The 54789-nt window shown below is 58.8% G+C and carries 59 protein-coding genes and 1 tRNA gene (2 of these 60 running past the window's edge); 31 read left to right on the top strand and 29 right to left on the bottom strand.

Going from position 1 to position 54789, the window contains the following annotated elements; translation table 11 throughout:
* The 4 genes in view from glnE to AC2FLU_RS09860 are tightly spaced (at most 38 nt apart) and all read left to right on the top strand, a layout consistent with a single transcriptional unit that may run on beyond the window.
* Positions 1-2597: the 3' portion of a bifunctional [glutamate--ammonia ligase]-adenylyl-L-tyrosine phosphorylase/[glutamate--ammonia-ligase] adenylyltransferase gene (glnE, locus tag AC2FLU_RS09875; protein ID WP_496714792.1), read on the top strand. It extends 199 nt beyond the left edge of the window; the window shows 2597 of its 2796 coding nt (coding positions 200-2796); its start codon lies beyond the left edge, outside the window; its stop codon occupies positions 2595-2597.
* Positions 2581-2853 (top strand): hypothetical protein, encoded by a 273-nt coding sequence (locus AC2FLU_RS09870; protein ID WP_480517387.1) that lies wholly within the window; start codon positions 2581-2583, stop codon positions 2851-2853. The genes glnE and AC2FLU_RS09870 overlap by 17 nt, the downstream gene beginning before the upstream one ends.
* Before the next feature lie 38 nt (positions 2854-2891).
* A complete protein-coding gene (locus tag AC2FLU_RS09865; protein ID WP_496714793.1) occupies positions 2892-4094 on the top strand; it encodes an RSP_2647 family RNA methyltransferase in 1203 nt (400 codons plus the stop codon).
* A complete protein-coding gene (locus tag AC2FLU_RS09860; protein ID WP_496714794.1) occupies positions 4091-4633 on the top strand; it encodes an RSP_2648 family PIN domain-containing protein in 543 nt (180 codons plus the stop codon). The genes AC2FLU_RS09865 and AC2FLU_RS09860 overlap by 4 nt, the downstream gene beginning before the upstream one ends.
* Before the next feature lie 71 nt (positions 4634-4704).
* Here AC2FLU_RS09860 and AC2FLU_RS09855 read toward each other — a convergent pair whose 3' ends face one another.
* The 7 genes from AC2FLU_RS09855 to AC2FLU_RS09825 all read right to left on the bottom strand — a co-directional run bounded on the left by AC2FLU_RS09855 (position 4705) and on the right by AC2FLU_RS09825 (position 11630).
* The gene (locus AC2FLU_RS09855) at positions 4705-5391 is read right to left on the bottom strand and encodes a M48 family metallopeptidase (protein WP_480473277.1); all 687 of its coding nucleotides are present in this window, start codon (positions 5389-5391) and stop codon (positions 4705-4707) included.
* Between the two features lie 199 nt (positions 5392-5590).
* Complete coding sequence (locus AC2FLU_RS09850; protein WP_496808722.1) at positions 5591-7408, bottom strand: caspase family protein; 1818 nt, start codon at positions 7406-7408, stop codon at positions 5591-5593.
* A gap of 86 nt (positions 7409-7494) precedes the next feature.
* Entirely contained in the window at positions 7495-8679 is a 1185-nt protein-coding gene (locus tag AC2FLU_RS09845) for a vWA domain-containing protein (protein WP_496808723.1), read from the bottom strand.
* A gap of 4 nt (positions 8680-8683) precedes the next feature.
* A complete protein-coding gene (locus AC2FLU_RS09840; protein WP_209503658.1) occupies positions 8684-8854 on the bottom strand; it encodes a hypothetical protein in 171 nt (56 codons plus the stop codon).
* Between the two features lie 7 nt (positions 8855-8861).
* Positions 8862-10229: a DUF2927 domain-containing protein gene (locus tag AC2FLU_RS09835; protein ID WP_496808724.1), complete on the bottom strand. Its 1368-nt coding sequence runs from the start codon at positions 10227-10229 to the stop codon at positions 8862-8864.
* On the bottom strand, positions 10226-10675 hold the full coding sequence (locus AC2FLU_RS09830) for a GNAT family N-acetyltransferase (RefSeq protein ID WP_480584738.1): 450 nt from the start codon (positions 10673-10675) through the stop codon (positions 10226-10228). Before AC2FLU_RS09830 ends, AC2FLU_RS09835 begins: the two co-directional genes overlap by 4 nt.
* 109 nt (positions 10676-10784) lie before the next feature.
* On the bottom strand, positions 10785-11630 hold the full coding sequence (locus AC2FLU_RS09825; protein ID WP_496811958.1) for an AAA family ATPase: 846 nt from the start codon (positions 11628-11630) through the stop codon (positions 10785-10787).
* 381 nt (positions 11631-12011) lie between these two features.
* On the opposite strand from AC2FLU_RS09825, the gene dksA reads away from it, so the two are divergent.
* Together dksA and AC2FLU_RS09815 are read left to right on the top strand one after the other, a co-directional pair.
* Positions 12012-12434 (top strand): RNA polymerase-binding protein DksA, encoded by a 423-nt coding sequence (dksA, locus tag AC2FLU_RS09820; RefSeq protein WP_209504868.1) that lies wholly within the window; start codon positions 12012-12014, stop codon positions 12432-12434.
* Positions 12435-12505: 71 nt separating this feature from the next.
* Complete coding sequence (locus AC2FLU_RS09815) at positions 12506-13654, top strand: FAD-dependent monooxygenase (protein WP_496811957.1); 1149 nt, start codon at positions 12506-12508, stop codon at positions 13652-13654.
* Between the two features lie 4 nt (positions 13655-13658).
* Here the strand turns inward: AC2FLU_RS09815 and xth are convergent, their stop codons facing one another.
* Positions 13659-14438: an exodeoxyribonuclease III gene (gene xth, locus AC2FLU_RS09810; RefSeq protein WP_496808727.1), complete on the bottom strand. Its 780-nt coding sequence runs from the start codon at positions 14436-14438 to the stop codon at positions 13659-13661.
* Between the two features lie 280 nt (positions 14439-14718).
* Positions 14719-15042, bottom strand: coding sequence for a HesB/IscA family protein (locus AC2FLU_RS09805; protein WP_267363969.1), 324 nt, complete (start codon positions 15040-15042; stop codon positions 14719-14721).
* A 76-nt stretch (positions 15043-15118) separates the two neighbouring features.
* Here AC2FLU_RS09805 and AC2FLU_RS09800 point away from each other — a divergent pair, with 76 nt between their 5' ends.
* The 6 genes from AC2FLU_RS09800 to scpB all read left to right on the top strand — a co-directional run bounded on the left by AC2FLU_RS09800 (position 15119) and on the right by scpB (position 21837).
* Positions 15119-16258 carry a deoxyguanosinetriphosphate triphosphohydrolase gene (locus AC2FLU_RS09800; protein WP_480473259.1) on the top strand — a complete coding sequence of 380 codons (1140 nt, stop codon included), beginning with the start codon at positions 15119-15121 and terminating at the stop codon, positions 16256-16258.
* 252 nt (positions 16259-16510) lie between these two features.
* Positions 16511-18256: an arginine--tRNA ligase gene (argS, locus tag AC2FLU_RS09795; protein ID WP_496808728.1), complete on the top strand. Its 1746-nt coding sequence runs from the start codon at positions 16511-16513 to the stop codon at positions 18254-18256.
* An 88-nt stretch (positions 18257-18344) separates the two neighbouring features.
* Positions 18345-19409: an SPOR domain-containing protein gene (locus AC2FLU_RS09790; RefSeq protein WP_496714801.1), complete on the top strand. Its 1065-nt coding sequence runs from the start codon at positions 18345-18347 to the stop codon at positions 19407-19409.
* Positions 19406-20413, top strand: a complete 1008-nt coding sequence (gene nagZ / locus AC2FLU_RS09785) for a beta-N-acetylhexosaminidase (protein WP_480517370.1) — start codon at positions 19406-19408, stop codon at positions 20411-20413. Before AC2FLU_RS09790 ends, nagZ begins: the two co-directional genes overlap by 4 nt.
* Positions 20403-21197: a segregation and condensation protein A gene (locus tag AC2FLU_RS09780; protein WP_480517368.1), complete on the top strand. Its 795-nt coding sequence runs from the start codon at positions 20403-20405 to the stop codon at positions 21195-21197. The genes nagZ and AC2FLU_RS09780 overlap by 11 nt, the downstream gene beginning before the upstream one ends.
* The gene (gene scpB, locus AC2FLU_RS09775; protein ID WP_496808729.1) at positions 21190-21837 is read left to right on the top strand and encodes an SMC-Scp complex subunit ScpB; all 648 of its coding nucleotides are present in this window, start codon (positions 21190-21192) and stop codon (positions 21835-21837) included. Before AC2FLU_RS09780 ends, scpB begins: the two co-directional genes overlap by 8 nt.
* Positions 21838-21930: 93 nt before the next feature.
* On the opposite strand, the gene AC2FLU_RS09770 is transcribed toward scpB, so the two are convergent.
* From AC2FLU_RS09770 to AC2FLU_RS09735, 8 genes are all read right to left on the bottom strand, one after another.
* On the bottom strand, positions 21931-23010 hold the full coding sequence (locus AC2FLU_RS09770; RefSeq protein WP_480553890.1) for a 2'-deoxycytidine 5'-triphosphate deaminase: 1080 nt from the start codon (positions 23008-23010) through the stop codon (positions 21931-21933).
* 61 nt (positions 23011-23071) lie between these two features.
* Positions 23072-23148, bottom strand: a tRNA-Pro gene (locus AC2FLU_RS09765).
* Positions 23149-23209: 61 nt separating this feature from the next.
* On the bottom strand, positions 23210-23815 hold the full coding sequence (locus AC2FLU_RS09760) for a MerR family transcriptional regulator (RefSeq protein ID WP_496808730.1): 606 nt from the start codon (positions 23813-23815) through the stop codon (positions 23210-23212).
* An 18-nt stretch (positions 23816-23833) separates the two neighbouring features.
* Positions 23834-24136, bottom strand: coding sequence for an integration host factor subunit alpha (ihfA, locus tag AC2FLU_RS09755; RefSeq protein WP_209503673.1), 303 nt, complete (start codon positions 24134-24136; stop codon positions 23834-23836).
* Positions 24137-24232: 96 nt separating this feature from the next.
* Positions 24233-25204 (bottom strand): beta-ketoacyl-ACP synthase III, encoded by a 972-nt coding sequence (locus tag AC2FLU_RS09750; protein WP_480473245.1) that lies wholly within the window; start codon positions 25202-25204, stop codon positions 24233-24235.
* A gap of 22 nt (positions 25205-25226) precedes the next feature.
* A complete protein-coding gene (gene plsX / locus AC2FLU_RS09745; RefSeq protein WP_480473243.1) occupies positions 25227-26315 on the bottom strand; it encodes a phosphate acyltransferase PlsX in 1089 nt (362 codons plus the stop codon).
* Between the two features lie 24 nt (positions 26316-26339).
* Positions 26340-26546 carry a 50S ribosomal protein L32 gene (rpmF, locus tag AC2FLU_RS09740; protein WP_008756996.1) on the bottom strand — a complete coding sequence of 69 codons (207 nt, stop codon included), beginning with the start codon at positions 26544-26546 and terminating at the stop codon, positions 26340-26342.
* A 205-nt stretch (positions 26547-26751) separates the two neighbouring features.
* On the bottom strand, positions 26752-27288 hold the full coding sequence (locus AC2FLU_RS09735) for a YceD family protein (protein WP_480517364.1): 537 nt from the start codon (positions 27286-27288) through the stop codon (positions 26752-26754).
* 85 nt (positions 27289-27373) lie between these two features.
* Here AC2FLU_RS09735 and AC2FLU_RS09730 point away from each other — a divergent pair, with 85 nt between their 5' ends.
* The 3 genes from AC2FLU_RS09730 (at position 27374) to AC2FLU_RS09720 (ending at position 30565) form a co-directional block, all read left to right on the top strand.
* Positions 27374-27847, top strand: coding sequence for an outer membrane protein assembly factor BamE (locus tag AC2FLU_RS09730; RefSeq protein ID WP_480517362.1), 474 nt, complete (start codon positions 27374-27376; stop codon positions 27845-27847).
* Between the two features lie 100 nt (positions 27848-27947).
* Positions 27948-28688: a GNAT family N-acetyltransferase gene (locus AC2FLU_RS09725; protein ID WP_480473237.1), complete on the top strand. Its 741-nt coding sequence runs from the start codon at positions 27948-27950 to the stop codon at positions 28686-28688.
* A gap of 68 nt (positions 28689-28756) precedes the next feature.
* The gene (locus AC2FLU_RS09720) at positions 28757-30565 is read left to right on the top strand and encodes an ABC-F family ATP-binding cassette domain-containing protein (protein ID WP_480517360.1); all 1809 of its coding nucleotides are present in this window, start codon (positions 28757-28759) and stop codon (positions 30563-30565) included.
* Here AC2FLU_RS09720 and AC2FLU_RS09715 read toward each other — a convergent pair.
* Positions 30562-31110 carry a sugar O-acetyltransferase gene (locus AC2FLU_RS09715; protein ID WP_496808733.1) on the bottom strand — a complete coding sequence of 183 codons (549 nt, stop codon included), beginning with the start codon at positions 31108-31110 and terminating at the stop codon, positions 30562-30564. The genes AC2FLU_RS09720 and AC2FLU_RS09715 overlap by 4 nt on opposite strands.
* Positions 31111-31119: 9 nt before the next feature.
* The gene (locus tag AC2FLU_RS09710; RefSeq protein ID WP_480553728.1) at positions 31120-31875 is read right to left on the bottom strand and encodes a 3-hydroxyacyl-CoA dehydrogenase; all 756 of its coding nucleotides are present in this window, start codon (positions 31873-31875) and stop codon (positions 31120-31122) included.
* Between the two features lie 220 nt (positions 31876-32095).
* Between AC2FLU_RS09710 and AC2FLU_RS09705 the strand changes: the two genes are divergently transcribed.
* Positions 32096-32800, top strand: coding sequence for a hypothetical protein (locus tag AC2FLU_RS09705; RefSeq protein ID WP_496811956.1), 705 nt, complete (start codon positions 32096-32098; stop codon positions 32798-32800).
* A gap of 78 nt (positions 32801-32878) precedes the next feature.
* Here the strand turns inward: AC2FLU_RS09705 and tyrS are convergent, their stop codons facing one another.
* Positions 32879-34132 (bottom strand): tyrosine--tRNA ligase, encoded by a 1254-nt coding sequence (gene tyrS / locus AC2FLU_RS09700; RefSeq protein WP_480473227.1) that lies wholly within the window; start codon positions 34130-34132, stop codon positions 32879-32881.
* Positions 34133-34437: 305 nt separating this feature from the next.
* On the opposite strand from tyrS, the gene AC2FLU_RS09695 reads away from it, so the two are divergent.
* Positions 34438-35532: an anhydro-N-acetylmuramic acid kinase gene (locus tag AC2FLU_RS09695; protein WP_480517764.1), complete on the top strand. Its 1095-nt coding sequence runs from the start codon at positions 34438-34440 to the stop codon at positions 35530-35532.
* 27 nt (positions 35533-35559) lie between these two features.
* Here the strand turns inward: AC2FLU_RS09695 and AC2FLU_RS09690 are convergent, their stop codons facing one another.
* Positions 35560-36336, bottom strand: coding sequence for an extensin-like domain-containing protein (locus tag AC2FLU_RS09690; protein WP_496808735.1), 777 nt, complete (start codon positions 36334-36336; stop codon positions 35560-35562).
* A 90-nt stretch (positions 36337-36426) separates the two neighbouring features.
* Complete coding sequence (locus AC2FLU_RS09685) at positions 36427-36846, bottom strand: cupin domain-containing protein (RefSeq protein WP_267367608.1); 420 nt, start codon at positions 36844-36846, stop codon at positions 36427-36429.
* An 85-nt stretch (positions 36847-36931) separates the two neighbouring features.
* Between AC2FLU_RS09685 and AC2FLU_RS09680 the strand changes: the two genes are divergently transcribed.
* From AC2FLU_RS09680 to AC2FLU_RS09650, 7 genes are all read left to right on the top strand, one after another.
* The gene (locus tag AC2FLU_RS09680) at positions 36932-38350 is read left to right on the top strand and encodes a protein adenylyltransferase SelO (RefSeq protein ID WP_496808736.1); all 1419 of its coding nucleotides are present in this window, start codon (positions 36932-36934) and stop codon (positions 38348-38350) included.
* A 296-nt stretch (positions 38351-38646) separates the two neighbouring features.
* Positions 38647-39351 carry an endonuclease/exonuclease/phosphatase family protein gene (locus AC2FLU_RS09675; protein WP_480517762.1) on the top strand — a complete coding sequence of 235 codons (705 nt, stop codon included), beginning with the start codon at positions 38647-38649 and terminating at the stop codon, positions 39349-39351.
* Between the two features lie 83 nt (positions 39352-39434).
* Positions 39435-39848: a Fur family transcriptional regulator gene (locus AC2FLU_RS09670; RefSeq protein ID WP_480473221.1), complete on the top strand. Its 414-nt coding sequence runs from the start codon at positions 39435-39437 to the stop codon at positions 39846-39848.
* A gap of 135 nt (positions 39849-39983) precedes the next feature.
* Positions 39984-40862 (top strand): DMT family transporter, encoded by an 879-nt coding sequence (locus AC2FLU_RS09665; protein ID WP_480473219.1) that lies wholly within the window; start codon positions 39984-39986, stop codon positions 40860-40862.
* 136 nt (positions 40863-40998) lie between these two features.
* Positions 40999-42276, top strand: a complete 1278-nt coding sequence (eno, locus tag AC2FLU_RS09660) for a phosphopyruvate hydratase (RefSeq protein ID WP_480621916.1) — start codon at positions 40999-41001, stop codon at positions 42274-42276.
* 48 nt (positions 42277-42324) lie between these two features.
* The gene (locus tag AC2FLU_RS09655; protein WP_480517343.1) at positions 42325-42864 is read left to right on the top strand and encodes a GNAT family N-acetyltransferase; all 540 of its coding nucleotides are present in this window, start codon (positions 42325-42327) and stop codon (positions 42862-42864) included.
* 140 nt (positions 42865-43004) lie between these two features.
* Positions 43005-43169, top strand: coding sequence for a hypothetical protein (locus AC2FLU_RS09650; RefSeq protein WP_480517341.1), 165 nt, complete (start codon positions 43005-43007; stop codon positions 43167-43169).
* On the opposite strand, the gene AC2FLU_RS09645 is transcribed toward AC2FLU_RS09650, so the two are convergent.
* The 3 genes from AC2FLU_RS09645 to mazG are packed head-to-tail and all read right to left on the bottom strand — an operon-like array spanning position 43166 to position 45474.
* Positions 43166-43615 (bottom strand): GNAT family N-acetyltransferase, encoded by a 450-nt coding sequence (locus AC2FLU_RS09645; protein WP_480517339.1) that lies wholly within the window; start codon positions 43613-43615, stop codon positions 43166-43168. The genes AC2FLU_RS09650 and AC2FLU_RS09645 overlap by 4 nt on opposite strands.
* The gene (locus AC2FLU_RS09640) at positions 43612-44553 is read right to left on the bottom strand and encodes a nucleoside hydrolase (protein WP_480517337.1); all 942 of its coding nucleotides are present in this window, start codon (positions 44551-44553) and stop codon (positions 43612-43614) included. Before AC2FLU_RS09640 ends, AC2FLU_RS09645 begins: the two co-directional genes overlap by 4 nt.
* A 54-nt stretch (positions 44554-44607) precedes the next feature.
* Positions 44608-45474 (bottom strand): nucleoside triphosphate pyrophosphohydrolase, encoded by an 867-nt coding sequence (mazG, locus tag AC2FLU_RS09635; protein ID WP_480517760.1) that lies wholly within the window; start codon positions 45472-45474, stop codon positions 44608-44610.
* Positions 45475-45540: 66 nt separating this feature from the next.
* Between mazG and AC2FLU_RS09630 the strand changes: the two genes are divergently transcribed.
* The 4 genes from AC2FLU_RS09630 (at position 45541) to AC2FLU_RS09615 (ending at position 49214) form a co-directional block, all read left to right on the top strand.
* Entirely contained in the window at positions 45541-46704 is a 1164-nt protein-coding gene (locus AC2FLU_RS09630) for a M20 aminoacylase family protein (RefSeq protein ID WP_480473207.1), read from the top strand.
* A 30-nt stretch (positions 46705-46734) separates the two neighbouring features.
* Positions 46735-47709, top strand: coding sequence for an agmatinase (gene speB, locus AC2FLU_RS09625; protein WP_480473205.1), 975 nt, complete (start codon positions 46735-46737; stop codon positions 47707-47709).
* 89 nt (positions 47710-47798) lie between these two features.
* The gene (speB, locus tag AC2FLU_RS09620) at positions 47799-48746 is read left to right on the top strand and encodes an agmatinase (RefSeq protein WP_480624485.1); all 948 of its coding nucleotides are present in this window, start codon (positions 47799-47801) and stop codon (positions 48744-48746) included.
* Between the two features lie 66 nt (positions 48747-48812).
* Positions 48813-49214 carry a DUF1499 domain-containing protein gene (locus AC2FLU_RS09615; RefSeq protein ID WP_480517331.1) on the top strand — a complete coding sequence of 134 codons (402 nt, stop codon included), beginning with the start codon at positions 48813-48815 and terminating at the stop codon, positions 49212-49214.
* Between the two features lie 15 nt (positions 49215-49229).
* Here the strand turns inward: AC2FLU_RS09615 and AC2FLU_RS09610 are convergent, their stop codons facing one another.
* Positions 49230-49511 (bottom strand): hypothetical protein, encoded by a 282-nt coding sequence (locus tag AC2FLU_RS09610; protein ID WP_480517329.1) that lies wholly within the window; start codon positions 49509-49511, stop codon positions 49230-49232.
* A 62-nt stretch (positions 49512-49573) separates the two neighbouring features.
* Between AC2FLU_RS09610 and prfA the strand changes: the two genes are divergently transcribed.
* The 3 genes from prfA to AC2FLU_RS09595 all read left to right on the top strand — a co-directional run bounded on the left by prfA (position 49574) and on the right by AC2FLU_RS09595 (position 52304).
* Entirely contained in the window at positions 49574-50629 is a 1056-nt protein-coding gene (gene prfA / locus AC2FLU_RS09605; protein ID WP_480476765.1) for a peptide chain release factor 1, read from the top strand.
* The gene (gene prmC, locus AC2FLU_RS09600) at positions 50626-51471 is read left to right on the top strand and encodes a peptide chain release factor N(5)-glutamine methyltransferase (protein WP_480564424.1); all 846 of its coding nucleotides are present in this window, start codon (positions 50626-50628) and stop codon (positions 51469-51471) included. Before prfA ends, prmC begins: the two co-directional genes overlap by 4 nt.
* Positions 51472-51710: 239 nt before the next feature.
* Positions 51711-52304, top strand: coding sequence for a DUF4167 domain-containing protein (locus AC2FLU_RS09595; protein WP_496811955.1), 594 nt, complete (start codon positions 51711-51713; stop codon positions 52302-52304).
* Positions 52305-52359: 55 nt separating this feature from the next.
* On the opposite strand, the gene rsmA is transcribed toward AC2FLU_RS09595, so the two are convergent.
* The 3 genes from rsmA to AC2FLU_RS09580 all read right to left on the bottom strand — a co-directional run.
* On the bottom strand, positions 52360-53202 hold the full coding sequence (rsmA, locus tag AC2FLU_RS09590; RefSeq protein ID WP_496811954.1) for a 16S rRNA (adenine(1518)-N(6)/adenine(1519)-N(6))-dimethyltransferase RsmA: 843 nt from the start codon (positions 53200-53202) through the stop codon (positions 52360-52362).
* 85 nt (positions 53203-53287) lie between these two features.
* The gene (pdxA, locus tag AC2FLU_RS09585; protein ID WP_496811953.1) at positions 53288-54253 is read right to left on the bottom strand and encodes a 4-hydroxythreonine-4-phosphate dehydrogenase PdxA; all 966 of its coding nucleotides are present in this window, start codon (positions 54251-54253) and stop codon (positions 53288-53290) included.
* Positions 54250-54789 carry the 3' portion of a peptidylprolyl isomerase gene (locus AC2FLU_RS09580; protein WP_480553718.1) on the bottom strand. Its footprint extends 714 nt past the window's final position, so only the last 540 of its 1254 coding nucleotides appear in the window; its start codon lies beyond the right edge, outside the window; its stop codon occupies positions 54250-54252. The genes pdxA and AC2FLU_RS09580 overlap by 4 nt, the downstream gene beginning before the upstream one ends.

Genomic DNA, 54789 nt, shown 5'->3' with positions numbered 1-54789 from the left:
AGGCGCTGACTGAAGTCATGGCGGATGCGCGTGAGCTGCCGCCGGATCAGCTGAAATCCGGCTTGCGGCAGGCCAAGCGGCGTGTGGCGCTGTTGACCGCGCTTGCCGACATCGCAGGTGCCTGGCCGCTTGAGAAAGTCACCGCGGCACTGACCGATTACGGGGCACTGGCCGCAGATGTTGCGGCCAAGGCCGAGATTGCGACGTTGATCCGGCGCAACAAACTGCCGGGTATGACCGAGGACGATATCGAAACTGCCGCCGGGATGGTCATTCTGGCCATGGGCAAGATGGGCGCGCATGAGCTGAACTACAGCTCGGATATCGATCTGATTGTGCTGTTTGATGAGACACGGTTTGACCCCGACGACTTCTACGAGGCCCGGCAGGGTATGGTGCGGGCAACGCGGAACTTCTGCGCGACGCTTAGCGACAAGACTGCCGATGGCTATGTTTTCCGTACAGATCTGAGGCTGAGACCTGATCCCGCCGTAACACCGGTCTGCATGGCGATGGAGGCCGCTGAACGGTACTACGAAAGCCTTGGCCGCACGTGGGAGCGCGCAGCATATATTAAGGCCCGCCCCTGCGCCGGAGACTTGGCCGCGGGGCAGCGGTTTCTGGACACATTGCGCCCTTTTGTCTGGCGTCGCCATCTGGATTTTGCCGCCATTCAGGACGCGCATGATATGCGTCTTCGAATTCGCGAAAACAAGGGTACGGGCGGGGCCTTGTCGATCCCCGGCCACGACATGAAGCTGGGGCAGGGCGGTATTCGCGAGATCGAGTTCTTCACCCAGACCCGTCAGTTGATCGCAGGTGGCCGCGATCCGGATTTACGGGTGCGCGGAACGGTCCCGGGGTTGGCGGCGTTGGCGTCAAAAGGCTGGGTGCCGCAGGATGTCGCGGACAAACTGACCGATCATTATCGGGCGCATCGCGAAGTCGAACACCGCATTCAGATGGTTCATGATGCACAGACGCATAAGGTGCCGAAATCACCGGAAGGCATCGAACGCATCGCCTGTCTGATGGGGATCGGCAGCGACGAACTGAAACAGGACCTGAAAAACCGCCTGACGGAAGTACACGAACTGACCGAAGGTTTTTTTGCGCCCGGGCCCGGTCCTGCACCTGTGGCGGCGCAGGATGTGGAGTTTGACCAGAGTGTTCTGGCCCGGTGGACGACCTATCCGGCCTTAAGGTCCCAGCGCGGGTCGCGGATATTCGAACGGTTGCGGCCCGAGCTGCTGTCGCGTCTTGCCAAGACCGCCAAACCGGACGAGGCGTTGATGGCGCTGGACGGGTTTCTGTCAGGCCTTCCTGCCGGGGTGCAGCTGTTTTCATTGTTCGAGGCCAATCCGCAACTGATTGACCTACTGGTCGATATCGTTGGCACGTCTCATGCTCTGGCCTCGCATCTGTCGCACAATGCCTTGGTTTTCGATGCGGTGATCGGCGGCAGTTTCTTTGCCGATTGGCCGGGGCAGAAGGCTTTGCAAATCGAACTGGCCCGTGCGCTGGCGGAAGAGCCTGACTATGAAACCCGGCTCGACCTTGCGCGGCGCTGGTGTAAGGAATGGCATTTCCGGGTCGGTGTCCACCACTTGCGCGGTCTGATCGACGGGGCACAGGCAGGCCGGCAATATGCAGAGCTTGCACAATCGGTGATTGCCGCCATCCTGCCATATGTTGCCGAAAATTTCGCCCGCAAACACGGGCCCGCACCGGGGCGCGGAGCGGCGGTGTTGGGCATGGGGTCGCTGGGCGCAGGACGGATCAATTCGCAATCCGATCTGGACATGATTGTGATCTATGACCCGCAGGATCAGGACATGTCCGATGGTCCGCGCCCTCTGGCCACGCGCACCTATTATGCGCGGTTCACGCAGGCGCTGATCACAGCACTTTCAGCTCCGATGTCACAGGGGCGGCTGTATGAAGTTGACATGCGCCTGCGCCCGTCCGGCAATCAGGGGCCGGTCGCCACCAGTTGGGCCAGCTTTACCAATTATCAGCAGAACGAGGCCTGGGTGTGGGAACATCTGGCCCTGACCCGTGCTCATGTCGTTGCGGGTGATGCCGGTTTGGCAAATGATATCGAAGCGTTCCGCGCCGGGTTTCTGTCGCGCCCACGCGAGCGGGACAATGTCTTGCGCGAAGTCGCCGAGATGCGAACGCGCCTGGCCGCAGCCAAGGCACCTGCCGGGATTTGGGATGCCAAAAACGGGCCCGGCCGCCTGATGGACATCGAACTGATGGCCGAAACCGGTGCCTTGCTGGCAGGGACTACGGCACGCGATGTGTCCTCGGGCCTCGATGGAGCCGTCGCTGCCGGGTTGCTGGATGTCGCGCAGGCGCAATCCCTGAAAGACTGCTACAGCCTATGCTGGTCGGTGCAATGTGCGGCCCGGCTTCTATCGGGCAAAGTCATCGAGGCGGAGCAGATCGGTGAAGGAGGTGTGGATTTCCTGTGCCGTGCCACCGGGTTTGAACAGGTCGATGCACTGCAACGGGCATTGCAGGAGAGTTACACAACTGCGGCCGACCTGATCGGCAGCGTGATCCAAGAGGGCGAAGATGGCACGCAGCACTGATCCCAATGACCACAAAGGTCTGATCCAGGAAGCTTATCGCATCGAAGGCATCACCCTGCCGGAATGCCGCAGCATATTTCTGGACTGGGCGCTCAGCCTGCCCGAAGAGCGTGACCAGAACACGGCGCTGACCGAGTTGCATGCGGCATACGCGCTGCACAGCCCGGATCATCCCATGACTCAGGTTCTGTCCGAGGGCCTTCAGGCGGCCCAAACCCCGAAACGGCGCGGTGGCTGGCGTTCGCGAAGCCGCTAGGTCTTTTCCATCGGCACATTCGCGACTAAGAGGGCACCATGACCCAATCTGCCGACCGCCCCCGTATCCGCCTGAAACCCAAAGCCAACGCGCGCGGCCTGCGCCATGGCTTCCCTTGGGTCTATGCAAATGACATCGTCACCGACCGCCGTACGCGCAAGATCCCCGCAGGCGCTCTGGCGATTCTCGAGGATGACACTCCCGCAGCGCTTGCGCTGGTGGCGGTCAATCCTGAGTCAAAAATCATGTGCAGGGTGCTGGATCGTGATACCAACGCGCAGTTGGACAATACTTGGTTCGAAACCCGCCTCAGCCGCGCCCTTGCACTGCGTGAACGTCTGTTTGATGCGCCTTTCTACCGTCTGGTCCATGCCGAGGCCGATGGCTTTCCCGGTGTGATCATCGACAGGTTTGGCGATACCTGTGTCATCCAGCCCAACGCGGCCTGGGCCGAGGTGCATCTGGATACGCTCACCGAAGCGCTAATCAAGGTCGCAGGCGTGACGACGGTGCTGAAAAACGCCTCGGGCCGCACGCGCGGGCTGGAAGGGCTCGACGATGAGAACCTGACTTTGCACGGCACAGCACCCGACGCGCCCCTGCCTGTGCCAATGAATGGTGCCACGTATATGGCCGACCTGACCGGAGGTCAGAAAACCGGCCTGTTTTACGATCAACGCCCCAACCAAGCCTTTGCCTCACGGCTGGTACATCCCGGAGCGCAGGTGCTGGACGTGTTCAGTCATGTCGGCGGCTTTGGTCTGGCGATGCTGGCCGCAGGTGCCGGACGGGCCTTATCCGTCGATGGGTCTGCGGCCGCGCTGGAACTGGCCACCAAAGGTGCCGAGGCTTCGGGCCTTGCCGACAGGTTCCAGACCCGGCAGGGCGACGCGTTCGATGTACTGACTCAATTGGGGGACGAGGGTGCGGTTTTTGACGTGGTCATTTGTGACCCACCTGCCTTTGCCCCATCAAAACAAGCGCTGGATTCGGGTTTGCGCGCCTATGAACGTATCGCACGGCTTGCCGCACCTCTGGTCAAACCGGGCGGCTATCTGGGGCTGTGCTCGTGTTCTCATGCCGCCGATCTGGGACGGTTCCGCGATGCCTCCTCCCGCGGGATCGGCCGGGCGGGCCGAAAGGCGCAACTGATCCACACCGGATTTGCTGGGCCGGATCATCCGCAACTGCCGCAACTGGCGGAAAGCGGCTACCTCAAGGCGGTGTTCTACCGCCTATGAAGGCTGTTCTCGACACTTGCGTCCTCTATCCCACGGTCATGCGCGAAATGCTGTTGGGCGCCGCGCGATTGGGATATTTCACCCCGATCTGGTCCGCCCGCATCCTCGAAGAATGGGCCCGCGCCGCCCGCAAGCTGGGCCCGACGGGGGAGGCGCAGGCGCGTGCTGAAATCGCGCTGGTGCAAGCGGCCTGGCCGGATGCCGAACGTCCAGCGAACGAGGGTCTTCAAAACCGTCTGTGGCTGCCGGACGCCGCAGATATCCACGTGCTGGCCACAGCAATCGCGGCTTCCGCTGATCTGATTGTCACGGTAAATGCCAAGGATTTTCCCAGAAATATCCTGACTGATGAAGGGCTTGACCGGCAAGATCCCGACAGCCTGTTGTACAGTTTCTGGCAGTCAAACCCAGAAGGCATGAGCACACTTGCCACACAGGTCCTTGCCGAAGCCGATCGCCTCTCAGGCGAACAATGGACCCTCCGCGCGCTCATGAAAAAAGCCCGGCTTCCGCGATTGGGCAAAGCGCTCGCCATCTGAGCGGGATCCAGCTTCATCTGGCCAAAAATATCCCGGAGAGCGCGAGAGGCTGGCCTCTCGCAGCACAGGCATCACCCGCGTGCCCAACGCTGTTCAAGCTTTTCCAACGCCGCAACACGTTCATCTGTCTTGGGATGGCTCATCAGCCAGGCCGGGACCACCCCGGCGCGCTGCTGTGTCAACTCTTCCAGCTTGTGAAACAGTGATTTCTGTGGTCCGATTCCAATCCCGGCTTTTGTCAGCAAAGCGGCTGCGTATTCATCCGCCTCATACTCGTCCTGCCGCGACAGGCGCGAGGCGATCAGTGCGGTCAACGCATTGGCAATCATCGCCCCGACAAAGGGGATGAACCTGTTCAGAACCATGATCAGCGCCGTTCGCATCGCATTCTGCCCTGAAAAATCGATCATCCGCCGCCGTGCGTGACCCAGCGCCACGTGCCCCAACTCATGCGCGATTACACTGGCCATTTCCTCAGCTGAAACCTCTCCGTTGTGAAACTTGCGGTAAAATCCTCGCGTGATGAATATCCGCCCGTCCGGCGCGGCCAGCCCATTCACCGGGTCGATCTCGTAGATATAGACCGGCACCCGTTCGATCCCGAGCGCCGCCGCCAGCCGGTCGGTCATGCGTTTCAGCGCCGGATCGGCAAGTTCCGTCGATTTCGCATCCAGTTCACGATGGGTGCGCCAGACGGAAATCCGGTACATCACAATTCCATAGGCAATGGCCAGCAGGATCGGGGTCAGGCGAAGCATGGGCTAGATATGGTAGCACTGGGCTTTTAGAGCAAACGAAAAATTCAATGGACCATGCCGCCGTTCGCCGCATGGCAGTAATGTCGAATCTGTACTCCGGAAAAGGTGTCAGCAGTCCTAAAGCGGCACTTAAGGAAAAATCGAATTGGACCTCGACAGTTATGTCCGGCATAAAGACGAGTTTTCGCGTCCAGACGACCTACTCGATCTCGATCAATATGGCATTGCGGGCGACATGCCAGTTTCCCCAGCGCCAGTCAGAAGGAAGCGTGCCGGTCCTGCGTGGCACGTGGACAAATTCGCCGAAAGGTCTAGGACGGTTGCTTCGAGGAAAACCCGGTTGCCAATTGCGGTAGCTCAATGGCTGGCCATCGGTCCACGCCCACACTCCGTTGTTAATTGTTAACCCGAAAGTAGGGCCGATCACGTCAAGATTGTCGTCTCCGGCAAACGGATAGGTGTCGCGGGCGTTTCGCTCGGTCCAGAATAGGTTATCGTAACGAAAAAGGTTCTTTACCATCTCCTCTTCGGACGCCGACCCAATGGACGCCAGATCACCTCCCGATTGCATTGTCAGCGTCTTAATTTGATCCCAAGACAAATGGCTTGTGCGGACTACTGCGTAGAGCCGTCCGTCGTAGAATCCATAGTTCATGACGCGCCCCGAAAAGGTACGTGCCAACCGGTGTAGGCGTGGATCGGATTCAAGGGCCCGAATCGCTTCGATATCGTAGCGATTGCCCAAGGTCGCAGCGATAGGGAACCAGCCGAACTCGGGTGGTTCGATCCCGAGCGCTGACAGCGTGGCCCTGTCAAGCACACCGTCCGCCGCCAGCCGTCGATCCCTCTGGAAATCCGAAACGGCGCCGAAACTCTGTGGCCCGAGAACTCCATCAATCACTCCAGGGTCATATCCGAAGCGCTGCAATGTCGACTGGATCACAAGCTGGTTCGCCCGCGAAAGTGTCAAATACTTTACAGCTTCGCCCCGCATCCAGTTCAGCGACTCAGCCGCCGCGAGATTTCTTCCGGCATGTCGCGCCTGCAGATTGTAGCGAAAAAGAGTCGCCTCAGCTTCAAGTGCTTCCGACTTCCGCGCGCCATTTGGAAATTTATCGAAAAAAAGCGACCAGGCACGAACCGAGCCCAGTTTGCGCGCAGCTTCGAAAGCGGCATCTTCTCCTGAAACGGGGTCGGACCCGGTAGCTTCGGCGACTGGCTCAGCGGCACGCAAGGGCGCTGCCGCTGGTGTCAGGTAGATTCCGTGTCCTGGTAGTGAACCGTATGTGAACGGTTGCTGATAACCATTCGTGAGCTCTGACACTGTGTCGCGCACTTTCCGAAAGAAAAAGCCCAACTCGAGCCCCGGTTCCGCGAGATGTGTTAGAAGAGCCTCAGCATACGGGCTATTTCGGCCGTCGCCGTCGAGCGCCAGAGTCCCGCCGCGAGCGGCAAAACCTACCAGAACTGCGCCCGGTTCAACCCCCGCCAGCCCCCGACCCACTGACCGAGTCGCTGACGACCGAAGCATAGAGGTAAGAAACGGATTATTGCGACAGGCATCAAGGAGTACGATCCGAATGCCTTGCGAAGTATCGAGCGCAGACAGAACGCTGTCGAGCCGGATTGCCTCAAACTCGATGTCGCGATCGCTTTTCAATTCTGCGTTGACCGGAATCAGGTAGTTGATATTGTCGATCTCTATGCCGTGGCCCGCGAAATAGACAACGGCCATCTCCGCGTCTTCCGCAGCTTGGGCGAAGTCCCGAAGCGCAAGCCGCATCTCTCGGTAGTCAAGATCCCGTCCTCGCGTTACCTCGAACCCGATCCGCTCCAAGGCCGATGCGATGTCTTCGGCGTCGTTCGCGGGGTTTTGTAGGCTCGAAACATGATCATATTCCGAATTTCCGATGACGAGAGCCACGCGCCCGTCCGATGCGGAAACCGGACTTCCAAAGATCGCAAGAACTACCGCCAAAAACGTCACAGCAACAAAAGTATGTAACTTCATCAGCATGGCCCACTTTTACTCGTACGCGGCAACATAACACAGAAGGTGGCTGCTGTGGCAGGCGGCTATGGCCTCAAACCTGCCATCAGTCTCTACCGCGTCAGCTCGCGCATTCCCTTTTCAAGACCAGCCAGTGTCATGGGCACCATGCGATCTTCAAAGATGTCGCGGATCATGCTGATGGAATGGGTATATTCCCAGTATTTCTCGGGCACCGGGTTGATCCACAGGTTTGACGCCCACTGTTCGCGCGCGCGTTGCAGCCAGACCTGACCAGCTTCCTGATTCCAATGTTCATTGGCACCGCCGGGATAGGCGATCTCATAGGGGCTCATCGAAGCGTCGCCGACAAAGATGCACTTGTAGTCGGACCCATAGGTGCGCAGCACTTCGTGGGTCGGGGTCTGTTGGTTCCAGCGGCGGCGGTTGTCCCGCCAGACCCCTTCATACAGGCAATTGTGAAAGTAGTAATATTCCAGATGCTTGAACTCGGTTCTTGCAGCGGAAAACAGCTCTTCAACCACCTTGATATGCGGGTCCATCGAGCCGCCGACATCCAGAAACAACAGTACTTTGACGGCGTTGTGGCGCTCGGGCCGGGTTTTGACATCCAGATAGCCATGCTCGGCCGTGGCGCGGATGGTGCCGTCCAGATCCAGCTCTTCGGCTGCTCCCTCCCGCGCCCAGCGGCGCAGGCGTTTCAGGGCGACCTTGATGTTGCGGGTGCCCAGTTCAACCGTATCGTCGAGGTTCCTGAATTCCCGTTTGTCCCAGACCTTGACCGCACGCTGGTGACGGCTTTCTTTCTGACCGATACGGACGCCTTCGGGGTTGTACCCATAGGCCCCGAACGGAGAGGTTCCTGCGGTGCCGATCCACTTGTTGCCGCCCTGATGACGGCCCTGTTGTTCCTTGAGCCGTTCGCGCAGTGTTTCCATCAGCTTGTCGAACCCGCCAAGCGCTTCGATCTCGGCTTTTTCCTCCTCCGACAGGTGTTTCTCGGCCATCTTGGCGAGCCAATCGGCAGGGATATCGACAGCTTCCAACACCTGATCGAAACTGATCTCGCCCAAACCCTCAAAGCTGGCGGCAAAGGCGCGGTCGAATTTGTCGATATTGCGCTCGTCCTTCACCATCGACACCCGGGCAAGGTAATAAAACGCTTCGACATCATAGGTGACCAGACCCTTTTTCATGCCTTCCAGAAAAGTCAGATACTCCCGGAGTGATACCGGGATGCCCGCTTTGCGGAGGTTATTGAAAAAGGGCAGGAACATTGCGTCATGCCACCATGCGAAGCAGAACCAGCGAGATCACCAGCCCCACAAGCGCAAAAGCGATCCCATATCCGGCGGCATACTGTGCCATGTCAGCGCCGTTTCCATTGCGTTTTTTTGCGGTCAAAGCACCCAGGATTGCACCCAGTATCGCCATTCCCAGTACTAGCAACATATGCGTTTCATCCGTCTTTCGTGCTGTCAGCGGGGCGTCGGCCACTGTTTTGAGCCAGAGATTGAGCCACCAATTCAGAACCGAACCCGTATCGCGCCCATCCAAGGCTGTCCAGTCTGACGGCACGTGCCTTTTGTAATTGACCGGCCTGTTTCAAGGCCTCGGATTTCAACAGCAGCAAGGTTGCCAGAAGCGAAGCGTTCTCCGCGCGGGTCATCACGTCGATGGCCTGATCCAGTTCGGGCAGAACCTCGGGCCCGCGATCCTGCGCAAGCGCAAAGGCTGCGGTCTGGGTTGAGACATAAGCCTGATGAACCTCGGTTCCGGGCGTCGCGCGAAGAAATTGTTGCGCGATCTTGAACTGCCGCTGGGCTTCTGCCGGATCACGAAACTGCTCCATCCGGCCCATCAGGTAGTGGGGATAGGCGCGGCGGTGATCCGTCCATCCCAGTTGCTGCCCGATGCGGGCTGCCTTTTGCGCGGCGCGCATCTGTCGGGGGGAACCCGGTCCCGGTCCCAGTGATTTCTGGATCGCGTTGATCCACTCTCGGGGGGTATTTGTGGGGGGTTGCGCAGCTAGTCGTTCGCCGCGTGGATTCAGACGGCTGAGAATTCCGGGGATGACGGCAGCGACCTGATCGCGGGTCATGCCGGTGTGCAGTTCGGGCGCATAAGCCGCGCGCAGGATCAGCATGTCGAACCCGGTCAAGACCGTATGAATATTGTCGTCGTTGAACACCGAATCCGGCAGATGATAGAGGTCGTTCAACGGACCGAGGGCCTGCGCCAGTTCTTCGTGCAGACAATCGCGCATTTCCTGCGGGCTGACATCGTAGGGGATAAAAATCCCCAATCTTTCGCGCTGGCGCAGCTCAACCCAACTGCTTTTGGTTTTGCGGCGGTCGCGCTGATACTCAGCCAGGCTGGACGCGTTTGGCACCACGAAACAGGCCGCGTTTGGCAGAATTTGCAGAATGTCCTTCTGGCTGACCGCTTCGATCGTGATATTGGCCTGACCGTCGTTGATTTGTTGGATGTTGATACCCGCCTCGCGCTTCAGGCGGTTCAGCAGGCGGGTCAGATCCTGCTGCATACTTTGTGTCGGCGATCCGGTCAGGCGAACGGTGATCGGCGTTTCGAACCGGGTGAACACGGGCAGGGCGGCCCCGCTTTCCAGTTCGAAATGCAGGGACAGGAAATCCGACGCGATGTTATTGTTGGATCGCGCTGGTAGCGAGGGACGCGGTGCCGCAAAAGACTTGGCCGGTGGCAACGCCACTTCGACATATGGGACATCGTTCCCGAGTTCGATTGTCTCGACAGACGTGCAGCCAGCGATAACCAGCGCCAGAAAAAGGGCGCCCAAACGCATCATGGGCGAGCGTACTTGATGAACGGTGTCAGGGTGCCGATGCGATCATAAAGGTGGCGCGCCGTTTGGTTGAACTCTTGCGTCAGCCAGTAAACGGATGGGGCGCCCTGGCGATCCGCCTCTTCATAAACCGCCTGAATCAAGGCGCGACCGACGCCCGTTCCTCGGGTTTCAGGTCGGGCGAACAGGTCTTGCAGATAACAGACCTTTTCCACTTTCCAGGCGTGGCGATGAAACAGGTAATGCGTCAGTCCGACCAAAACACCATCCTGTTCCGCGACAAAACAGGAAAAATCCTGCGGGTCGTCGCCCACCAATCTGGAAAAGGTCGTTTCATACACGTTTTCAGGCAGGGTGGTTTCATAAAACGCCAGATAATCCCGCCACATTTCGGCCCACTGATCTTTGTCCTCGGCCCGCAGGGTCCGGATTGTCAGAGCGTTCGCCAAGTGATGACCCCAATACTGCTGCTTTGCAACGCGGTTGCGTCAGGTATCTCGATGCTGACACCCGAGATACCCAATGGCAAGCCGTGATCACAGATTGTTCACACGCAGGCTAGCGTTTGCCACGTTCCATGAATGCAAGACGTTCGAACAGATGCACATCCTGTTCATTTTTCAGCAAGGCGCCATGCAGCTTCGGCAGCGCGCTGGCCCCGTCACGCCTGAGGTCTTCCGCCGTCAGGTCTTCGGCCAGCAACAGCTTCAGCCAGTCCAGCACCTCTGAGGTCGAGGGCTTTTTCTTGAGCCCTTGCGTCTCGCGGATTTCATAGAATTGCGTCAGTGCGGCAGTCAGAAGTGCGTCCTTGATGCCGGGGTGATGCACATCAACGATCCGGCGCATCGTCGCCTCATCCGGAAAGCGGATATAGTGGAAGAAACAGCGGCGCAGGAAGGCGTCGGGCAGCTCTTTTTCGTTGTTCGAGGTTATGATGACGATGGGGCGGTGCTTGGCCCGGACCGTCTCGCCCGTTTCGTAGACGTGGAACTCCATCTTATCGAGCTCCTGCAACAGGTCATTGGGGAACTCGATATCCGCCTTGTCGATTTCATCGATCAGCAGAACAACCTTTTCGTCGGCGTCGAAGGCCTGCCACAGCTTGCCCTTGCGGATATAGTTCGACACATCATGGACACGCTCTTCGCCTAGTTGGCTGTCACGCAGGCGGCTGACGGCATCATATTCGTAAAGACCCTGCTGCGCGCGGGTGGTGGATTTCACATTCCACTCGATCATTTTCAGCCCCAGCGCACCGGCCACCTGTCTGGCCAACTCGGTCTTGCCGGTACCGGGTTCGCCCTTCACTAACAGGGGGCGCTCAAGCGTGACAGCGGCGTTCACGGCAATGGTCAGATCGTCGGTGGCGACATATTCGGCTGTACCTTGGAAACGTGCGGTCATGGGCCTCTCGTGCGTATATTGCGTTGGACGGGCAGGTTGTGGTTTCCGGGTTACAGAGCGGCAAGGTTTTTTACAACCCGCGTCCCTGCGTCGCCCGGCGGGAATTGTGCTGCAACTCCAAGCCCTTTTGCTTGATTCCGATGTAGACCATTCCCGGACGTTGTAACTCTCGCCCCAAAAAAGCCTGTCAAATTTCATAGAAATACAAGGTTTTGTTGATGTTTGTCTCATAGTTAGACAAATCCGCGGGGGTGCACTGTTGCGCAACGTTTGTGTAGTGACATTCCACCGCCCGTCGGCTAAACGCTGCGCAGAAGGGAGAGCCAAATGTCAGCTGAAACAGCCTCGAACGACGTTACTGGCCATACCGAGGGAGCAAATATGAAGCAGGAAGTTTTTCTGCCGGAAGATTACCGTCCGGCCGAAGATGAGCCTTTCATGAATGATCGTCAGCTTGAGTATTTTCGTCGCAAGCTGCTGGATTGGAAGACAGAGTTACTGGCTGGTAGCCGCGACACTATCGAAGGGCTGCAAGACAACACCCGTAACATTCCGGACGTCGCGGACCGCGCCAGTGAAGAAACTGACCGTGCGCTGGAACTGCGGACCCGTGATCGTCAGCGAAAACTGGTCGCAAAGATCGACTCGGCCCTGCGCCGGATTGATGATGGCGAATACGGGTATTGCGAAATGACGGGCGATCCGATCTCGTTAAAGCGTCTGGACGCACGACCGATTGCAACCATGACACTTGAGGCACAAGAGCGCCATGAGCGTCGCGAAAAGGTCCACCGCGACGATTAATCGCCGGGTATGTGTAAGAAATCCAAACGCCGGGGCCTGTGGCTCCGGCGTTTTTGCGTTATGCGGATGCCATGAAGATAGATGGATTGAAATTCTGTGTCATTGGCGGTGGAATCGGCGGCCTGGCCTCGGCTCTGGCGCTGCAACACCGTGGGGCGCATGTCACGCTTCTGGAGCAAGCCCCGGCCCTGACCGAAGTCGGCGCCGGTTTGCAGATCAGCGAGAACGGGATGCGCGTTCTTCATGCACTTGGCGTCACAGGTCTTTCTGTCGGGCAGAAGTCCCATGGAACTGTCTTGCGCGATTACCGAAAAGGGCGCGTGGTCAGTCACCTGCCGGGCCCTGCAGCTGGTCCGACTTATTACTACCACCGTGCCGACCTTCTGAACCTTCTTCATGATGCGGCTTGTGACGCAGGCGTGAATATCCGCTTGGGTGCCAGAGTTTCGCATGTGCAAAAGCATCCCAACGAGGCCGATGTGATCTTGGCGTCAGGCGAGCGAATTCGCGCCGAGTGCGCCATTGCGGCCGATGGCGGCCGCAGCATGCTCCGCCCGGCTCTGAACGGGGCAGAGATGCCGGAGTTCACGCATCAGGTGGCCTGGCGCGCCACCATCCCCTGGCAGCCCGGTCATGACCCGGTTTCCGCATCCCTGACGATGGGGCCTGGGCGGCATGTGGTAACTTATCCGTTGCGTGACGAAAACATGATGAACATTGTCGCGGTTGAAGAGCGTTCGGACTGGCGGGAAGAAGGATGGCGTCAGACGGGCGACCCTGAAGAGTTGCGCAAGCGCTTTGCAGATTTCGGTGGCCCCGTGCGCGACATTCTGTCGAAAGTCACGGATGTGCATCTGTGGGCATTGTTTCTGCGGCCTGTCGCCCAAAGCTGGCAGAATGGTCGGTTGGCTCTGGTGGGGGACGCGGCCCATCCGACGTTGCCATTCATGGCACAAGGGGCATGTCTGGCGCTCGAGGACGCTTGGGTTCTGGCGCGTGCGTTTGACGAACGATCGGGTATCACCAACGCACTGGCGGCCTATGAAACAACCCGCAAACCAAGGGCGCAGCGCGTTGTCGCGGCGGCTGGGTCAAATGCGCGGAACTTTCATCTGCGCGGTCCAGCCCGTATGGCTGCGCAATGTGTGCTGAGGGTCGTCGGTGCCCGGTTGTCACAACGCTATGAATGGATCTACAGTCACGACGTCACGGCTGCCTAGGGCCTCAAAGATTCAGGTCAATCCAGACGGGAACGTGATCGGATGGCTTTTCGTGCCCCCTAACAGCCGCATCAATCTGGCAATCTCGCATGAGGTCGGCCGCTTGTGGCGTCAGCAGGAAATGATCAATTCGAATTCCGTCATTCCGGTTCCACGCGCCAGCCTGATAATCCCAGAAAGAATAGTGATCGGGGCCCTGCGTTGTGGCGCGAAAGGCCTCGGTAAAGCCAAGGTTCAGGATCTTTCGAAAGGCGGCCCGGCTTTCCGGGCGGAACAACGCGTCTTCCCGCCAGGCATCGGGGCGTTTGGCATCCTCGGCCTGTGGGATGATGTTATAGTCTCCGGCTATCAGGGCAGGCTCCTCTGATTTCATCAGGGCCTGGGCGCGGTCGTAAAGCCGTTCCATCCAGGCCAGCTTGTAATCGTATTTCGGTCCGGGTGCCGGATTCCCGTTGGGCAGATACAGCCCACAGAGCCGCAGGGCCTTTTTGCCTACGACGGTGGCCTCGATCCAGCGCGCCTGTTCATCATTGTCATCGCCGGGAAGGCCGCGAGATATATCCTCCAGCGGAAGCTTCGACAAGATCGCGACACCATTAAAGCTTTTTTGCCCATGTGTTTCCACGTTGTACCCGCGATCTTCAAACATCTCGCGGGGGAAGTTCTCGTCGACGGATTTGATTTCCTGAAGAAGAACAACGTCGGGTTGGGCGTCGTCCAGCCAGCGGGGCAGCGCCTCGGTTCGTGCCTTGATGCCATTGATGTTGAACGTGGCGATTTTCATGCGCGATCCTCCGAAACCTTGTGGCAACCTATCGCTCAGAACGGGCCCAGCGGCAAGTCGGAGATCGGATTTGCGAGGCTCTGCCTCGCGCTCCGGGATATTTTTAGCCAGATGAAGAAACGAACCCTTAACCATTTTTTCGATACTAGAAGGGGCGGTACAGGCGGGGACGCCGATGACCGCGCCAGGTGAAGCTCTCTGGTCGTTTTGGTCAGAGAGCGGATCCCTGCTTCATCTGGCTGAAAATATCCTGGGGGTGTGGGGGCAAAGCCCCCGTCGGTTACATCGAAAACGACGTGCCGCAGCCACAGGAAGAGGTGGCGTTGGGGTTGTCGATCACAAACCTTGCACCAATAAGCTCCTGAGTGAAATCGATCACCGCGTTTTCAAGAAAGGGCAGAGAGACCGGGTCGACGATGACTTTCTGCCCCTTGCCTTCAAGGATTAGGTCATCGGTGTTTGGCGTGTCCAGAGCGATTTCATATTGAAAACCGGAACATCCACCACCCTCCACTGCGACACGCAGGGCTTGCCCCTGTTCCGCGGCACCGATCTCGGCGAGGCGGTCAAAGGCGCGTTCGGTGACTGATGGAGGCAGATTCATGCCGGTCTCCAAAGGTTTATTTCCCAAGCGTCCTACAATATATGAAACAAAAAGACAGGCGACAAGGACAAGCCCTTTGGACAGAGCGGGATTTGCTTCGGACCCAGACCGTGCAAGGGGGCGGCTGGTGCCAGAGGAAGAAAGCAGCTTCCGGTCATGCTTTCAGCGTGATCGCGACCGGATCATTCACGCCAGTGCGTTTCGGCGGCTCAAACACAAGACGCAAGTCTTTGTCGAGCATGAAGGCGACAGTTATCGAACACGGCTGACCCATTCCATCGAAGTTGCTCAGGTCGCGCGAACCATTTCAGGGGCGTTGGGCCTGAATCCTGAACTCACCGAGGCTGTAGCCCTGGCGCACGACCTGGGTCATACACCCTTTGGTCATACGGGTGAAGACGCCCTCCACGCGCTGATGGTGCCTTACGGGGGGTTTGATCACAATGCCCAGGCCATTCGGATCGTAACGAAGCTGGAGCGGCATTATGCCGGGTTTGACGGATGCAACCTGACCTGGGAATGTCTGGAGGGTATCGCCAAGCATAACGGTCCGGTTGTTGGCGATCTGCCGTGGGCGCTGGCTGAATGCAACCAGGGCTTTGATCTTGAACTTCATACCCATGCAAGTGCCGAGGCGCAGGTGGCGGCTTTGTCTGATGACATTGCTTACAACAATCACGACCTTCTGGATGGGTTGCGCGCGGGGTTGTTTGAAGATGATGATCTGCGTCACCTTCCGATCGTGGGGGGATGCTACGCGGATGTGGATGCTAAATACCCCGGTCTTGATCCGTATCGACGACGTCATGAAGCACTGCGGCGGGTATTTGGGGTCATGGTGGCAGATGTCATCACAACGTCACGAGACTTGATTGTAGCCTCGGGCGCGCAATCGGTCGAAGAGATTCGCCATCTTGGGCATCCTGTCATCCAATTCTCGACCGGGACTTGGGCGGATCTGAAACAAATCAGGGCGTTCTTGTTCACCCGGATGTATCGCGCACCCAGCGTCATGAAGGTACGGGCCAAGGTTGCAACGGTTGTCGAAGACCTGTTCCCGATCTACCTGAACGACCCGAAACAGATGCCCGCACGTTGGCACGAGGATATTGAAGCTGCGGCGGATGAGACAGCTTTGGCCCGGATCGTATCGGACTACATCGCAGGTATGACCGACCGTTTTGCCTTGCAGGATCACGCGCGGCTGACTGGCTGACTGGGCCGCAATGACACGGGTAATGGTCCATGTTTGCGACCTTTTTTGTGGGTTGATTGGTGCCTTGCGCAGGCGGGAAGCGATGATCAGAAGCCGTACGACAGACAGCCCGCAGGGTATTTGAAATCTCTGACAGTGGAAATCCGGGCGAGATTGGCAGACATTGGGCGCAAACCAAGTCCAAACATTAGGCGTCCATTGACCTTGCCGTGATGCGTGGTAAACCGCCGGGCAAGCAAAAGGACATCCGAAATGAACCTGTTTTCCGAGATCCGCGGCCTTGTACTGGACGCGCTGGCGCAGATGCAGTCCGAAGGCGCGTTGCCCGAGGGGCTGAGTTTTGACAACGTGGCGGTCGAACCGCCGCGCGACGCGGCGCATGGCGACATGGCGACAAACGCGGCGATGGTGCTGGCAAAACCGGCCAGGATGAAACCGCGTGACATTGCCGAGGCATTGGCAGGGAAGCTGGAGGCGGATGACCGGATCGCCAGCGCCGATGTGGCGGGTCCCGGTTTTCTCAATTTGCGGCTGGCGCCGTCGGTCTGGCAAGGTGTGCTGGCGGCCGTGCTGGAGAAGGGCACCGATTATGGCCGCTCGACTATGGGTCATGGGCAGAAGGTCAACGTTGAATATGTTTCGGCCAACCCAACCGGTCCGCTGCACGTGGGTCATACACGGGGTGCGGTATTCGGTGACGCTCTGGCAAGCCTGCTGGCCTATTCGGGCCATGATGTGACCCGCGAGTACTACATCAACGACGGCGGCGCGCAGGTGGATGTGCTGGCGCGCTCGGCTTACGAACGCTATCGCGAGGCCAATGGTCTGAGCCCCGAGATTGCCGAAGGTCTTTATCCCGGCGACTACCTGATCCCAATTGGGGAAGCGTTGAAAGAGAAATACGGCGACAGCCTGATCGACAAGCCGGAAAGTGACTGGCTGGAAGAGGTACGTGAGTTCTCGACCGACGCGATGATGGATCTGATCCGTGCTGACTTAAAAGCGCTGGGCGTTGAGATGGATGTGTTCTTCTCGGAAAAATCGCTCTATGGCACCGGTCGGATCGAGGCCGCATTGCAATCGCTGACTGACAAGGGTCTGATTTACGAAGGCGTGCTCGAGCCGCCGAAGGGCAAAAAGCCCGAAGATTGGGAGCCACGCGAACAGACGCTGTTCAAATCGACCGAACATGGCGATGATGTGGATCGCCCTGTCAAGAAATCAGATGGCAGCTGGACCTATTTTGCCCCGGATATTGCCTATCACTATGACAAGGTGTCCCGTGGTTTTGACGCGCTGATCGACGTGTTTGGCGCGGACCATGGCGGCTATGTCAAGCGGATGAAGGCGGCTGTTTCGGCACTGTCCGACGGTGAGGTGCCGCTAGATATCAAGCTGACGCAGCTGGTGAAGCTGTGGAAGAATGGCGAGCCGTTCAAGATGTCCAAGCGTGCAGGGAACTTTGTCACTCTGCGCGATGTGGTCGATCAGGTGGGCCCGGACGTGACGCGGTTTGTTATGCTGACCCGCAAGAACGACGCGCCGTTGGATTTCGATTTTGACAAGGTTCTGGAACAAAGTCGCGAGAACCCTGTATTCTACGTTCAATACGCACATGCCCGTGTCATGAGCGTGCTGCGCCGCGCGGCCGAGGCTGGAATTGCGGTTGATGATGCGACCCTTGCAGGCGCCGACCTGAGCAAAAACGATCATGCCTCGGAACTGGTTGTTGCCAAGAAGCTGGCAGAATGGCCGCGGCTGGTCGAGATTGCGGCGCGGACCAATGAACCGCACCGGGTCGCATTTTACCTTTATGAACTTGCAGGCGACTTTCATGCGTTGTGGAACAAGGGTAATGACGAGACGCAATTGCGTTTCATCCAGGATGGCGATGTTGCCACAAGCCAGTCAAAAATCGCTTTGGCCCGGGCCGTTTCTGTTGTGATTTCAGCGGGCTTGGGTATTCTTGGCGTTACTCCGGCGCAGGAGATGCGGTAACAAATATCGCCCGAACCGCCGGTACGAGGTAGGCAAGAAATGACCCGCGGGCCTTATTTTCAGGCGTGAAACGGGCAGTGAGGCGGACATGGCGAGTTACGATTACTCGGGGCATCAAAGCCCCGGGCAGATTCATTACCCGAATCAAGCGCATTCTGATGATGTGTATGATTTTCCCGAAGATATGCAGGAAGATGACGCGCCGCGAGGCTCGTTTGGTCTGGGCAGGGCAGTCAATTTCCTGGGGGCTGTTGCTTCCTTGGCGCTGGTCGCCGGTGTCGGGGTCTGGGGCTATCAACTGATCATGCGCGATGTCAGTGGCGTGCCGGTTGTCCGCGCCGCCGAAGGGCCGATGCGTGTGCAACCGGAAAATCCGGGTGGAACACCCGCCGATCATCAGGGCTTTGCCGTGAATGCCGTCGCCGCCGAAGGCAGTGCCGCGGCACCGGCTGACCGGTTGATCCTTGCGCCGCGCCCGGTGTCCCTTACGGAAGAAGACCTGCCCGCCGGAGAACTGAAGCCGACCCCTGCGCTGCATGTGATCGAAGAACCGATCACCACGCAGGAAGCCGCGCGCCTGCGCCAGAACGCAGTAGATGCGCTGGTTGCGGAATTGGCGGGTGCGGCAGCAGAAACGCAGCAAGAATTCGAAGACGGTGTGCAACTGGCATCGCTGACCACCCCCGACGAAGAACCCGCCATTGACCCGGCAGATTTTGCTGCGGCCTTGCCAGACCCAAGTTTCGCAGAGTTGCCGGGTGTGCGCCGATCGTTGCGCCCTGTGACGCGTCCGGCACGGTCGACCCGCAGTCAGGTCGCACCCAGCGAGAATTCCGAAGACGCCATTAATGCAGCGGTGAAAGCTGCGGTTGGGGTGGATGTTGATCCGGATACACTGGCCAAGGGGACCCGACTGGCGCAGCTTGGGGCTTATGACAGCACGCAAGTGGCACAGGCCGAGTGGGACCGTTTGAATGGTCAGTTTGGTGAGTATATGTCGGGAAAACAGCGCGTTATTCAGAAAACCTCAAGCGGTGGGCGGACCTTCTACCGCCTGCGCGTTCTGGGGTTTGAAGATCTGAGCGACTCGCGCCAATTCTGCGCCGCTCTGGTCGCGCAAGGCGCTGACTGTATCCCGGTGGCCGTGAGGTGAAGTTCGGAGCAGCGATCACAGATGCTGAAGGACTGCGCCTGACGCAGGAGGAAAGAGACCTGTTTCGCCAGATGAACCCGTTTGGGTTCATTCTGTTCGCCCGCAATATTGAAAGCGCCGATCAGGTGCGCGCCTTGTGTGATGATTTCCGAGAGGCTGTTGGGCGCAACTGCCCCATTACCATTGATCAGGAAGGAGGGCGCGTACAGCGTTTGCGCGCACCCTTGGCCCGCGAATGGCTGCCCCCGCTGGATCATGTGACCAGGGCGGGTGATCAAGCGGAACGCGCCATGTACCTCAGGTACCGCCTGATTGCGGATGAGCTGTTTGGTCTGGGCATCGACAGCAATTGTGCCCCTATGGTCGATGTGGTGCGGCCCGAGACACACGCGTTTCTGAAAAACCGCTGTTATGCCTTTGATCCTGAGCAGATTTCCAGGATCGGCAGGGCTGTGGCGCAGGGCCTTCTTGATGGGGGCGTTCTTCCGGTTCTCAAGCACATTCCCGGCCATGGCCGTGCCACTCTGGACAGTCACCATGACCTGCCGCATGTTGATTTGCCGCTGGAAGAGTTGGAATACAGCGATTTCGCGCCGTTCCGTGCCTTGAACGACCTGCCGATGGGGATGACCGCGCATCTGGTCTTTGATCAGATAGATCCCCGGCCGGCCACCATTTCCGCGGCCATGATGGGTCTGATCCGAGACAATATCGGCTTTGGCGGGCTGATTATGACCGACGATATCTCGATGAAGGCGCTCAGCGGGGCGTTGACGGACCTCTCCCGCCAATCTTTGCAGGCGGGCTGCGATGTAGTCCTGCATTGCAATGGCAGTTTTTCTGAACGTGCCGCTGTAATGGAAACTGCCGGAGAAATGTCGGATGTGGCACAAGCCCGCGCAGAACGGGCGCTGGCGATGCGCAAACGCCCGCGGGAACTTGACATCCAAGCCGCCGAAGCGGAACTATCTGCCCTAATGGGCGGGCAGGTATATGAACGATAATCTTTTTAGCGAAGACCCTGTCTCGGTCGCGGATCGTCTTGCGGCCGAAGCGCTGATTGTTGATGTCGACGGGTTCGAAGGCCCGTTGGACGTTCTGCTAACTCTATCACGCACGCAAAAAGTGGATCTGCGCAAGATCTCGGTTCTTGCGCTGGCGCAGCAATATCTGGCCTTTGTTGAAAAGGCGCGTGCGCTGCGCATTGAACTGGCCGCCGATTATCTGGTCATGGCGGCGTGGCTGGCCTTTCTCAAGTCCCGTCTATTGCTCCCGCCAGATCCGGATGACGATGGGCCATCGGGGGAAGAACTGGCCGCGCATCTGGCGTTTCAACTTGAACGCCTGCAGGCAATGCGCGACGTCGCTGCGCGGCTGATGGCCCGCGACCAACTGGGTCGTGATTTTTTCAAGCGCGGGCAGGGCGAGGACGTAACCCGCATCCGCACCGTAACCTATTCCGCCACGCTGCTGGATCTGATGCAGGGATATGCCCGTATTCGCACCCGTGACGAGTTCCGCCCCTTTGTGATGGACCGCGACTCGGTGTTTACGATGGAGCAGGCACTGGAGCGGATGCGCCCGCTGATCGGTTTTGCGGGGACGTGGACCGATATGGAAACCTATCTGCCCGATGGTTGGGATACTGACCCGGTGCGCCGCAGGTCGGCGACGGCTGCGACCTTTGCGGCCTCGCTGGAACTGGTGAAAGAAGGACATATGGAGATCAAGCAGAGCGAGACATTCGCGCCGATCCATTTGCGCAAGAGGACCCAGACACGTGACTGACGCCCCAGAAGAAACCGGCACCCTGTTCGAGGCGCCACCATTGGCGGAACAGGAGCGTATGGTCGAGGCCGTTTTGTTTGCCAGCGCCGATCCGGTGACGATTACCGACCTTGAGGCGCGGATGCCGCATGGAAGCGACGCCGCACAAGCCGTTGAGTTGCTTCAGAGACGTTACGAAGGGCGCGGCGTGCGCGTGGTGCGTGTTGGAGAGGCATGGGCGATCCGTACGGCCCCTGATCTGGGCTTTCTGATGCAAAAGGAAACGGTTGAAACTCGTAAACTCAGCCGGGCCGCGATCGAGACATTGGCCATCGTTGCCTATCACCAACCCTGCACCCGCGCCGAGATTGAGGAAATTCGCGGCGTGTCAGTCTCTCGCGGGACGATTGATCAATTGCTAGAGATGGAGTGGATCAGGCTGGGCCGTCGTCGCATGACACCGGGTCGTCCGGTGACATTTGTGGTGACGTCCGAATTTCTGGATCATTTTGGTCTGGAGAACGCCCGCGACCTGCCGGGTCTCAAGGAATTGAGGGCTGCGGGTCTGTTGGAAAACCGGCCTCCACCGGGGGCTATCCCTCTGGGCGAGGGGCGCGAGGACGAAGTGGACGAGGACCAGTCGGAATTGTTTGAGGAATAATAACCCGGACAGGTCACTACGGGTCAGGCGCGGAACCTGCGACAGGCAACGTGGGTTATCCGGCACGTGCACCGTTGCAAGAAATTCTGAGGATTAGCCGGCCGCTTTGAAGTGCTTGGACAGCTTCAGGCCTTGGCCCTGATAGTTCGATGCAATCCCGGCACCATATAGCTGCGTGGGCATTTCAGCCATTTTCTCATAGACAAGGCGCCCGACCACCTGTCCGTGCTCCAGCACGAAAGGCGCTTCGTGGCATCGCACCTCAAGCACGCCTCGCGACCCGGCCCCCCCGGCGGCTGCATGGCCAAAGCCGGGATCGAAGAATCCGGCATAATGCACCCGGAATTCACCAACCATGGCCAGATAAGGTGCCATTTCGGCGGCATACATCGGCGGGATGTGTACCGCCTCGCGGCTGACAAGGATATAGAATGCGCCGGGGTCAAGTATGATGCGGCCGTCCTTGGTGCGCACTTCCTCCCAATAGTCCTGGGGGTCGTATTCGCCAATTCGGTCCAGATCGATTACCCCGGTATGGGGCTTGGCGCGATAACCGACCAGATCGGTATCGGGCAGTTGCAGATCGACCGAAAAGCCAAGACCGTCCTGAATCACAGCAGGGCCGTCTACCAACGGCGATTCGGCGTGCAGGGCGGTCAGTTCGGCGTCAGACAAGACAGCCTGACCCTGACGGAAACGAATCTGGTTCAGACGCATACCGGGCCGGACCAGAACCGAAAACGAACGTGGACAGATCTCGGCATACAGCGGGCCCTTATAGCCCGCAGGAACGCGATCGAATTCTGTGCCACCATCGGTGATGGTACGGGTCAGAAGGTCAAGCCGCCCGGTCGAGCTTTTGGCATTGGCGACGGCGGTTACGCCACTGGGTAGGGCAAGTGATTCCATCAGGGGCACCAGATAGACGCAGCCCTTTTCCAGAACAGCGCCGTCCGAGATGTCGATGCGGTGCATTTCGAACTCGGCCAACCGATCCGTAACGGTCCGTCCTTCGCCCGCGAGGAACGAGGCGCGCACCCGGTAGGCCACTGTTCCCAAACGCAAATCAAGGCTGGCTGGCTGAATTTGCGCTGGCAGGACATCGGGGTTGGCGGCAATCTCTCCGCGCGCGATCATTGCTTCGATTTGCTGGTTCGCGCAAACACCTGTCATCTCGATCCCCTCATGTGCCAGAGCGGGATCTGGCCTTTGTGCCATAAACGTCGGTGTGATTTGGTCGGGCTAGCAGGACTCGAACCTGCGACCTTCCGTCCCCCAGACGGACGCGCTACCAGGCTGCGCCATAGCCCGACGTTGGGCCGTTCATAAAGATTTTCCCGGCAGGGGCAAGAGGAAAACACTGCCTTTCTTCCTAACCCGTCGCCTGTGTTTCAACACGATCCAGCCAGCGGCGCAGGTCTTTTGCAATTGGTGCAATCCGGCGCAGTAGTTCGTCGTCAAACTCGGCGCGCTTCCACGTCAGCGACGCGATCCCACCCATCAGGGGCGTAGTGTTCAGGTCTGGCTGTGGTTCTTGTTCTGACGCAGTCGCGGGAAGTGCGTCGGCCTGCACGCCTTCGTTCACCGGCTGCTCGGCCGGTTCGTCTAGATCCATAAGGATTTGTTCGGTGGCGGCAGCGGGTTTCGGTTCGAACGGCACCACTTTGCCCTGAACGGGTTCAATCAGGGCAGGGCCCGGTTCGTCTAGAGGCGGAGACAGTGCTGCGACATGTGCAACGCCTTGCTCGCGCAGGATGCGCTGCACACCTTTGATTGTGATCCCGTCCTCGTGAAGCAGTTTCTTGATGCCGCCCAGAAGACGCATGTCATTGGGGCGGTAATACCGACGCCCGCCCGCGCGTTTGACCGGTTTGACCTGAGTGAAGCGGCTTTCCCAGAAACGCAAAACATGGGCCTGAACACCAAGCCAATCCGCTACTTCACTGATCGTGCGAAACGCGTCGCGGGATTTGCTCATATCCGCGTGACCCTGGGGTTACTTGCGATTCCCGACGGCGACGCGATCTTTCATAAGATGCGACGGGCGAAAGGTCAGTACGCGGCGGGGCTGTATCGGAACCTCTTCGCCGGTTTTAGGGTTGCGTCCGACTCGCGCGGTCTTGTCGCGAACACTGAACGTACCGAAGGACGAGATTTTCACCTGCTCACCACGCACCAGAGCGTCGGACATGTGGTTCAGAACGCTTTCGACCAGCTGCGCACTTTCGTTGCGCGAAAGCCCAACTTCGCGAAAGACGGCCTCGCTCAGATCCATTCGAGTCAGTGTATTGTCGCCCATGTCATTTCCCCTGTTGCTGTCAAAGCATATGGGTATGGCAAATTCGCTGTCAATATCAATGAATTGCAAGCAGCTGTGTAAGCTGGATTGCGCCGGTTACCAGCGCAGAACCACCGCGCCCCAGGCCAGACCGCCGCCAATTGCTTCGGTCACGATCAAGTCGCCGGGTTTGATCTGCCCGCGTTGTTTACCAACCGACAGTGCCAATGGGATGGATGCAGCCGAGGTGTTGCCGTGATCCTGAACGGTCACAACCACGTTTTCCATCGGCAGGCCCATCTTTTTGGCCGTGCCCTGAATGATGCGAATATTGGCCTGATGAGGAACAATCCAGTCGACGTCAGCACTGCTCAGCCCCGCGCGGCTCAGGGCTGTTTCAGCCGTTTTGGTAAGCTTTTCAACGGCATGTCGGAAAACCTGATTGCCCTGCATGCGCAGATGCCCGGTGGATTGGGTCGAAACACCCCCATCGACATAAAGCAGGTCCTTGTAGCGCCCGTCCGAGTTCAGATCGGTTGCGAGTATGCCGCGATCCGCAGCGGTGCCTTCGCCATCCTGCGCTTCGAGTACCAAAGCGCCGGCACCATCCCCGAACAGAACACAGGTCGAGCGGTCGGTCCAGTCCATAATCCGGGAAAAGGTTTCGGCACCAATGACCAGCACGCGTTTGGCCTGACCGGACAAGATCAACGCATTTGCGTTGCTGAGAGCGAAAACGAATCCCGCGCAGACGGCCTGTACGTCGAAAGCAAACCCCTTGGTCATACCCAGCCGGGCCTGAACCATGGTCGCGGCAGAAGGAAAGGTCAGGTCCGCGGTCGAGGTCGCCACGACGATCGCGTCAATATCATCCGATGTCAGGCCCGCATCGGCCAGGGCAGCCTCGGCAGCTTTGGTGGCCAGGTCCGACGTCGTTTCGTCATCGGCAGCAAAATGGCGGCGTTCGATCCCCGACCGGGTTCTGATCCACTCATCCGTTGTGTCCAGCGTTTTCTCAAACTCGGAATTTGGAACAATACGTTCCGGCAAATAATGCCCGACACCTACTACAACTGAACGGCCTGCCATTTTTGGGGTACTGCCTTTTTTGTTATTTATCGGTCTGCGGCGCAGCTTGCGCGGCATCTTGTGCAAGCTGGGCCGTGGATGCAACCCGCGCAGCTAATTTTTCGGCAAAGCCGGACCGTGCCAGAGTAAAGGCCAGTTTGATCGCTGCCGACACTCCGGTCGCATCTGCCCCGCCATGGGATTTAATAACAGTCCCGTTCAGACCCAGAAACACGCCACCATTCACACGCCGCGGATCAATGCGCTTTTTCAGGCGCTGTAGTGACGTAATGGCCAGGACCGAAGCCAATCGCGACAACGGAGAGTATTTGAACGCCTCACGCAGAAGATCTCCGATCAGCCTGGCTGTGCCTTCGCCCGTTTTGATCGCAACATTGCCCGTAAACCCATCTGTAACAATGACATCTGCCTTGTCGCCGGGAATGTCGCTGCCTTCGACAAAGCCAACAAACTCGAAATTCGCCTGTTCGGCGTATTCCGAAATCATGGCATGCGCTTCTTTCAGTTCGGCCCGGCCCTTATGCTCTTCGGTGCCAACGTTCAGCAACCCGATCCGGGGGCGGTTCAGGGCCATGCCGTTGCGCGCATAAGAAGCGCCCATCAGGGCGAATTGCAGCAAATCCTTGGCGTCTGCGCGCACATCGGCGCCCACGTCCAGCATTACATTGAACCCCTGCGGGTTGCGCGAAGGCCACAGGATCGCGATTGCGGGGCGGTTCACGCCCGGCAATTTGCGCAGACGCATCATCGAAAGGGCCATAAGGGCACCGGTGTTTCCGCAGGACACCGCGCCATGGGCTTCACCCTGACGAACCGCTTCCAGCGCGGACCACATCGAGGTCTGCTTGCCGTTGCGCACGACCTGGCTGGGCTTGTCTTCCATCGTGACAACGTCGGGGCAATCACGAAAAACGACGCGCCCTTCAAGGACACGTCGTTTGGCAACCAGCTTGCGCAATACCTGTTCGGGCCCGTGCAGCAGGAACCCGATATTCGGGTTCTTGCCAGCCGATTTTGCCAGACCTGCAACGACGACAGCGGGACCTGCGTCCCCTCCCATTGCGTCAACCGAGATGGTGATCCGTCCGGCGTGCGTGGGCTGATCGTTCATGCCTTGGCCTGCGCTCAATCAGGCTTAGGCTGCGTCTTCGTCCAGATCGATTTCGTCGGCCTGTGCGACGACTTCGCGATCGTCATAGTGGCCGCAAGAGGCACAAACGTGGTGCGGGCGTTTCAGCTCGCCGCAGTTCGGGCATTCGTTCGGGTTTGCAGCAACCAGAGCGTCGTGTGCGCGGCGGTTGTTGCGACGCGACTTGGAAACTTTGTTCTGTTGGACGGCCATGGTCTCAACCTTTGTCTGACTGGGGGCCGCAGATTCGCTGCCGACCCGGGTTTCGTAGTTCGTTTATCGTGGTTTGACGCGCGTTTAGGCGACGGGCCCCGCAATGTCCAACCCAAAATCCGATGAGCGCGAGAAAATACTGCGATTCTCGGCATGTTCAAGCGATTTTTGTGACCGCCTGCTATGACAGGAAATCTGGCACCTGTCACTCGTCTTTTTTTAGCACATCGCGCAGTCCTGCCAATCCTGCAAAGGGTTTGGCATCGTCATCCGTCATCGCCTGTTTGCCCGGTTCTGTGTAGGCAGCTTGGCCCAGTTCCGCGCCGTCTTTACGCGGATATTGTGGCAAAGCCAGAGACAGGGCCTCGACCATGACAAGGGCCGGATCAATTTCAGGCCCCAAAGGTTCAGATTCGTCATCTTCCTGGATTTCGAACTCTGGATCATCTGGGTCTGCCCAATCCGCAAGAAAAGTCCGGTGCACTGGTATGTCGATCCTTGTCGTCACCGGTTCCAGCGTCACTACGCAAGGTTGGATGACAGTTGCACCGAGTTTCCCGTTTAGAACCCAGTCCCGTTTGCCCTGCGCCCTCAGTTCGCCCGAAAAGCTGAGTTTGCGCAGCCCCAGCAGCCCAAGGTCTTGCCTGATCTGCTCGAGCGCGGTGGTTGCGGGGCGCAGATCGAACGGTGTCGGGGCGTTCTGCGGCAGGTCAGACACCCGAAATGATGTCGTGTTGCTCATTCGTGAGCCTTTCTATGTGTTGAACCGTGGCAGCGGTTTATGTAATCGGATAGAAGCCGAAGAAGGCCAAGGCAAGAGGGTGCAGATGTTGAAGGTAGTGAACCGGTTGAAACCAACTGCGAAATCGCTTGTGTTTGTTGCCTGTCTGGCTGCGACCGGGGCTTGTACGGCTATCTTCAAGAATCACGGCTATGTGCCACCGGCCGAAGAACTGGCGGAAATCAAAGTAGGCGTAGACACGCGGGACAGTGTGCAAGAGGCTATCGGCGCGCCGGGCGCATCCGGCGTGGTTCGGGATTCGGGCTATTACTATGTCCGCTCTCGCGTGCGTCACTACGGTCCGAAACGGCCCGAGGTGGTATCCCGCGAACTGGTTGCCATCAGTTTTGATCAGCGCGGTGTCGTCAGAAACATCGAACGCTTTGGTCTTGAAGACGGGAATGTGATTGCTCTGGAGCGCCGCGTTACCGATTCCAACGTTCAGGACAAAGGCTTCCTGCGTCAGCTGCTAGGCAATATCGGCAACTTCAACCCGGCGAACATTCCGGGCGCCAACTAATTTGCGCCTAAACCTTGCGGTGGTCACAGGGCAGTCACATGTCTTGTGCTAATGGTGTCGTACCGACGCCTGAGGGTCGGCAACCGTGGAGGGCGCGACCGTGGCAACGGCAGTTTTGTTAAGCAAGGGGCGCTATCGCGCCAGACTGGCGCAGTCGCCCGAGGATATCAGAACAGCTCAGGCATTGCGGACCTTGGCTTTTGGCACAGAGCAACCGGACTGCGACGAGTTTGATGCACGCTGTAGCCATATCCTGGTCGAGGATATGCGCTCGGCAGAACGGCTGGTCTGCTGCTTTCGGATGCTGACCATGGATAGTGGCGGCGAGATCGGGCGAAGTTATTCGGCGCAGTTCTATGACCTGACCTCGCTCGAAGGCTTCAAAGGTCGGATGGTCGAAATGGGACGATTTTGTATCCATCCTGATCACAGCGACCCCGACATCCTGCGTGTCGCCTGGGGTGCAATGACGGCCTACGTTGATCGGAACAACGTCGAGATGCTGTTTGGATGTTCCTCTTTTGCCGGTACCGAAACAGAGCAGTATCTGGATGCTTTTGCGATGCTAAAACATCGCCATCTGGGCCCGAAACGTTGGTTGCCGCGCGTGAAGGCTCCGGATGTGTTTCGTTTTGCCGCGCGTTTGCGGCGCAGACCGGATTCTAAAAAGGCAATGCTGCGGATGCCGCCTTTGTTGCGGACCTATCTGATGATGGGCGGTTGGGTCAGCGATCATGCGGTGGTGGATCGCGACATGAACACGCTGCACGTTTTCACAGGGGTGGAAATCGGTGCGATCCCCCCGGCGCGCAAACGTCTGTTGCGGGCGGTGGCCGGGTAGATTGAGTATTTTTGAAAAGATGAAGACGGGGCGTTGACGCAATGTGTCAGCCGGTTTAGCTGGCGGGCATGGCGAGAATTCCTTTGTTGCAGATGTCCGGCATTTCCCTGACTTTCGGGGGTGACCCGGTGTTTTCCGAACTGGATCTGGTGGTTCAACCCGGTGATCGTGTTGCGCTGGTGGGGCGAAACGGGTCCGGAAAGTCCACGTTGATGAAAGTGATGGCCGGTCTGGTCGAGGCGGATCGGGGCGAGATTGTCGTGCCGCCCGGGAAATCCGTTGGCTATATGGAGCAAGATCCGACGATGGAAGGCTTTGCCACGTTGGGAGATTACGCATCCTGCGGGTTGGAGCCGGGAGAACTTTACAAAGTTGAACGGGCCGGTGAAGGGTTGAAGTTCGATCCTTCACGCGCGGTTGAGACCGCTTCGGGCGGAGAGCGGCGGCGGGCGGCACTGGCCAAGCTGATGGCCGAAGCACCGGATCTGATGTTGCTGGACGAGCCGACCAACCATCTGGATATCGAAGCCATCGCGTGGCTGGAACGCGAACTTGGCGCGAGCCGAGCGGCCTTTGTGCTGATCTCGCATGACCGAGCCTTTTTGAGGGCTCTGACGCGGGCAACGCTTTGGATTGACCGGGGGGCTGTTCGGCGACAGGAGCAGGGTTTTGAAGCCTTTGAGGCCTGGCGGGACAAGGTCTGGGAGGAAGAGGACCAGCAACGCCACAAGCTGAATCGCCTGATCAAATCTGAAGCGAAATGGGCGGTTGAGGGCATTAGCGCCCGACGCAAACGCAACCAAGGCCGGGTGCGGGCCTTGCAGGCGTTGAGAACTGAAAAGGCGGGGCAGATCAAACGTCAGGGTTCGGCTGCAATGGCGCTGGAGGCAGGGCCAAAATCGGGCCGCAAGGTCATTGAGGCCAAGGCGCTGGCCAAAGGATTTGGCGACAAGCAGATCGTTCGGAACTTTGATCTGCTGGTACAGCGCGGTGACCGGGTGGCCTTTGTCGGGCCGAACGGTGTTGGAAAAACAACGTTGCTGAAGATGCTGCTGGGGCAGGTGGAGCCGGACGCGGGCTCGGTATCTCAGGGGACGAACCTTGAAATCGCGGTATTCGATCAGAACCGCGCCCAACTAGACCCTGAGATGAGCCTGTGGGACAGTCTGACCGGCGATCCGGCTATGCGGGTGTCGGGCAAGGCCGATCAGGTGATGGTGGGCGGGCAGCCCAAACATGTTGTAGGGTATCTCAAGGAATTTCTATTTGACGAACGGCAGGCCCGAGCAGCCGTCAAGTCCCTGTCCGGTGGGGAAAAAGCCCGATTGCTTCTGGCCAAGCTGATGGCGAAACCCTCGAACCTATTGGTGCTGGACGAACCGACCAACGATCTGGATGTCGAGACGCTGGACCTGCTGCAAGAGCTTTTGGACGATTACGACGGCACCGTTCTGCTGGTTAGCCATGACCGGGATTTTCTGGACCGCGTGGCGACAACCACCATCGCGATGGAGGGTAACGGACAGGCGACAGTTTATGCTGGCGGTTGGTCGGATTACATCGCACAGCGCGGTGATGTGATCGAAAAAAGTGTAGAAAAAGCAAAGCTTTCAAAGCCAAAGGTCAAGCAGGAAGAAAAGCCGAAATCCGGCTTGTCCTTCTCGGAGAAGCACCGGCTGGAGAAACTGCCTGCCGAGATCGCGCGCCTAGAGGCCGAGATTGCCAAGCTGGAAGAGTTGATGTCCGATCCCGAGCTGTTCACGCGTGAGCCGGTGAAGTTCCAAAAAGCGACCGAGGCGTTGGTTGAGCGGCAGGAGAAACTCTCGGCCGCTGAAGAGGAATGGCTGACGCTCGAAGAGAAAGCTGAAAGCGTTTAGAGGGCCAGACGTCTTGCTGGATTACCTGCCACGGTTTCTCTGGCGGGGACATCTTTGGTGACGACGCTGCCTGCGCCGATTGTGGCGTAGTCGCCTATGGTTATGCCGGGCAACAGGATCGCTCCGCCGCCAATCCAAACCTGCCTGCCGATGTTGACGGGCAGGCCGACTTCCAGCCCTTGTGCCCGATCAGCAGGGTCCTTGGCATGATGCGCGCAGTAAATCTGAACATTGGGGCCGAACATCGTGTCGTCGCCAACCCGAACGGGGGCCGTGTCCAGAACAACGCATCCGGCATTGAAGAAAACCCGACTGCCCAGATGGATGTTCATTCCATAGGCGCAATGAAAAGGGGCTTCGAGAAAACAGTCCTCGCCGACATGGCCCAGCAGCCCGTGCAGTTCCGGGGCCATCGCGCCGCGTGTATCGGGCGGACAGGTGTTGTGAGCGTGAACAGCCCGTCGTGCTTGCGCGCGCAGATCGTCCAACTCAGGATCGAGACAGCAATACCACTGCCCGGACTGCATTTTCTGGCGCTCCGACATGGAGCTGTCTTACCGCATCCGCAGAGCGCCGTCGATGCGGATGACCTCGCCGTTCAGGTAGCCCATTTCAACGATGAAACCGGCCAGTCGCCCGTATTCCTTGGGGTCACCCAGGCGGGCCGGGTTCGGGACATCTGCGGCAAGTTGTTGTTGCACGTCTTCAGGAAGGCCCGCCAGCATCGGGGTCATAAAGATTCCCGGCGCAATGGTCATGACGCGAATCCCGGTTGAGGCCAGGTCGCGGGCCATCGGCAGGGTCATGCCAACCACGCCGCCTTTAGATGCTGCATATGCCGCCTGTCCCTTTTGGCCGTCGAATGCAGCAATAGATGCAGTGTTGATGATCACACCGCGCGCCCCGTCTGGTTCGGGTTCGTTCTTTGCCATCTCGGCCGCAGCCAGCCTTGAGACGTTAAATGTGCCGACAAGATTGATGTCGATCGTGCGCTGGAACGCGTCCAGCGGGTGTGGGCCATCCTTGCCGACCGTTTTGATTCCATAAGCGATACCGGCGCAGTTCACAGTCGCGGTAATCTTGCCCATCCTGTCAATACCGTGGCGCACGGCAGCTGCGACCGAGGATTCGTCTGTTACATCCGTCAGCGCAAAATACCCGCCGATTTCGGAGGCGACTTGAGCGCCACGGTCCGCGTCACGGTCTAGAATAGTAACTTGTGCGCCCTGCGCGGCAAAGTGACGGGCGGTGGCTTCGCCCAGACCGGATGCGCCGCCGGTGACAAGAGCGGCTGTGGTGGACAGGTGCATCGGAACTCCTCCCTAAGATATGAACAACTGTTCAATAACTGCTTTGCAGGGGCTGTGTCCATATCTTTGAGCCCGAACGCCCAAAGGGGCGGCGCGGAATAACCGCTGCCGGGCCAATACACATCTTTAAGGCATCTTAATCCGCGCTTCACGAAAACGCGCCAGTTCGTGAACGAAGTAATCACAGCCATTGCGTGTTTTTTCGTCAGGAGGTTCCGATATGGTAAATAGTAAGAAACTAACACTGGGCGCTGTTCTGGCCGCGCCTGTCTTTGGGATTATGGTTGCCGGCAGTGCTGTTGCAGCGCCGGAAACCTGTAACTGGAAAACGGCTCGAAGTCTTGCGAATGCAGGCGACTATGCCGGGCTTTGCGAATGTGTTCAGGTGACCCCAAGCTTTCTGGACAGACTTCAGAAGAGACCGGATTTCGAGACAACGTTGAGCATTACCGGGGCGCAATGTCCGGGTCTGGCCGCTTTGCTGACAGACTTGCCAACGGCCAGCCTGTCCGGTCTGGCCGAGAATCGGGGTGAAAGCCGCGGTTCAGAATCCGGCGGGGCAGGGTTTGCGAATGCAGCTGGTCCTGACGGCCCCGGTGGTGGAGGAGAACCTGACAACGGCGGCGAAGAACCCGGCGGTGGCGGTGGGGAACCCGGCGATGGCGGTGGAGAACCCGGCGGCGGTGGCGGAGAACCCGGCGGCGGTGGCGGAGAACCCGGTGCTGGCGGTGGAGAACCCGGCGGTGGCGGTGGAGAACCCGGCGGTGGCAAAGGCAATAACGGCGGCGGCAAAGGTGGCGATAAGGGTAACAATGGCAGCGGCAACGGCGGCGAGGGCAGCAGTCCGGGTCGCGGAAACAATGCCAATGACGATGAGGGCGAAAGCGACAGACCCGGTCGCGGTGGCGGAAAGGGACGTCAGTAGTCTCGTCCACCCCAATATAGATACGGCCACCCAATCGGGTGGCCGTTTTCTGTTTTGCTGTCCAAGGTGAAAGGGGCGTCAGCCCAGTTGCACCAATGCGTGGCGTTTCTTGCCTGCACTCAGCTTGATCGGAGACGTCAATGCGCCCGCGTCGATCATCAAACCCGCATCCGTCAGCGGAGCGTCGTCCAGTTTGGCCCCGTTTTCGGCAATCAGGCGCTTGGCCTCTTTGCCGGATTTGGCCAGGCCTGATTTGACAATGATCTGGACGATGGACATGCCGTCGCCCAGCTCGTCCGCGCTGAGGGTCAGGGTGGGCAGATCGTCACCAACCCCACCTTTTTCGAACACTTCACGGGCCGTGGCCTCGGCCGTTGCCGCAGCTTGCGCCCCGTGGAGAAGGGCTGTCACCTCATTGGCGAGGCGGATTTTGGCCTCATTGATCTCGGACCCGGCAAGCGCACCAAGACGGTCACATTCATCCACCGGCAATTCGGTATAGAGCTTCAGGAACCGCCCGACATCCGCATCGGTGGTGTTGCGCCAGAACTGCCAGAATTCATAGGGCGAGCGCATCTCGGCGTTCAGCCAGACCGCGCCATCCTGCGATTTGCCCATCTTCTTGCCGTCGCTGGTAGTCAGCAGGGGTGAGGTCAGGCCGTAGATTTCGTGATCCAGCACCCGGCGCGTCAGGTCGATACCGTTGACGATGTTGCCCCACTGGTCGCTACCGCCCATTTGCAGAACACAGCCATAGCGGCGGTTCAGCTCCAGAAAGTCATAGGCTTGCAGGATCATGTAGTTGAACTCGAGAAACGACAGCGATTGCTCGCGATCCAGCCGGGATTTCACCGATTCAAAGCTGAGCATCCGGTTGACCGAAAAATGCCGCCCGATGTCGCGCAGGAAATCGAGGTAGTTCAGATCATCCAGCCATTCGGCGTTGTTCAACATCAGCGCCTTGTTTTCGGCATCAGTGTCGTAATCGATATAGGCCGCGAACACTTTCTTGATGCCCGCGATGTTTTCGTCGATCTGTTCGGGACCCAGCAGGGGGCGTTCATCTGCGCGGAACGAGGGATCGCCCACCTTGGTGGTGCCGCCGCCCATAAGGGTGATCGGCTGGTGGCCGGTCTTCTGGAACCAGCGCAGCATCATGATCTGAATCAGACTGCCCACATGCAACGACTTGGCCGTTGCATCAAAGCCGATATAAGCTGGCTTGCACCCACTGATCAGCGCGTCGTCAAGGCCCTGATAATCGGTGCAGTCGGCGAGGAAGCCGCGCTCGATCATCGTGGCGATGAAATCCGATTTGGGGTGGTAGGTCATATCGTGCCCTCGGGGTTTGTGTTGCGGGGCACTGTATAGGCGGCGCTGCGGATGAGGAAAAGCCACCTTTTCACTCTAAAACCGCGTGCCGTGATATGCGCGCGCAACTTGATGGCCGGGGTGTTGATCATGAAACGCGACGTCGGAAAAAAACCGACGCCCCCAATCAGAAGGCTTGCCAAGGCGGCATAACAAAAGCACCTTGACCAAGCTGCAACCCAGAGGTGAAGTCCAGAACCCCGGGCACGGCGGAAACATTGCCAGATCAGGAGGCAGGCGTGGGCCAAACCATCAAGAAACACGGAATGGTTCGGGCATTGGGCGCAATGTCCGGTACGTCGCTGGACGGGGTGGACGCTGCGGTGGTGGAAACCGACGGGCATTCCATCGCTGGATTCGGGAAAAGCGGCTATCGCGCCTATACCGATGCCGAACGCGAAATTCTGCGGGCGGCTTTGGGGCAATGGCACGGTCCACAGGTCGACGCGGCGGCTGAGATGGTGACCTTTGCCCATGCCGAAGCGCTGTCCGAGTTCGAAGATGTAGACCTGATTGGCTTTCACGGCCAGACTTTGGCGCATGAACCGCGCGGGCGCGGGACATTGCAGGTGGGCGATGGTCTTGGGTTGGCGCAGGCGCTGGGGCGCCCGGTGGTCTGGGACTTCCGAAGCGATGACGTGGCTATGGGGGGCGAGGGCGCTCCGTTGGCGCCGTTTTTTCACTTTGCCTGCGCCAAGTGGTTTGGCGCGGACCGCCCCTTGTGCTTTTTGAACCTGGGTGGTGTTGGCAACCTGACCTATGTGGACCCAAGCTTTGATGGTCCCGAGGCACCGGGGGCGCTGCTTGCCTTTGATACGGGGCCGGCGAACGCGCCGGTCGATGACCTCATGCAAGCCCGGTTGGGGCAGCCGATGGACCGGGATGGTGCGGTTGCGCGCAATGGCACCGTCGAAATGGGCGCGCTGGAGCTGTTTCTGGCTGAGCCTTTCTTCGCACGTATGCCGCCCAAGTCGCTAGACCGGAACGATTTCTCTGAGATGATCGACCTAGTGAAAGAACTGGGTGACGCTGACGCGGTGGCAACCCTGACCGGGATGTGCGCAGCGGGTGTGGTGCAGGGGATGGAACATTGTCCGCAGCCGCCGTCTTGCGTGCTGGTTACAGGCGGAGGACGGCGCAATCCGGTGTTGATGGAGATGCTGCGCGTATCCCTCGACTGCCCGGTCGAACCGGTCGAGGCGGTGGGGCTGGACGGCGACATGCTCGAGGCGCAGGCCTTTGCCTATCTGGCTGTGCGCGTGGCGCGGGGATTGCCAACCTCGTGCCCCGGAACAACCGGGGTGAAAGCGCTGGTGGGTGGCGGCATGGTCAGTTCAGTGAACGTTCAACCGGTGGGTTGAGGCTGCATACTGGTATTGGCTAACGCGTTATCGACACACAGGCTTGCCACTGCGACGGGCTGTGTCGAAGTGAAAATGCCCTTTGTGATACCGGTCAGCGTCAGGACCAAGAACAGTTCCGAACAGGCCACAGGCTCCGCTGTGCAACTCGTGCAACACGACGCTTTGATCGGTGTCGCTCCACCCGTCCTGAACGGTGATCTGCGTTCCGTCCTGCAACACGAAGGTCGAGATATCGATTGCCCGACCCCGCGCATGTTCGGAAATGCGCGCATAGGGCTGGTTGTTCTGCGTCTTGCAGGCATAGTGGCCAACAACCCGCATACCCTTGAGCCCACCCCCCAGATCGGCAAAGGCGGGTTTGGCGACGTTCTCGATCCATGTTTTCAGCGTGACGGCTGTCTGACAGTCCATCAGCGAGAACTGGCTGAGTGCAATGTCCGAAATTCTGTAAATCCGGACCGGGTTGGCGATGCCGCAACCCAGCGCTTTTCCAGCCAAAGACGTGCGGGTTTCGCCCAAGATGGTCCAGTCACCACAGACCGCCCCGCGGTCACGCATACGCTGACGACCCACTTCAAACTGGCGAAACTTGCAAGGGCGCAGCGCTGGGCGTTTCGAGGTCAGCACCGCAGGTTCGACAGTCCCGGTAGGTTCGATATGTTCGGTCGTGACTTCCTCCTGCAGATCGGGCAGTGCCAGTTCGGATGAAAGGCGGGATTCTGCACAGGCGGGCTCAGCGTTTGCAAGACAGGTACTTGCGAACAGAAGCAGAAGGACCAGAAAGATGCGTTTCACAATCACCCGATGCTCCGATACCTGCGGTTGCGTTGACAGAATGATAAATGGGTAACTTTCTGTAAACTCACCTTTTCAGAGCATCCCCAGATCAGCTTATCCCCGAGGGATATCAAACCCAGGTTCTGCCAGTTGGAACCCATCGAATTGAAATCCGGGAGAAACTGTACAGCTGACCAGCGTGTAATCACCGGTGCTGCGCGCGGCCTGCCAATGGCCGTTGGGAACAATCAGTTGCGGTGCGCCCCGAGACAAATCGGGCGACAGCACATGGTCAACCGCCGGACCCTTGTCTGTTGCACTCAAGGACAGGATCAGTGGCGCGCCCGCGTGGTAGAGCCAGATCTCGGTCGCGTCTACCCGGTGCCAGTGGCTGCTTTCCCCCGCTTGCAGCAGGAAGTAGATGCAGGTGCCGGTCGGGCGGCCCTTGTTCTCGGCACGCCAGGTTTCCGCGTACCAGCCGCCCTCGGGGTGAGGTTGCAGGTTCAGGCGGTCGATGATCTCTTGTGCTGTCATGTGGCCCCCGTGTGTTTGGCGCAATTATGCACGGCAAGGTGTGATCCGCTATGGTATTCGTGCGCACGGGGAATATGTATGCCGCATGACACTGACCATTCCATTCGATAACTCATATGCCCGCCTGCCGGACGCGTTTTTTGCACGACAGAATCCGGTGCCTGTACGCGCGCCCAAGTTGATCGCGTTCAATGATGATCTGGCACGGCTGTTGCAGGTCCATCCGGGCGACGTGCAAGAGATGGCGGAAGCCTTTGCAGGTAATCGCATCCCCGATGGTGCGGACCCCATCGCGCAGCTTTATTCCGGGCATCAGTTTGGCCAGTACAATCCGCAGCTTGGGGACGGACGCGCGGTGCTGTTGGGCGAATCTGTCGGAACGGATGGCGTGCGGCGGGATGTTCAGCTGAAAGGCTCGGGCCCGACGCCGTTTTCGCGTCGAGGCGACGGCAGGGCTTGGCTGGGTCCGGTTCTGCGCGAATACGTGGTATCCGAGGCGATGCACGCGCTGGGCATTCCGACAACACGCGCGCTGGCGGCGGTAGAGACGGGTGAAACCGTGTTCCGGGAGGGTCCGATGCCCGGTGCGGTGCTAACCCGGGTTGCAACCAGCCATCTACGGGTAGGCACCTTTCAGGTCTTTGCAGCGCGGGGGCAGTTGGACAATCTGCGGCGCCTGACAGACTACGCAATCGCGCGCCACTATCCCGGGGCCGAAGGGCCAATGGGTCTGTTGCGGGCTGTGCGGGATGCGCAGGCACGCCTGATCGCTCAGTGGATGAGCGTGGGTTTCATCCATGGGGTCATGAATACCGACAATTGCTCGATTACAGGTGAGACCATCGATTATGGCCCCTGTGCCTTCATGGATGTTTATCATCCCAATACGGTCTACAGCTCGATAGATCGGATGGGCCGTTATGCCTATGCCAACCAGCCAGATATAGCAGTGTGGAATCTGGCGCAGCTGGCAACCTCTCTGATTCAGCAGATGGACAACAAGGACGCCGCTGTTGAGCAGGCGACCGAGATCGTGCATGCCATGCCGGACCTGCTGCAACAGAACTGGTTGACCCGGTTCCGGGCAAAGATCGGGCTGACGACCGCTGAAGAAGGCGATCAGGCGCTGATCACCGATTTGCTAAAACGTATGGCCGAGGGGCAGGCTGATTTCACCAACACCTTCCGTGCGCTGGGCAAAGATACCGTGCGCGATCAGTTTGTCGATCCACAGGCCTTTGACAGTTGGGCAGAAGGCTGGCGTGCGCGTTTGGCGCGTGAGGCCTCGCCGCATGAAGTGATGACCGCAGCGAACCCTGCCTATATTCCGCGCAATCACCGTGTCGAGCAGATGATCCAATCAGCGGTGGCGGGGGATTACCAGCCGTTCCATCGGCTGAACGCTGTCCTCGCGCGGCCTTACGACGATCAGGCAGATGCGGAGGATCTCAAACGGCCCCCGGCTGATAACGAGGTCGTGCACGCCACGTTCTGCGGTACGTGACGGTCAAACATCTCTGGTAGTCTCTCGGTGCGGTACGGTTTCGCTGGGAGGGGTGAATGAATTTGCCCGTTCCAGATCGGTGTCGGATGCGCTGAAACTGCTGTATCTCCGTCCTGCCGCACCTGGATGATATGAGGGGAAACCCATCTGTTTCCGGCCACGCCACGTGCCGGGTTTTTAGGCGATATATTGTGCCGAGGCGACTTCCCCGGTCGCCGTTGTTGAGAAGTGAAACTGAAGGGTTGCGTCCGGCGACAGGCGTGGCACTTTGGGTCAAGCCCACTGGTCAGGTCTATATGCAGTCATCTTCCACCCTTCGCATCGCAAGCTATAACATTCAGAAATGCCTCGGGCTGGATCTCCGGCGCCAGCCGCAGCGCATTTTGCAGGTCATCGAACATATGCAGGCCAATATCGTTGTGTTGCAGGAGGCCGACAAACGTCTGCCGCCGCGGCCGGCGGCCCTGCCGCATTTCATGCTGGATGAAGCGGGGTGGCAGATCGTCGATCTGGGTGGTGCCGGCAGTCTGGGCTGGCATGGCAATGCAGTGATCTGGCGTGGCGAGGGCCTTTCGGTCCGGCGAACCGGGCATCACGAACTGCCCGGGCTTGAACCGCGCGGCGCGGTTCGTGTCGAATTTGATACCCATATCGGGCCGTTGAGGGTGATGGGAATGCATCTGGGGCTGTTGCCTGCATCGCGACGTCAGCAGATCTCGCATATCAGGCGGTTTGATAAAGAGCTGGAGCAGATGCCGACTGTCTGGGCGGGGGATTTCAACGAATGGTCCCGACAGCCTGTTCTGGATCATCTGGCACCGGAAATGCGTTTTCTGCCCCCCAAGCCGAGTTTTCCCGCCGCGCAGCCGCTGGGCGCGCTGGATCGGATCGCGCTGGGCGCGGGCGTCAGGGCCACTGCGCATGGTGTCCATGACGCGCGCCCGGCACATATCGCATCGGATCATCTGCCGGTTTGGGCTGATTTGGCGCGCGTGGCTTAAGTTCACTGGAAAAGAAGAAATCCCTGTGGCGCAAATCGCACAGACATACTAAGACAGACACCCGAGCAATTCTGAGGGGCATCATGTCGGAAACGATTATTGGACGTTGTGAGGCCAAGGGTCTGCGCATGACCGGTCAAAGAAGGATCATCGCGCAGGTATTGGAACAAAGCGACGACCATCCGGATGTCGAAGAACTGTACGCGCGTGCTTCTGCCATCGACACAGGCATCTCGATTGCGACGGTGTATCGTACGGTCAAACTGTTCGAAGAGGCCGGAATTCTGGAACGTCTGGAGTTCGGCGATGGGCGGGCCCGTTACGAGGATGCCGAGCGTGATCACCACGATCACCTGATCGACATGCAGTCGGGGGAGGTTATCGAATTTGTCGACCCCGAGATCGAAGCCCTGCAGGAAAAGATCGCCGCCAAGCTTGGGTACAAGCTGAAAGGGCATCGGCTGGAACTGTATGGCGTGCCGCTCAAGCAGAAGTGATCCATCACAAATCACGAACGGCCCCAACACGTTAATTCATTGAATGTGTCGGGAATTGGCTTGCCAGATGCCGCTGGTTGCGGTTCATGTGCCCGCATACTGCACCCCAAGTACCCTTTTCCTACGGACGCGCGCATGAATAACGTAAACGGCATCCTTTTGCTGATCGGCTCGATGGCGGCCTTTTCTCTTGAGGATATGTTCATCAAGTTCCTGTCGGGCGCTGTGCCGACAGGTCAGATCATGGTGTGTCTGGGTGTGTTCTGCGGGCTTGTCTTTGCGGTGATGTCGGTGGTCACCCGCAAACGCATCTTCGATCCCGTGGCGTGGAAACTGCTGCCGATGGTACGTGCAGGGACAGAAGGATTCGGTGCCGTAACCTTTGTCACCGCGTTGTCGCTGATTGATCTGTCCACTGTCGCCGCCGTGTTTCAGGCCATGCCGCTTGCCGTGACCATGGGCGCGGCCCTGTTTCTGGGAGAGCAGGTCGGCTGGCGCCGCTGGAGCGCCATTGGTGTCGGCTTTATCGGTGTTCTGATGATCATTCGCCCCGGATTGGAAGGGTTTCAGCCAGACTCGCTGTTTGTCGTCCTGACCGTGTTTGCGATTGCGGCGCGTGATCTGATAACGCGCAAGCTGGATGCTCGGGTGGCCTCATCCGTTGTGGCGATGCAGGCGTATATCGCAGTGGCGCTGGCCGGGCTGCTGTTGATGGTCATTTCCGGAACACCCTTTGTGCCGGTGCAAAGCGGCCAGGCAGGGCCATATCTGGGCGCGATCGGTTTCGGCGTTTTGGGGTATTACGGCATCGTAACGGCCATGCGGGTTGGCGAGGCTTCGGCCATGATGCCATTCCGTTACACGCGTCTGGTGTTTTCGATCCTTGCCGGAATGTTGATGTTCGGTGAACGCCCTGACGCGCTGACAATGGCTGGGGCGAGCCTCATCATCGGATCTGGCCTGTATACCTTTATCCGCGAGCGACGTCTGGCGCGCAATCTGGTTCCGGCCTGATCCTGTTGGCGCAAACAGCAAACTGTTAGCCCTAAAGGTCGGTAAATATGCGTGTTAGCGATAACGGAACCGGTTTACTTTTGGCCGGTTGCTGCTATGACGCGTGCAACAGACTGCAGCCATAGGGACAGACCTCATGAGCACCATTATTGACATCCACGCGCGCGAAATTCTGGACAGCCGGGGCAACCCGACGGTCGAGGTCGACGTGATTCTGGAAGACGGCACCATGGGCCGCGCCGCCGTACCGTCCGGTGCGTCCACCGGCGCACATGAAGCCGTTGAAAAACGCGACGGCGACAAATCCCGCTATATGGGCAAAGGGGTTCTGGAAGCCGTGGCCGCCGTGAATGGTGAAATCGCCGAGGAACTGGTGGGCTTTGACGCGACAGAACAAGTGGCCATCGACCAGGCGATGATCGAACTGGACGGAACCAATAACAAAGGCCGTCTGGGCGCCAACGCCATTCTGGGTGTGTCGCTGGCCACCGCAAAGGCGGCAGCCGATTTCACGACGCAGCCCCTTTATCGTTACGTCGGTGGTACCTCAGCTCGCGTGCTGCCGGTACCAATGATGAACATCATCAATGGCGGCGAACACGCCGACAACCCGATCGACATTCAGGAATTCATGATCATGCCAACCTCGGCCGCGAATATTCGCGAGGCCGTGCGAATGGGGTCCGAAGTGTTCCATACGCTGAAGAAAGAACTGTCTTCCGCGGGTCTGGCCACGGGCGTGGGCGATGAGGGCGGTTTTGCCCCCAACATCGCCAGCACCCGCGAGGCGCTGGATTTCATCCTGAAATCCATCGAAAAGGCGGGCTACAAACCCGGCGAAGAAATCCACCTGGCCTTGGATTGCGCGGCGACCGAGTATTACAAGGATGGTAAATACGTTCTGGCGGGCGAGGGGATCACCCTGACATCCGAAGAAAACGCAGCCTATCTGGCGGCTCTGGTCAATGACTATCCAATCATCTCGATCGAAGACGGCATGTCCGAGGATGACTGGGACGGCTGGGAAGCCCTGACCGACGCCATCGGCGACAAGGTGCAGCTCGTGGGCGACGACCTGTTTGTGACCAATCCGGCGCGCTTGGCCGAAGGGATCAAGCGCGGCTGCGCGAACTCGATGCTGGTTAAGGTGAACCAGATCGGATCGCTGACCGAAACCCTGCGCGCCGTCGATATGGCGCACCGTGCGCGTTATACCAACGTGATGTCGCACCGTTCGGGCGAGACCGAGGATGCCACTATTGCCGATCTGGCGGTGGCGACCAATTGCGGTCAGATCAAAACCGGCTCGCTGGCGCGGTCGGATCGGTTGGCCAAATACAACCAGTTGATCCGCATTGAGGAATCGCTGGGCGAGGTTGCGGAATACGCAGGCGCGTCGATCCTTCGCAAATAACGCGCTTGGCGCTAGGCTGGCCCCTGGTTTTAATCCGGGGGTCGCGTTGTGCTGAACATCATCGAACCGGAAACGCCGGACCAGATTGAAGCGGTTCGGCGTTTGTGTTGGGATTACAGGGATTTCCTGCTGGCACTGGATGAAAGAACCGCCCAGATTGTGCAGGCTTTCTACCCAAGCGAAAAATACGCCCGCGTGATGGACAACATCGACACGGAACACACACCGCCGACCGGTGGGATCAAACTGGCATTGCTGCATGGGGAACCGGTCGGCTGCGGTATGTTTCACACGTACGAACCCGGTGTAGCTGAAATCAAACGTGTATTTGTAACTGACGCAGCAAGGGGGACCGGAGCAGGCCGTGCCATCATGCTTTCGCTGATCGAAATGTGCCGAGATATTGGGTTCGACTATATTCGAATGGACACCGGCAAACCCCTGGAAGCGGCGACTCGGTTATACCTGTCTTTGGGCTTTCACTTGCGCGACGCCTATTACGAAACTCCTGAAATCGCACGCGACCACCTGCTTTTTTTTGAGATGCCGCTATTTGAGAATGGCACCCTCAGGCCAGAGAAAAGTTAAATTTTTCAGGGACATGTTCGTTTGCGGTTGAGGTGTTTGATAAAAAAAATGTGGCTTATCTATTCTTATGTGTGAACTTGTTACTTATCACGCCCGCACAGAATGCCGTAGTTTGTCTTCATTGCAGAAAGGAGACTACGATGTCTGTATCCAAATTCCTTCTGATAATCGTCACAGCGTCCATCACAGTATTGTCCGCCTGCGCGGGTCCGGGAACGTATCCGATAACCGGAGAAGAGGTTTCGTCGAATGACCCGGTTCAGCATATGAATCCGGCAAATATCTTCCGCGGCGAGTCGCGCTAAAGTACCTTGCTCATCAGCATATACCTGTCGCGTTGTCTAAACCCGGTACGCAGATAGAGCTTATGGGCAGATTCATTGTTTCGGTCGACTTCCAGATGAAGAGCCATCAGGCCTGCCCCGGCAAGAGCTTTGGGCAGATCCAAAAGAACCTCGGTGGCAATGCCGCGGCCCCGAACGGCGGGGCGTATATAGATTTCGTCCACGAAACCGTCCATGCCGCCAAACTCGACTGACCAGCCAAAGGTCAGGATGATATATCCCAAAGGCGCGCGCCCGGGCCCAATCAGATAGACACAGCCATGAGGGATACCATCCAGCATGGGGGCGAGGGCATTGCGTGTCTTGTCGGCGTCCTGTGTCAGCCCGGCCTCGGTATGAAAGGCGGTGACCAGCGTCATCAGGCGATCCAGATCGTCGGGACGCGCTAGGCGGAGGGCAGCGCTCATAATCTGGCCAGCCTTTCTGTCAGCAAGGTGAAAAAGCCGTCGGCGTCGATTTCCCCCATGAACAACGCATTTGGTGCGCGGTTGGTGACACCCCACCAATCCGCAACGGTCATGCCCAAGGTCAGGTCGGACCCTGTTTCAATCTCGACATTCACGCGGCGGCCCGAAAACAGCTCGGGGCGGATCAGATAGGCGGTGACGCAAGGGTCGTGCAGGGGAGCGCCCGCGCTGCCGTATTTCTCTTTGTCGAAGCGTTCAAAGAAATCCGTCATCTCGGCCACGGCATGCCCAACCTTGCTGTCCAATGCGCGGAACGCGTCGTTTCGCGGTTTGGTCACCAGCGCTTTGTGCGTGATATCCAATGGCATGACAACAATCGGTATTCCGGATTTAAAAACGATATCAGCAGCTTCTGGGTCGACATAGATGTTGAATTCAGCAGTGGGGGTGATGTTGCCGACTTCGAAATACGCCCCACCCATCAAGACGATTTCCTGCACGTGGTCGATGATATCGGGGGCCTTGCGAAACGCAGTCGCGACGTTTGTAAGCGGACCCAGTGGACAAAGGGTCACGGTCCCCGGCTCTTCAGCACGCAGGGTGTCGATGATGAAATCCACAGCGTGACCTTTGGCCAGGGGCATCTGCGGATCCGGCAGGACCGGGCCATCCAGCCCGGTTTTCCCGTGCACATGTTCTGCGGTGACAAGCGGACGGTTCAGCGGTTTGTCGCAGCCCGCATAAACCGGCACATCCGTACGTCCGGCCAATTCACAAACGATTCGGGCGTTCTTGGCTGTAAGGGCGAGCGGGACGTTACCCGCGACGGCCGTAATACCCAGAACCTCGATCTCGTCCGGGCTGGCCAGCGCCAGCAGGATGGCGACGGCGTCGTCCTGTCCGGGATCGGTGTCGATGATGATCTTGCGAGGGGGCATAGGCGTCTCCGGGGGTCGTGAAGGTGGGACACTCGCAAGTGTCGGATCGCTTGTCTACCCGTTTCTGGTTGCGGCCAGTGTATCCACCGGCGGGAGTTTGCCATTCGCGCGATGCTCTTCCGTTTTAACTTCGTCCCACAGCGCATCCATCTCGGCCAGATCGCTTTGCGAGGGGGTCTTGCCCCGTTCGGCCAGCCGGGCTTCGACCTTTTCAAAGCGACGGGTGAACTTGGCATTGGTGCGACGCAGGGCGGCTTCGGGTTCGATGCCAAGATGACGACCCAGATTGACCATCACGAACAGCAGATCGCCGAATTCGTCTTCCAGCGCGTCAGCATCCATTTGGTCACGCGCCTCTTCCAGTTCGGCGGCTTCTTCGGTGATCTTGGCCAGCACATGGCTTGCGTCAGGCCAGTCGAACCCCACCCGAGCGGCACGTTTTTGGAGCTTATGCGCGCGCAGCAGTGCGGGCAGGTTTGCGGCCACACCGTCCAGCGCACCTTTCTGTTCCTTGCCCGCCCGCTCGGCGGCTTTGATGGCCTCCCAATCTTTGATTTGCTGGTCGGCCGACTTGTCGCGGGATTCATCGCCAAACACATGCGGATGGCGGCTGACCATCTTGTCCGACATGGTGCGCACTACGTCCTGAAAGGTGAAATGTCCTGCTTCTTCTGCCATTTGGGCGTGAAACACGGATTGAAACAGTAAATCCCCCAGTTCGCCCTTAAGCTCGTCAAAGGCTTCGCGTTCGATGGCGTCCGCGACCTCATAGGCCTCTTCGATCGTATAGGGGGCGATGGTCGCGAAATCCTGTTCGATATCCCACGGGCAGCCGGATTGCGGATCGCGCAGGCGGCGCATGATTTCCAGCAGCCGTTCGATACCTGCATCGCTGTCATGGATCAGAGGATTTTCAGCCATTGCGAACCCTTTCATTCCGGTGTCAGATGCATCCATTCCGCAGTCCCGATCAGGAGTCCACCCCAGATGCCCGTCGTCAACCGAATTGCCGATTTCTCTGCCGACATGACCAGATGGCGCCAGTATCTGCATACCATCCCAGAGTTGGAATTCGAATGCCATGAAACTGCGGCCTTTGTGGCGGAACGTCTGCGTGAGTTCGGGGTCGATGAGTTGCATGAGGGGCTCGCAAAGACCGGGATGGTCGCGATCATAAACGGGCAGGGCGACGGGCCGACGATTGGCCTGCGCGCCGATATGGATGCGTTGCCAATTACCGAAGAAACAGGCGTTGACTACGCCTCTCAGAACCCCGGAAAGATGCATGCCTGCGGTCATGACGGGCATACCACGATGTTACTGGGCGCGGCCCGTTATCTGGCCGAGACGCGAAATTTCAGCGGTCGCGTGGCGCTGATCTTTCAACCCGCCGAGGAAGATGGCGGTGGTGCTGGCGTGATGGTCGAAGAAGGCATCATGGACCGTTTCGACATCTCGCAGGTCTACGCGCTGCACAACGCGCCGGGATTTGCCGAAGGGACATTCTATACCACGCCAGGGCCGATCATGGCGGCTGTCGATACGTTCGAAGTGCATATTCAGGGTGTCGGCGGCCACGGTGCGATGCCGCATGAAACCCGTGATCCGGTTATGGCGGCCTGTGGGATTGCGCAGGCCATTCAGACCATTGTCAGTCGCAACCACTATGCGCTGGATGATCTTGTCGTTTCGGTCACGCAAATTCACACAGGCACGGTCAACAACGTGATCCCGGATACGGCCTATATCAACGGCACCGTTCGAACATTCGATCCGAACGTGCAGCAGATGGTGATGCGACGCATGGCCGAGATTGTCGAGGGGCAGGCCAAATCCTATGGGGTCGAGGCGCGTTTGGAATACAATGTCGATTACCCTGCCACCATCAATGATGCCGAAAAGGCGGGTTTTGCGACCGAGGTGGCGCGAGAAATATCCGGAGATGACCGGGTCACCGGCAATACCGGGCGCGAGATGGGGGCCGAGGATTTCTCGTACATGCTGCAAAAGCGCCCCGGTGCTTATCTGTTCCTCGGGCAGGGTGAAGGCGCGGGGCTGCATCATCCGAAATACAACTTTAACGACGAAATCGCACCGGTGGGCGCGTCGTTTTTCGCGCGAATCGTGGAAAAAGCGCAGCCGTTGAGCTGATAAAGGTTCGGGAAAGGGACTACGGAAGACATGGCACTGGAAGACGCAAGAAACCAAGTGGATGAGGCATTCACCAATCCGGACCTCAAGGGGTTGTCTTATGAAAATACGTTCGGCGGCGCGACGTCTTTTCTTCGGCGGCTTTACACCAAGAACCTGAAGGGTGTGGACATCGCCGTAACCGGCGTGCCGTTTGATCAGGCGGTTACGAACCGGCCCGGCACGCGCCTTGGCCCTAGGGCGATCCGAGAGGCCAGTGCGCTTCAGTCGCCTGATGCGCCCTATGGCTGGCCCTTTGATGCGCTGAGTGAACTGGCGATCGTGGACTATGGCGATATGGCTTATGATTATGCCAATATACCGGCCTTTCCCGACACGCTGACCGACCACATCCGGACCATTCTGACCGCTGACGTAGCGTCGGTCGCGTTGGGTGGCGACCACTATATCAGCTTTCCGATCCTCAAGGCTTATGCCGAGAAATTCGGGCCAATGTCCCTGCTGCAATTCGATGCGCATACCGACACATGGGTCGATGACGATATGTCCCGCGTGGATCACGGGACAATGTTCTACAAGGCTGTAAAGTCGGGCATTGTCGATCCGAAACGCTCGGTCCAGGTGGGTATTCGCACGACGAATGAGGATACGCTGGGCGTGAACATCATCGATGCGCGTGAGGTTTATGAATCGGGACCTGCTGCCGTGGCGCAAAAGATCAAAGACATTCTTGGTGACAGCCCCGTTTACCTCAGCTTCGACATTGACGGTCTTGACCCGGCCTTTGCCCCTGGTACGGGCACGCCGGTCTGGGGTGGGTTAAGCTCGATTCAGGCGCAAATCATCCTGCGCGACATTGCCGGGATCAATATCAAGGGCGGGGACGTGGTCGAAGTATCGCCGCCCTTTGACACCTCAGGTGCGACAGCGATTGCTGGGGCTCATGTGGCGACGCAGATCATTTGCCTGTTGGGGTGGAACAAGCTGGAAAAAGCAGAAGGGTAAACCCGCATGGGTTCACGTTAACCAACAGTTAGCCATGCTTAAGGTATGTGCTGGATCAAGTGACGAACAGGGACGGGACCATTACGCGCATGACCGAATTCAACCAACCAATTAGCGGGAATGATCTGGCTCGGTTTTCCGGGCCGAACACATTCATGCGCCTGCCGCAGGCCTCCTCGCTTGAGGGGCTGGATGTGGCGGTGCTGGGGGTGCCGATGGATATCGGCACGTCGTGGCGGTCGGGCACGCGCTTTGGCCCCAAGCAGATCCGCGGCGAAAGCGCGATGATCCGGCCCTATAACATGGCCACCAGAGCGGCCCCGTTCGACAGTTTGCAGATAGCCGATATTGGGGATCTGGCGATCAACACCTTCTCGCTGGCAGACAGCCTCAGGATCATCAAGGAAAGCTATGACGCCATATTGGCGAAAGGCGTGATCCCGGTGGCCATGGGGGGCGATCATTCGATCACCCTGCCGATCCTGCGAGCCATCAAGGCAAAACACGGACCCGTGGCGCTGGTGCATGTGGACGCCCATGCCGATGTGAATGACAAGATGTTCGGTGAGCGTGAAACCCACGGTACCGTCTTCCGCCGCGCCTATGAAGAGGGGTTGATTGTTCCCGACAAGACGTTCCAGATCGGCATTCGGGGCTCGGGCTATGCCGCCTCGGACTTCACCGAAGCCAAGGACTGGGGCTTCCGCCAGTTCCCGGCCTGGGAGCTGTGGCAGCAGAACCTGACCCAAATCGGATCGCAGGTTCGCAAGATCATCGGGGACCACCCGGTTTACATCTCGTATGACATCGACAGCCTTGATCCCGCGTTTGCTCCGGGCACCGGCACGCCGGAAATCGCAGGTCTGACGACACCGCAAGCGCTGCAACTGATCCATGCCCTGCATGGGGTAAACGTGGTGGGATGTGATCTGGTCGAGGTTTCACCCCCTTATGATCCATCGGGCAACACTGCACTGACAGCGGCCAACCTGATCTACGAGATGCTGTGTATCCTGCCGGGTGTGACGTCGCGGTAAGACGCGGTGGAATGTCTTGCCGCCGGTTTTGTTCCGCTTAGGGTTCACCAAAAAGGATAGAACGGGATGAAAAAGGTGGCTTTGGGGGCAGTGATTGCGCTTGTGGTTGGGGCGGGCGGCTATGTCCGCCTGGCACCGTCCGACCCTACGCGGTGGCACGTCGCTTTTGTTGCAACCGAAAATCAGGATTTGCCCGGTGGTGTGGTGCGCGTTGTCGAAACCGGCTCCGACGGGTTGCAGCGTCTTGACGAGATTGCCCAAGCCACGTCGCGCACCACGGTTTTGGCAGGTTCGGTCAGTGAGGGTATGATCACCTATATCACCCGCACGAAATGGATCGGCTTTCCCGACTACACCACGGTTCAGCAGGATGGTGACACCCTGCGCATTCATGGGCGCCTGCGATTTGGCCGCAAGGATTTCGGGGTTAACAGGGCGCGAGTCGATGGGTGGTTGGCGCAGTTCTAGTCGTTGCTCAAACGGTCAGGACGCGCCGTCCAGATCCAAGGGGTCGACAGGCTCACTCTGTAAATTGGACGACAAACACCCCTCCTGAACCTCACGCCACATGGGAACGTTCAGGGACATCTGGCATTGCGCCGTGAACATGCGTCCGTCGACCTGAAGGCAGATCATCTCACCCAGTTCGATGCGAGACCCGGATGTGTCAGTGCAATAGCAATCCCGCGTCTTGCCATCAGGGCCGATGTAATCGGCGAATGCAGGCGTCGTTGTCAGCAGCAGAGTAATTAAAACCCGTTTCATGGCCGCAAGCTTAGCATGACGTTGCCCTTGACCAAAGCCCCCGGATGAGAGACACCGCCGGGATGATCCCCGAAGAACGTCTTGAACAGATCACCCAGCGTTTCCAGTACCTCGAGGCAGCCATGGCCGATGGCGCGTCGGGTGGTGACATAGCGGCGCTGGCCAAAGAATATTCCGACCTCAAGCCTGTCGTCGATCAGATCATGGCCTGGCGACAGCTGGTGGGAGATCTGGCCGAGGCGCAGGCGATGCTGACTGACCCGGACATGAAAGAGCTTGCCGAGGAGGAGATCCCCGAGTTGCAGGCCCGCATCCCCAAGGCGGAAAACGCGCTCCAACTGGCATTGTTGCCAAAGGACGCGGCGGATGCCCGTCCGGCGATGCTGGAAATCCGCCCCGGCACCGGCGGGGACGAGGCCGCTTTGTTCGCAAGCGACCTGTTGCGCATGTATCAGCGTTACGCCGAGGCGCGTGGCTGGAAATTCGAGATTATCGAAGAACAGGCCTCGGATCTGGGCGGCATCAAGGAAGTGGTCGCCCATATCAAAGGCGACAATGTCTTTGCGCGCCTGAAGTACGAATCCGGCGTCCATCGGGTGCAACGCGTGCCCGAAACCGAAAGCGGGGGGCGCATTCACACCTCGGCGGCGACAGTGGCGGTTCTGCCCGAGGCCGAGGATGTAGACATCCAGATAGACGCCAATGATATCCGAATCGATACGATGCGAAGCTCGGGCGCGGGCGGACAGCACGTGAACACGACCGACTCGGCAGTGCGGATCACGCATCTTCCGACGGGATTGGTGGTGACGAGTTCCGAGAAGTCCCAGCATCGCAACCGCGAGATCGCCATGCAGGTTCTGAAAACGCGCTTGTACGATCTGGAACGGCAGCGGATTGACAGCGAACGCTCGGCAGATCGTGCCAGTCAGGTGGGCTCGGGGGATCGCTCGGAACGCATTCGTACTTATAACTTCCCGCAGGGGCGCATGACCGACCATCGGATCAACCTGACGCTATATAAGCTGGATCAGGTGATGCAGGGCGATCTGGACGAGGTGATTGATGCGCTGACGGCAGACGATCAGGCCCGGCTGATGGCCGAGATGGCACAATGACGGGTCTGCAAACAGCGGCACAGGCCATGGTAGCAGCGACAGCGCGTCTGCGTGCGGCCGGTGTGGACGATCCGGCACGCGACGCGCGTCTGTTGCTGGCCCACGCTGCACGGATTGAAGCCAGTCGCGTGACACTGATTGCCCCGGAAGAATTACAGCCCGAAATCGCCGAGCGTTATGACCAGTTGATCTCCTTGCGGGCCATCCGGGTTCCGGTGTCGCATCTGTTGGGTGAGCGGGAGTTCTACGGCCGCAGGTTCCGCGTCAGCCGGGATGTCCTTGATCCGCGCCCGGAAACTGAAACCCTGATCGAAGCAGCGTTGAGCGAACCATTTGATCATGTCCTCGACCTGGGGCTGGGCTCGGGGTGTATCCTGATAACCCTTCTGGCCGAACGCAGCAGTGCCACGGGCGTGGGTGTTGATCTGAGCGAAGCCGCCTGCCTGCAAGCCAGTGCCAATGCGGTTCAGCATCAGGTAGAGACGCGGATTGAGATCCTTCGATCAAACTGGTTCGAAAACATTGAAGATAAATTCGACCTGATTGTTTCCAACCCTCCGTATATCTCAGTGTCTGAGATGGAAGAACTGTCGCCCGAAGTGCGTGAGCACGAGCCGCGCATGGCCCTGACGGATGAGGGGGACGGGTTGGGCGCGTATCGTCGGATCGCGGCGGCGACCCCGGATTTTCTGTTGCCGGGCGGGCGAATTCTTGTCGAAATCGGTCCGACGCAGGCGGCAAAAGTGTCAGCCTTGTTCGATGCCGCCGGGTTGGTGGACGTCCGGGTAATCCCCGATCTGGACGGTCGCGATCGTGTCGTCGGCGCAAGAATGCCGGGATGAGTGGTGGGTTTGCGGCAAAAAACGCCGACCTGTAGAAAAAAGCTGGTGAAAATCCGAGATTCCTCTTGTCTGCGCCGTCAGGACATGCTTACTCAGGATTAGTCGGCGAGGTTGACGCTGTTGCAGCGCACCCCTGACGCCAAGCCCAAAAAGTCGACTTCCCGTCACGGCAAACGCCTTAGAGCAGTGCAAAACACGGGTTGAGCGACAGCGCATTGATAAGGCTGACGTAAAGTAAGATGAGATCTTCCAAACCCCGTTCGCGGGCCAAGAATAACCGCAATCGTCCTTCTAGCGGCAACGTCGTAAACCGGGTTTTTGACAGCTCGGGTCCCGAAGGCAAGGTCCGTGGCACGCCGCAGCAGATTATTGACAAATACAACCAGTTGGCTCGTGACGCTCAGCTGTCGAATGACCGCGTGGCGGCAGAAAACTTCCAGCAACACGCGGAACACTACCTGCGGATGCTGAGCGAAGCGCAGCGCGAGATTGACGCGCGCCGTGAAGAGCAGGAGCGCCAGAACCGCGAACGCCAGGCCGAGCGCGACCGTGAACGTGCCGAACGTCAGGAACGCGAAGCGACCCGCCAGGCTGATCCGGCCGAAGCACCGCAGCCTGATGTAATGGACCTGTCTCAGCAAGTTTCAGAGCCCGATAGCGGTCTGGTGGAGACCCCGGAAAACAAAGAAACCCCGGCGGCTGAAACACCGGAAGAGGCGCCGCGCAAGGAAAAACCCGCGCGTAAGCCACGCGCCCGGAAGCCCAAAGCTGCGCCCGAGGCAAAAGAGGATGCTCCTGCCGACACGGGGGACGCACCGGAGGCGGCAGAATAAAGCCGATGTCCAAAGAACCAAGCCCCGAGGTTTAACTCGGGGCTTTTTCGTTTGATCAGGTTTTCTTAACTTCGCGCGCCAAAGCGCAGAACGCTTCCAGCGGGACTTGCTCGGCACGGTCCGTGGGCTTGATACCTGCGGCCAGAAGGCGGTCTTCGATATCCGGGGCAATGCCTTTGAGTGAGGCGCGCAGCATCTTGCGGCGTTGGTTGAAGGCGGCAGCCACGACGCGCGACAGGGTGGCGGCATCGGCGGGATAGCGTGGCTCGGGCAGGGCGGTCAGGTGGACCACGGCGCTTGAAACCTTGGGCGGCGGAGTGAAGGCCCCGGGGGGAAGCGACATGGCGATACGTGCCTCGGCCCGCCATTGGGCAAGGATTGCAAGGCGTCCATAGGCTTTGCTGCCGGGTTGGGCAACAATACGCTCGGCCACTTCGCGTTGGAACATCAGCGTCAGGCTCTGCCAGAATGGGGGCCATTCGGGCGGTGTCAGCCAACGCACCAGCAGCTCGGTGCCGACATTGTAGGGCAGGTTGGCGGCGACGCGGATTGGCGGTGTCAGATATTCAAGCGGGTTGATGTCCAGGGCGTCGCCGTTGATCACCTCAAGCCGACCCGGATACGCGGCGGCGATGTCGTTCAGGGCGGCAATGCACCGGGTATCTTTTTCGACGGCCACGACCTTGCGCGCACCTTCGGACAGCAGGCCTCGTGTCAACCCACCGGGACCGGGGCCGATTTCAAGCACATCGCATTCTGACAAATCGCCGGCCTGTCGGGCGATCTTGGCAGTCAGGTTCAAATCCAACAGAAAATTCTGCCCCAGCGATTTGCGCGCCGAAAGCTGGTGGGTTGCGATGACCTCGCGCAGAGGGGGAAGCGTGTCTATAGCGCTCATGATCGGAATACCTTGGCGCCTGTGAAAGGGGCTGTGCCCGAGATTTTTGTGCCTCCGGCGGGGATATTTTCAGCCAGGTGAAGGATCAAGAGCTTTTTACCATGCGTTGGGCAAGTTTCAGGGCTTCGATCAGGCTGGAGGGGTTGGCGATGCCTTTCCCCGCGATGTCCAGTGCTGTTCCGTGGTCGGGTGAGGTACGGATGAACGGCAGGCCAAGGGTGACATTCACGCCCCGGTCGAAATCCAGCGTCTTGATCGGGATCAGGGCCTGATCGTGATACATGGCGATGGCGGCGTCATAGCGGGCGCGGGCGGCTGCGTGAAACAGAGTATCCGCAGGATGGGGGCCGGTGATGGTTGCGCCCTCTGGGTTCAGATCAGCCAGCATCGGAGCAATCCAGTCGAGTTCCTCTGTGCCCATCTTGCCGCCTTCACCTGCATGTGGGTTCAGACCTGCAACTGCGATGCGGGGATGTGTGAGCCCGAACTGATCACGCAAACCGCGTACAGTGATTTCAATCGTCTCGCGCAGAAGATCAGGGGTAAGTGCCGCGGGAACCTGTGACAATGGAATGTGAATTGTCGCGGGAACGACGCGCAACCTCTCGCTGGCCAGCATCATGACAACCCGACGGGTTCCGGAAAGGGCTGCCAGAAACTCGGTATGGCCAGGAAAGGTGAAGCCTGCGCCGTCGATCAGGGCTTTCTTGTTGATCGGTGCAGTGCAAAGCGCTGCGGCCTCACCGGTCTGTACCAGTTCGGCGCCGGTTTCGATGGCATCAACCACCGACGGCGCGTTGGCCGGGTTTGGCTGGCCGAATACGTTAGGGGCGGGAAAGTCCATCTGAAGAACGGGCAGGGCCCGATCACAGATTTCAGCGACCTGACCGGGATGTTCGATTTTGGCAACCGGAGTGCCTGCGGGCAAGTGGCTGGCGTCCCCGATATAGAAAAACGGGCAGGCATCGCGCAGTTCAGCCCACGCCTTGGCCGCGATTTCCGGGCCGATACCGGCCGGTTCGCCGCAGCTGAGCGCGACGGGGCGTATCATTCCTGAGTAATGACAGCGTCAGCCCGCAGCTGTTCCACCAGACTGGCCGCAAAGGCCTGAAGACGTTGCTGCGCCAGCGCATTGGCGACATCGCCCCGAGAGGTGTCTTCGCCCAGATCCCGCGTGCGGTTGCACAGCATCAGGAACACAAGCGTCTGACCATTGTTGCGAGTCAGATTCGCCGATGCTTCGTTCCGGTCCAGCTTGGCCAATTCTACGGCAATATCACCGGGCACCTCGGAAGGCGCGGCTTCGACCCGGTCCAGAACTTCGGCGGGCTGATCCTTGGCAATGCCATAGAGATCATCACAAGTGTCGATTTCTTCTTTCAGCTTCGCGGCCCGCGAAAGGGTTTCGGCGCTGCGCCCGCCTGGCAGGTAATAGGCGGCATAATCCAACTTTGAAATGCGCGGAGCGCCGGTTGCGACTTCGCGCAAGCCACGCATCTGAAACAGGGCAACAGCGTTCGGCAAGGTGATCGGGTCGGTAATCTCACCGGTCTGAAGCCCCAGGATGACAGGTTGAAGCGCCGGGGG

The sequence above is a fragment of the Ruegeria sp. SAZD013 genome, assembly GCF_059612525.1.
The sequence above is the reverse complement of the archived record's forward strand: the minus strand, read 5'-3'. Positions and strand labels throughout refer to the sequence as shown.

What these genes read in the sequence shown, in the direction of transcription:
- AC2FLU_RS09630 (WP_480473207.1), top strand. Translation starts at nt 45,541, where the DNA reads ATGCCCGTCGTCAACCGAATTGCCGATTTCTCTGCCGACATGACCAGA.
- AC2FLU_RS09835 (WP_496808724.1), bottom strand. Translation starts at nt 10,229, where the DNA reads ATGATGCGTTTGGGCGCCCTTTTTCTGGCGCTGGTTATCGCTGGCTGC.
- AC2FLU_RS09855 (WP_480473277.1), bottom strand. Translation starts at nt 5,391, where the DNA reads ATGCTTCGCCTGACCCCGATCCTGCTGGCCATTGCCTATGGAATTGTG.
- AC2FLU_RS09650 (WP_480517341.1), top strand. Translation starts at nt 43,005, where the DNA reads ATGTCTGTATCCAAATTCCTTCTGATAATCGTCACAGCGTCCATCACA.
- mazG (WP_480517760.1), bottom strand. Translation starts at nt 45,474, where the DNA reads ATGGCTGAAAATCCTCTGATCCATGACAGCGATGCAGGTATCGAACGG.
- rpmF (WP_008756996.1), bottom strand. Translation starts at nt 26,546, where the DNA reads ATGGCCGTCCAACAGAACAAAGTTTCCAAGTCGCGTCGCAACAACCGC.
- plsX (WP_480473243.1), bottom strand. Translation starts at nt 26,315, where the DNA reads ATGAACGATCAGCCCACGCACGCCGGACGGATCACCATCTCGGTTGAC.
- dksA (WP_209504868.1), top strand. Translation starts at nt 12,012, where the DNA reads ATGAAGCAGGAAGTTTTTCTGCCGGAAGATTACCGTCCGGCCGAAGAT.
- AC2FLU_RS09865 (WP_496714793.1), top strand. Translation starts at nt 2,892, where the DNA reads ATGACCCAATCTGCCGACCGCCCCCGTATCCGCCTGAAACCCAAAGCC.
- AC2FLU_RS09825 (WP_496811958.1), bottom strand. Translation starts at nt 11,630, where the DNA reads ATGACCGCACGTTTCCAAGGTACAGCCGAATATGTCGCCACCGACGAT.
- prfA (WP_480476765.1), top strand. Translation starts at nt 49,574, where the DNA reads ATGATCCCCGAAGAACGTCTTGAACAGATCACCCAGCGTTTCCAGTAC.
- AC2FLU_RS09675 (WP_480517762.1), top strand. Translation starts at nt 38,647, where the DNA reads ATGCAGTCATCTTCCACCCTTCGCATCGCAAGCTATAACATTCAGAAA.
- AC2FLU_RS09640 (WP_480517337.1), bottom strand. Translation starts at nt 44,553, where the DNA reads ATGCCCCCTCGCAAGATCATCATCGACACCGATCCCGGACAGGACGAC.
- AC2FLU_RS09860 (WP_496714794.1), top strand. Translation starts at nt 4,091, where the DNA reads ATGAAGGCTGTTCTCGACACTTGCGTCCTCTATCCCACGGTCATGCGC.
- AC2FLU_RS09760 (WP_496808730.1), bottom strand. Translation starts at nt 23,815, where the DNA reads ATGAGCAAATCCCGCGACGCGTTTCGCACGATCAGTGAAGTAGCGGAT.
- AC2FLU_RS09780 (WP_480517368.1), top strand. Translation starts at nt 20,403, where the DNA reads ATGAACGATAATCTTTTTAGCGAAGACCCTGTCTCGGTCGCGGATCGT.
- AC2FLU_RS09670 (WP_480473221.1), top strand. Translation starts at nt 39,435, where the DNA reads ATGTCGGAAACGATTATTGGACGTTGTGAGGCCAAGGGTCTGCGCATG.
- AC2FLU_RS09840 (WP_209503658.1), bottom strand. Translation starts at nt 8,854, where the DNA reads ATGTTGCTAGTACTGGGAATGGCGATACTGGGTGCAATCCTGGGTGCT.
- speB (WP_480624485.1), top strand. Translation starts at nt 47,799, where the DNA reads ATGACCGAATTCAACCAACCAATTAGCGGGAATGATCTGGCTCGGTTT.
- prmC (WP_480564424.1), top strand. Translation starts at nt 50,626, where the DNA reads ATGACGGGTCTGCAAACAGCGGCACAGGCCATGGTAGCAGCGACAGCG.
- AC2FLU_RS09715 (WP_496808733.1), bottom strand. Translation starts at nt 31,110, where the DNA reads ATGTCGGAGCGCCAGAAAATGCAGTCCGGGCAGTGGTATTGCTGTCTC.
- AC2FLU_RS09815 (WP_496811957.1), top strand. Translation starts at nt 12,506, where the DNA reads ATGAAGATAGATGGATTGAAATTCTGTGTCATTGGCGGTGGAATCGGC.
- ihfA (WP_209503673.1), bottom strand. Translation starts at nt 24,136, where the DNA reads ATGGGCGACAATACACTGACTCGAATGGATCTGAGCGAGGCCGTCTTT.
- speB (WP_480473205.1), top strand. Translation starts at nt 46,735, where the DNA reads ATGGCACTGGAAGACGCAAGAAACCAAGTGGATGAGGCATTCACCAAT.
- AC2FLU_RS09845 (WP_496808723.1), bottom strand. Translation starts at nt 8,679, where the DNA reads ATGTTCCTGCCCTTTTTCAATAACCTCCGCAAAGCGGGCATCCCGGTA.
- AC2FLU_RS09750 (WP_480473245.1), bottom strand. Translation starts at nt 25,204, where the DNA reads ATGGCAGGCCGTTCAGTTGTAGTAGGTGTCGGGCATTATTTGCCGGAA.
- AC2FLU_RS09850 (WP_496808722.1), bottom strand. Translation starts at nt 7,408, where the DNA reads ATGCTGATGAAGTTACATACTTTTGTTGCTGTGACGTTTTTGGCGGTA.
- AC2FLU_RS09645 (WP_480517339.1), bottom strand. Translation starts at nt 43,615, where the DNA reads ATGAGCGCTGCCCTCCGCCTAGCGCGTCCCGACGATCTGGATCGCCTG.
- AC2FLU_RS09770 (WP_480553890.1), bottom strand. Translation starts at nt 23,010, where the DNA reads ATGACAGGTGTTTGCGCGAACCAGCAAATCGAAGCAATGATCGCGCGC.
- tyrS (WP_480473227.1), bottom strand. Translation starts at nt 34,132, where the DNA reads ATGACCTACCACCCCAAATCGGATTTCATCGCCACGATGATCGAGCGC.
- AC2FLU_RS09595 (WP_496811955.1), top strand. Translation starts at nt 51,711, where the DNA reads ATGAGATCTTCCAAACCCCGTTCGCGGGCCAAGAATAACCGCAATCGT.
- AC2FLU_RS09695 (WP_480517764.1), top strand. Translation starts at nt 34,438, where the DNA reads ATGGTTCGGGCATTGGGCGCAATGTCCGGTACGTCGCTGGACGGGGTG.
- AC2FLU_RS09870 (WP_480517387.1), top strand. Translation starts at nt 2,581, where the DNA reads ATGGCACGCAGCACTGATCCCAATGACCACAAAGGTCTGATCCAGGAA.
- AC2FLU_RS09610 (WP_480517329.1), bottom strand. Translation starts at nt 49,511, where the DNA reads ATGAAACGGGTTTTAATTACTCTGCTGCTGACAACGACGCCTGCATTC.
- AC2FLU_RS09665 (WP_480473219.1), top strand. Translation starts at nt 39,984, where the DNA reads ATGAATAACGTAAACGGCATCCTTTTGCTGATCGGCTCGATGGCGGCC.
- eno (WP_480621916.1), top strand. Translation starts at nt 40,999, where the DNA reads ATGAGCACCATTATTGACATCCACGCGCGCGAAATTCTGGACAGCCGG.
- AC2FLU_RS09685 (WP_267367608.1), bottom strand. Translation starts at nt 36,846, where the DNA reads ATGACAGCACAAGAGATCATCGACCGCCTGAACCTGCAACCTCACCCC.
- pdxA (WP_496811953.1), bottom strand. Translation starts at nt 54,253, where the DNA reads ATGATACGCCCCGTCGCGCTCAGCTGCGGCGAACCGGCCGGTATCGGC.
- AC2FLU_RS09705 (WP_496811956.1), top strand. Translation starts at nt 32,096, where the DNA reads ATGGTAAATAGTAAGAAACTAACACTGGGCGCTGTTCTGGCCGCGCCT.
- AC2FLU_RS09790 (WP_496714801.1), top strand. Translation starts at nt 18,345, where the DNA reads ATGGCGAGTTACGATTACTCGGGGCATCAAAGCCCCGGGCAGATTCAT.
- rsmA (WP_496811954.1), bottom strand. Translation starts at nt 53,202, where the DNA reads ATGAGCGCTATAGACACGCTTCCCCCTCTGCGCGAGGTCATCGCAACC.
- AC2FLU_RS09720 (WP_480517360.1), top strand. Translation starts at nt 28,757, where the DNA reads ATGGCGAGAATTCCTTTGTTGCAGATGTCCGGCATTTCCCTGACTTTC.
- AC2FLU_RS09805 (WP_267363969.1), bottom strand. Translation starts at nt 15,042, where the DNA reads ATGAATCTGCCTCCATCAGTCACCGAACGCGCCTTTGACCGCCTCGCC.
- AC2FLU_RS09680 (WP_496808736.1), top strand. Translation starts at nt 36,932, where the DNA reads ATGACACTGACCATTCCATTCGATAACTCATATGCCCGCCTGCCGGAC.
- AC2FLU_RS09710 (WP_480553728.1), bottom strand. Translation starts at nt 31,875, where the DNA reads ATGCACCTGTCCACCACAGCCGCTCTTGTCACCGGCGGCGCATCCGGT.
- AC2FLU_RS09730 (WP_480517362.1), top strand. Translation starts at nt 27,374, where the DNA reads ATGTTGAAGGTAGTGAACCGGTTGAAACCAACTGCGAAATCGCTTGTG.
- argS (WP_496808728.1), top strand. Translation starts at nt 16,511, where the DNA reads ATGAACCTGTTTTCCGAGATCCGCGGCCTTGTACTGGACGCGCTGGCG.
- AC2FLU_RS09735 (WP_480517364.1), bottom strand. Translation starts at nt 27,288, where the DNA reads ATGAGCAACACGACATCATTTCGGGTGTCTGACCTGCCGCAGAACGCC.
- xth (WP_496808727.1), bottom strand. Translation starts at nt 14,438, where the DNA reads ATGAAAATCGCCACGTTCAACATCAATGGCATCAAGGCACGAACCGAG.
- AC2FLU_RS09615 (WP_480517331.1), top strand. Translation starts at nt 48,813, where the DNA reads ATGAAAAAGGTGGCTTTGGGGGCAGTGATTGCGCTTGTGGTTGGGGCG.